This window comes from Hathewaya limosa, assembly GCF_030815255.1.
GTDB lineage: Bacteria > Bacillota > Clostridia > Clostridiales > Clostridiaceae > Hathewaya > Hathewaya limosa.
In genome coordinates this window covers 1-57,671 of record NZ_JAUSWN010000014.1, presented here as the reverse complement: position 1 = coordinate 57,671, position 57,671 = coordinate 1, and the positions used below count along the sequence as shown (strand labels likewise).

General features: G+C 27.6%; 53 protein-coding genes (1 of these 53 running past the window's edge). 41 read left to right on the top strand and 12 right to left on the bottom strand.

Annotation, left to right across the window (positions count from 1 at the left end; all coding sequences use genetic code 11):
* Both QOZ93_RS09010 and ispF read right to left on the bottom strand, forming a co-directional pair.
* A protein-coding gene (locus QOZ93_RS09010; protein WP_307355975.1) for a hypothetical protein crosses the window boundary here: on the bottom strand, nt 1-984 show its 5' portion. Its footprint begins 18 nt before the window's first position; the window shows 984 of its 1,002 coding nt (coding positions 1-984); the start codon lies at nt 982-984; its stop codon lies beyond the left edge, outside the window.
* Nucleotides 985-1,208: 224 nt separating this feature from the next.
* Nucleotides 1,209-1,676, bottom strand: a complete 468-nt coding sequence (ispF, locus tag QOZ93_RS09005; protein ID WP_307355974.1) for a 2-C-methyl-D-erythritol 2,4-cyclodiphosphate synthase — start codon at nt 1,674-1,676, stop codon at nt 1,209-1,211.
* Nucleotides 1,677-1,999: 323 nt separating this feature from the next.
* Between ispF and QOZ93_RS09000 the strand changes: the two genes are divergently transcribed.
* The 7 genes from QOZ93_RS09000 (at nt 2,000) to QOZ93_RS08970 (ending at nt 7,567) form a co-directional block, all read left to right on the top strand.
* Nucleotides 2,000-2,371: a GntR family transcriptional regulator gene (locus tag QOZ93_RS09000; protein WP_111940299.1), complete on the top strand. Its 372-nt coding sequence runs from the start codon at nt 2,000-2,002 to the stop codon at nt 2,369-2,371.
* Between the two features lie 39 nt (nt 2,372-2,410).
* Nucleotides 2,411-3,271, top strand: coding sequence for an ABC transporter ATP-binding protein (locus QOZ93_RS08995; protein ID WP_111940301.1), 861 nt, complete (start codon nt 2,411-2,413; stop codon nt 3,269-3,271).
* Nucleotides 3,272-3,275: 4 nt separating this feature from the next.
* Complete coding sequence (locus QOZ93_RS08990; RefSeq protein WP_307355973.1) at nt 3,276-3,878, top strand: ABC-2 transporter permease; 603 nt, start codon at nt 3,276-3,278, stop codon at nt 3,876-3,878.
* Nucleotides 3,879-3,927: 49 nt separating this feature from the next.
* Nucleotides 3,928-4,605 (top strand): ABC-2 transporter permease, encoded by a 678-nt coding sequence (locus QOZ93_RS08985; protein ID WP_307355972.1) that lies wholly within the window; start codon nt 3,928-3,930, stop codon nt 4,603-4,605.
* Between the two features lie 25 nt (nt 4,606-4,630).
* Nucleotides 4,631-5,353 carry an ABC transporter ATP-binding protein gene (locus tag QOZ93_RS08980; protein ID WP_307355971.1) on the top strand — a complete coding sequence of 241 codons (723 nt, stop codon included), beginning with the start codon at nt 4,631-4,633 and terminating at the stop codon, nt 5,351-5,353.
* A complete protein-coding gene (locus QOZ93_RS08975) occupies nt 5,353-6,531 on the top strand; it encodes an ABC transporter permease (protein WP_422723880.1) in 1,179 nt (392 codons plus the stop codon). The genes QOZ93_RS08980 and QOZ93_RS08975 overlap by 1 nt, the downstream gene beginning before the upstream one ends.
* A 226-nt stretch (nt 6,532-6,757) precedes the next feature.
* Nucleotides 6,758-7,567 carry a CPBP family intramembrane glutamic endopeptidase gene (locus tag QOZ93_RS08970; RefSeq protein WP_307355970.1) on the top strand — a complete coding sequence of 270 codons (810 nt, stop codon included), beginning with the start codon at nt 6,758-6,760 and terminating at the stop codon, nt 7,565-7,567.
* A 203-nt stretch (nt 7,568-7,770) separates the two neighbouring features.
* Here QOZ93_RS08970 and QOZ93_RS08965 read toward each other — a convergent pair whose 3' ends face one another.
* Nucleotides 7,771-7,929: a hypothetical protein gene (locus tag QOZ93_RS08965; protein ID WP_162630310.1), complete on the bottom strand. Its 159-nt coding sequence runs from the start codon at nt 7,927-7,929 to the stop codon at nt 7,771-7,773.
* Between the two features lie 433 nt (nt 7,930-8,362).
* The gene (locus QOZ93_RS08960) at nt 8,363-8,929 is read right to left on the bottom strand and encodes an anti-sigma-I factor RsgI family protein (protein ID WP_111940313.1); all 567 of its coding nucleotides are present in this window, start codon (nt 8,927-8,929) and stop codon (nt 8,363-8,365) included.
* 654 nt (nt 8,930-9,583) lie between these two features.
* Between QOZ93_RS08960 and QOZ93_RS08955 the strand changes: the two genes are divergently transcribed.
* From QOZ93_RS08955 to QOZ93_RS08885, 15 genes are all read left to right on the top strand, one after another.
* Nucleotides 9,584-10,705: a BMP family ABC transporter substrate-binding protein gene (locus tag QOZ93_RS08955; protein ID WP_307355969.1), complete on the top strand. Its 1,122-nt coding sequence runs from the start codon at nt 9,584-9,586 to the stop codon at nt 10,703-10,705.
* A gap of 95 nt (nt 10,706-10,800) precedes the next feature.
* On the top strand, nt 10,801-12,357 hold the full coding sequence (locus QOZ93_RS08950) for an ABC transporter ATP-binding protein (protein ID WP_307355968.1): 1,557 nt from the start codon (nt 10,801-10,803) through the stop codon (nt 12,355-12,357).
* A complete protein-coding gene (locus QOZ93_RS08945; protein WP_111940319.1) occupies nt 12,347-13,441 on the top strand; it encodes an ABC transporter permease in 1,095 nt (364 codons plus the stop codon). Before QOZ93_RS08950 ends, QOZ93_RS08945 begins: the two co-directional genes overlap by 11 nt.
* Nucleotide 13,442: 1 nt before the next feature.
* A complete protein-coding gene (locus QOZ93_RS08940; RefSeq protein WP_307355967.1) occupies nt 13,443-14,372 on the top strand; it encodes an ABC transporter permease in 930 nt (309 codons plus the stop codon).
* A 12-nt stretch (nt 14,373-14,384) separates the two neighbouring features.
* Nucleotides 14,385-15,323 (top strand): pyrimidine-specific ribonucleoside hydrolase RihA, encoded by a 939-nt coding sequence (gene rihA, locus QOZ93_RS08935; protein ID WP_307355966.1) that lies wholly within the window; start codon nt 14,385-14,387, stop codon nt 15,321-15,323.
* A 122-nt stretch (nt 15,324-15,445) separates the two neighbouring features.
* Nucleotides 15,446-16,375, top strand: a complete 930-nt coding sequence (locus QOZ93_RS08930) for a nucleoside hydrolase (protein WP_307355965.1) — start codon at nt 15,446-15,448, stop codon at nt 16,373-16,375.
* 62 nt (nt 16,376-16,437) lie between these two features.
* A complete protein-coding gene (locus QOZ93_RS08925) occupies nt 16,438-16,653 on the top strand; it encodes a heavy-metal-associated domain-containing protein (protein WP_111940327.1) in 216 nt (71 codons plus the stop codon).
* 282 nt (nt 16,654-16,935) lie between these two features.
* Complete coding sequence (locus tag QOZ93_RS08920) at nt 16,936-18,999, top strand: hypothetical protein (protein WP_307355964.1); 2,064 nt, start codon at nt 16,936-16,938, stop codon at nt 18,997-18,999.
* A gap of 25 nt (nt 19,000-19,024) precedes the next feature.
* Nucleotides 19,025-19,897, top strand: coding sequence for an ABC transporter ATP-binding protein (locus tag QOZ93_RS08915; protein WP_307355963.1), 873 nt, complete (start codon nt 19,025-19,027; stop codon nt 19,895-19,897).
* 19 nt (nt 19,898-19,916) lie between these two features.
* On the top strand, nt 19,917-20,555 hold the full coding sequence (locus QOZ93_RS08910; protein ID WP_307355962.1) for a hypothetical protein: 639 nt from the start codon (nt 19,917-19,919) through the stop codon (nt 20,553-20,555).
* A gap of 171 nt (nt 20,556-20,726) precedes the next feature.
* Nucleotides 20,727-21,482 (top strand): ABC transporter permease, encoded by a 756-nt coding sequence (locus QOZ93_RS08905; RefSeq protein WP_307355961.1) that lies wholly within the window; start codon nt 20,727-20,729, stop codon nt 21,480-21,482.
* Between the two features lie 190 nt (nt 21,483-21,672).
* The gene (locus QOZ93_RS08900; RefSeq protein WP_307355960.1) at nt 21,673-22,107 is read left to right on the top strand and encodes an RrF2 family transcriptional regulator; all 435 of its coding nucleotides are present in this window, start codon (nt 21,673-21,675) and stop codon (nt 22,105-22,107) included.
* A gap of 17 nt (nt 22,108-22,124) precedes the next feature.
* Nucleotides 22,125-23,054: a cysteine synthase A gene (gene cysK, locus QOZ93_RS08895; protein WP_307355959.1), complete on the top strand. Its 930-nt coding sequence runs from the start codon at nt 22,125-22,127 to the stop codon at nt 23,052-23,054.
* 191 nt (nt 23,055-23,245) lie between these two features.
* Complete coding sequence (locus tag QOZ93_RS08890; protein WP_307355958.1) at nt 23,246-24,439, top strand: recombinase family protein; 1,194 nt, start codon at nt 23,246-23,248, stop codon at nt 24,437-24,439.
* 225 nt (nt 24,440-24,664) lie between these two features.
* A complete protein-coding gene (locus QOZ93_RS08885; protein ID WP_307355957.1) occupies nt 24,665-25,324 on the top strand; it encodes a DUF4230 domain-containing protein in 660 nt (219 codons plus the stop codon).
* 111 nt (nt 25,325-25,435) lie between these two features.
* Here the strand turns inward: QOZ93_RS08885 and QOZ93_RS08880 are convergent, their stop codons facing one another.
* The gene (locus QOZ93_RS08880; protein WP_307355956.1) at nt 25,436-25,651 is read right to left on the bottom strand and encodes a hypothetical protein; all 216 of its coding nucleotides are present in this window, start codon (nt 25,649-25,651) and stop codon (nt 25,436-25,438) included.
* 220 nt (nt 25,652-25,871) lie between these two features.
* On the opposite strand from QOZ93_RS08880, the gene citC reads away from it, so the two are divergent.
* Genes citC through trxA form a run of 4 tightly spaced genes read left to right on the top strand, consistent with a single transcriptional unit; the run spans nt 25,872 to nt 30,069 of the window.
* Nucleotides 25,872-26,915: a [citrate (pro-3S)-lyase] ligase gene (gene citC / locus QOZ93_RS08875; protein ID WP_307355955.1), complete on the top strand. Its 1,044-nt coding sequence runs from the start codon at nt 25,872-25,874 to the stop codon at nt 26,913-26,915.
* A 39-nt stretch (nt 26,916-26,954) separates the two neighbouring features.
* Complete coding sequence (citG, locus tag QOZ93_RS08870) at nt 26,955-28,421, top strand: triphosphoribosyl-dephospho-CoA synthase CitG (protein WP_307355996.1); 1,467 nt, start codon at nt 26,955-26,957, stop codon at nt 28,419-28,421.
* A complete protein-coding gene (locus QOZ93_RS08865; RefSeq protein ID WP_307355954.1) occupies nt 28,414-29,721 on the top strand; it encodes a tetratricopeptide repeat protein in 1,308 nt (435 codons plus the stop codon). The genes citG and QOZ93_RS08865 overlap by 8 nt, the downstream gene beginning before the upstream one ends.
* Nucleotides 29,722-29,754: 33 nt before the next feature.
* Nucleotides 29,755-30,069: a thioredoxin gene (gene trxA, locus QOZ93_RS08860; protein ID WP_111940349.1), complete on the top strand. Its 315-nt coding sequence runs from the start codon at nt 29,755-29,757 to the stop codon at nt 30,067-30,069.
* A gap of 114 nt (nt 30,070-30,183) precedes the next feature.
* Here the strand turns inward: trxA and QOZ93_RS08855 are convergent, their stop codons facing one another.
* Together QOZ93_RS08855 and QOZ93_RS08850 are read right to left on the bottom strand one after the other, a co-directional pair.
* Nucleotides 30,184-30,717, bottom strand: a complete 534-nt coding sequence (locus tag QOZ93_RS08855) for a cell wall hydrolase (RefSeq protein ID WP_307355953.1) — start codon at nt 30,715-30,717, stop codon at nt 30,184-30,186.
* 88 nt (nt 30,718-30,805) lie between these two features.
* A complete protein-coding gene (locus QOZ93_RS08850; RefSeq protein WP_307355952.1) occupies nt 30,806-31,798 on the bottom strand; it encodes a hypothetical protein in 993 nt (330 codons plus the stop codon).
* Nucleotides 31,799-32,033: 235 nt separating this feature from the next.
* Here QOZ93_RS08850 and cdaA point away from each other — a divergent pair, with 235 nt between their 5' ends.
* The 5 genes from cdaA to buk (QOZ93_RS08825) are packed head-to-tail and all read left to right on the top strand — an operon-like array spanning nt 32,034 to nt 37,853.
* Complete coding sequence (gene cdaA / locus QOZ93_RS08845; RefSeq protein ID WP_111944322.1) at nt 32,034-32,858, top strand: diadenylate cyclase CdaA; 825 nt, start codon at nt 32,034-32,036, stop codon at nt 32,856-32,858.
* Nucleotides 32,831-34,072 (top strand): CdaR family protein, encoded by a 1,242-nt coding sequence (locus tag QOZ93_RS08840; RefSeq protein ID WP_307355951.1) that lies wholly within the window; start codon nt 32,831-32,833, stop codon nt 34,070-34,072. Before cdaA ends, QOZ93_RS08840 begins: the two co-directional genes overlap by 28 nt.
* Complete coding sequence (locus QOZ93_RS08835) at nt 34,053-35,651, top strand: NAD(P)/FAD-dependent oxidoreductase (RefSeq protein WP_307355950.1); 1,599 nt, start codon at nt 34,053-34,055, stop codon at nt 35,649-35,651. The genes QOZ93_RS08840 and QOZ93_RS08835 overlap by 20 nt, the downstream gene beginning before the upstream one ends.
* Before the next feature lie 13 nt (nt 35,652-35,664).
* Nucleotides 35,665-36,747, top strand: coding sequence for a butyrate kinase (gene buk / locus QOZ93_RS08830; RefSeq protein WP_307355949.1), 1,083 nt, complete (start codon nt 35,665-35,667; stop codon nt 36,745-36,747).
* A 2-nt stretch (nt 36,748-36,749) separates the two neighbouring features.
* Complete coding sequence (gene buk, locus QOZ93_RS08825; protein WP_307355948.1) at nt 36,750-37,853, top strand: butyrate kinase; 1,104 nt, start codon at nt 36,750-36,752, stop codon at nt 37,851-37,853.
* Nucleotides 37,854-37,926: 73 nt separating this feature from the next.
* Here buk (QOZ93_RS08825) and QOZ93_RS08820 read toward each other — a convergent pair whose 3' ends face one another.
* Nucleotides 37,927-38,958, bottom strand: coding sequence for a YeiH family protein (locus QOZ93_RS08820; protein WP_307355947.1), 1,032 nt, complete (start codon nt 38,956-38,958; stop codon nt 37,927-37,929).
* A 146-nt stretch (nt 38,959-39,104) separates the two neighbouring features.
* On the opposite strand from QOZ93_RS08820, the gene QOZ93_RS08815 reads away from it, so the two are divergent.
* The 4 genes from QOZ93_RS08815 to QOZ93_RS08800 all read left to right on the top strand — a co-directional run bounded on the left by QOZ93_RS08815 (nt 39,105) and on the right by QOZ93_RS08800 (nt 42,364).
* Nucleotides 39,105-39,983, top strand: a complete 879-nt coding sequence (locus tag QOZ93_RS08815) for a LysR substrate-binding domain-containing protein (protein ID WP_307355946.1) — start codon at nt 39,105-39,107, stop codon at nt 39,981-39,983.
* A gap of 16 nt (nt 39,984-39,999) precedes the next feature.
* The gene (locus tag QOZ93_RS08810; RefSeq protein WP_307355945.1) at nt 40,000-40,764 is read left to right on the top strand and encodes a YdcF family protein; all 765 of its coding nucleotides are present in this window, start codon (nt 40,000-40,002) and stop codon (nt 40,762-40,764) included.
* 24 nt (nt 40,765-40,788) lie between these two features.
* Complete coding sequence (locus tag QOZ93_RS08805) at nt 40,789-41,652, top strand: hypothetical protein (protein WP_307355944.1); 864 nt, start codon at nt 40,789-40,791, stop codon at nt 41,650-41,652.
* Nucleotides 41,653-41,863: 211 nt separating this feature from the next.
* Nucleotides 41,864-42,364 (top strand): hypothetical protein, encoded by a 501-nt coding sequence (locus tag QOZ93_RS08800; RefSeq protein WP_307355943.1) that lies wholly within the window; start codon nt 41,864-41,866, stop codon nt 42,362-42,364.
* Nucleotides 42,365-42,572: 208 nt separating this feature from the next.
* Here the strand turns inward: QOZ93_RS08800 and ebgA are convergent, their stop codons facing one another.
* The 3 genes from ebgA to QOZ93_RS08785 form a co-directional block, all read right to left on the bottom strand.
* A complete protein-coding gene (gene ebgA, locus QOZ93_RS08795; RefSeq protein ID WP_307355942.1) occupies nt 42,573-45,686 on the bottom strand; it encodes a beta-galactosidase subunit alpha in 3,114 nt (1,037 codons plus the stop codon).
* 221 nt (nt 45,687-45,907) lie between these two features.
* Nucleotides 45,908-46,582 (bottom strand): uracil-DNA glycosylase, encoded by a 675-nt coding sequence (locus QOZ93_RS08790; protein WP_307355941.1) that lies wholly within the window; start codon nt 46,580-46,582, stop codon nt 45,908-45,910.
* A gap of 207 nt (nt 46,583-46,789) precedes the next feature.
* A complete protein-coding gene (locus QOZ93_RS08785) occupies nt 46,790-46,948 on the bottom strand; it encodes a DUF1540 domain-containing protein (protein ID WP_307355940.1) in 159 nt (52 codons plus the stop codon).
* A gap of 318 nt (nt 46,949-47,266) precedes the next feature.
* Here QOZ93_RS08785 and glmM point away from each other — a divergent pair, with 318 nt between their 5' ends.
* On the top strand, nt 47,267-48,616 hold the full coding sequence (glmM, locus tag QOZ93_RS08780; RefSeq protein ID WP_307355939.1) for a phosphoglucosamine mutase: 1,350 nt from the start codon (nt 47,267-47,269) through the stop codon (nt 48,614-48,616).
* Between the two features lie 117 nt (nt 48,617-48,733).
* Here the strand turns inward: glmM and QOZ93_RS08775 are convergent, their stop codons facing one another.
* Complete coding sequence (locus QOZ93_RS08775) at nt 48,734-50,065, bottom strand: HAD family hydrolase (RefSeq protein WP_307355938.1); 1,332 nt, start codon at nt 50,063-50,065, stop codon at nt 48,734-48,736.
* A 954-nt stretch (nt 50,066-51,019) separates the two neighbouring features.
* On the opposite strand from QOZ93_RS08775, the gene glmS reads away from it, so the two are divergent.
* From glmS to QOZ93_RS08750, 5 genes are all read left to right on the top strand, one after another.
* Nucleotides 51,020-52,849, top strand: a complete 1,830-nt coding sequence (gene glmS, locus QOZ93_RS08770) for a glutamine--fructose-6-phosphate transaminase (isomerizing) (RefSeq protein WP_307355937.1) — start codon at nt 51,020-51,022, stop codon at nt 52,847-52,849.
* A 227-nt stretch (nt 52,850-53,076) separates the two neighbouring features.
* Nucleotides 53,077-53,211, top strand: a complete 135-nt coding sequence (locus QOZ93_RS08765) for a hypothetical protein (RefSeq protein ID WP_307355936.1) — start codon at nt 53,077-53,079, stop codon at nt 53,209-53,211.
* A 142-nt stretch (nt 53,212-53,353) separates the two neighbouring features.
* Nucleotides 53,354-54,526 (top strand): O-antigen ligase family protein, encoded by a 1,173-nt coding sequence (locus tag QOZ93_RS08760; RefSeq protein ID WP_307355935.1) that lies wholly within the window; start codon nt 53,354-53,356, stop codon nt 54,524-54,526.
* Between the two features lie 52 nt (nt 54,527-54,578).
* On the top strand, nt 54,579-55,565 hold the full coding sequence (locus QOZ93_RS08755) for a nucleoside hydrolase (RefSeq protein ID WP_307355934.1): 987 nt from the start codon (nt 54,579-54,581) through the stop codon (nt 55,563-55,565).
* Nucleotides 55,566-56,050: 485 nt separating this feature from the next.
* A complete protein-coding gene (locus QOZ93_RS08750; protein WP_307355933.1) occupies nt 56,051-57,535 on the top strand; it encodes an aldehyde dehydrogenase family protein in 1,485 nt (494 codons plus the stop codon).
* The last annotated feature ends 136 nt before the right edge of the window (nt 57,536-57,671 follow it).

The window sequence follows — 57,671 nt, the reverse complement described above, 5'->3', positions numbered from 1 at the left end:
TAAATTATCTAATATATAATCTTCTACTTTGTTATTTAATGAATAATTACTTGTTTGTAAAATGTCCATAAGTCCTTTTATTAAATCTTTTAATTTCCCGTCTTTATTTGAGTAAATTAAGGATTCATATCTTTCTCTAAGTTCAGGCAAAAGAATGTTATTTTTATCATAGGTTCTGAATTTATCTGATCCTAAAGTATATAATTTTATATAATTACAATAAGTATCCTTAGTTTCTTCAAGATTAAAAGAATTTGGGTTCTGCTTTATATAATTTTCAAATTGTAAAATAATATCTTCAATTTTAAAAAAGTCTATGATTTGTGTATAATTAAGGGAAAGCTTAAGAAGTTGTTCCTTAGTCATTAATTCAAAGTAAGATTTAGTTCCCAAGGAAAGTGATTTAGAAAATCTATCTATATAATATGAAAAATTTATTAAAGGTATAAAATTATATCCATCATAAATAATTTTGTATCCACTTTGATATAATTCTTTAATATAATCTTTAAGCGAAGATTTTTCTATAGATTTTATCTTTTCTAAATTTACTTCTTTAATTGATTGTACACTTGTGCCGATTGATCCATCATCTTTAATATAAGAAAGTAATATACTTTTATTATCTGAGGAATTTAAAAATTTTTGTATATATGTTATTTTTGGTTTTTGATACTGTATGTAAGAATATATTAATTTACAAGAGTTTGATTTAGAAAAAGAGTTTATATTATTCTCTATAAAATTTATAAGTTGTATATTTTTTATTTGTTCATTTTGCATATGTTCAAATTTATATAAAATCTTTTTCTCTTCATCACTTATAGAAACCATAGAGGTTTCTTCATCTGTATTAGTGTAGGTATTAAAAGAAAGCGAAAAAATTTTTCCTAAAATCCATTGAACGCAGTATAAAATACATATAGAAACTAAAATGATTAGTATCATTTTAATAGTATTTTTTTTCTTTTTAGATATTTTCATAAAAACCTCCGTATTTTCCCTAAAATAAAAAAATATAATAAAACACAATCTTAGACTAATAAAATATAGTTTTTAAGATCATGTTTTATTATAATAAAAATTAGTAGGGATAGGGTTAATATTCTATATCTATAATTGAATTATACACTATATTAATTTACAAGTAGTTACAATACAATTACAGTTAAGGGTATAAATTAACCCTTTTTATAGAATATTAAATGCTATTCTAAAAGGCTTATGCATTGAGCAGATATTCCTTTGCCTTCCCCAGTAAAACCTAGCCCTTCTTCAGTTGTTGCTTTAACATTGATCTTATCTATATCTATATTTAATGCAGTAGATATGTTTTGTCTCATTATAGTAATATGAGATGCCATTTTAGGTTTTTGAGCTATTATAGTGGCATCTATGTTACCAATTTTATAGCCTTTATTGGTTATTAATGTTCCAACATGTTCTAGTAAAATTAAGCTACTAATTCCTTTGTATTTCTTATCAGTATCAGGAAAATGGGTTCCTATATCACCTAAGGCAGCGGCCCCTAAAAGGCTATCGCAGATAGCATGTAAGAGAACGTCAGCATCAGAATGGCCAAGTAGACCCTTTTCATAAGGGATATTAACACCACCCAAAATAAGATCTCTATTTTCTACAAGTTTATGAACATCGTATCCCATGCCAATTCGCATAAAATAGTACCTCCTATGTTAACAAAGTATTATTAAATTATTATGACAAATAAAAGTATACCATATACAGATATAGAATAAAATTTTAATTATTAAAAATTAAATTGTATAAAAGATAGTTTTTGAAGAATACACTTTATGATTGTTTATGATTTATCTAAATGAGAATAAATTATCTTTAATCTAAGTAAATAGAATTTTAGAAAAAATTATAAACTTTTTATTGACTATTTCATGAAATGTGCATATACTGTGTATATACTATATATACAATATATACAAAATATACACAGTAAATAAATATATTAAAGAGGAGGAAAAAAATGAATGTAATTATTTCCAATTCCTCGGATAGTCCTATTTATGAACAAATAGTTAGTCAGATAAAAGGGCAAATAATTCAAGGACAATTAAAAGCAGGAGAGGCTTTACCTTCTATAAGAAATCTTGCTAAAGAGTTAAATATAAGTGTTATTACAACAAAGAGAGCATATGAGGAGTTAGAAAAAGAAGGATTTATAGAAACTATAAGGGGAAAAGGGAGTTATGTATCCTCTCAAAATAAAGAATTTATAAGGGAGCAAAAGATGAAGGAGATAGAGTTAAAGTTAGTCGAAATAATTAAAGAAAGTAAAATGTTAGGGTTAAATAAAGAAGAGCTTTTTGAAATTCTTAAACTATTATACGAAGAGTAGTTAATGTTTATATAAATCTGAAAAAGGGGGTTGTATAGAGTGGATAATATTATAGAAGTAAAGAATCTCTGTAAGAATTACAAGGATTTTAAATTAGATAATGTTAGTTTTTCTTTGGAAAGAGGATATGTTATGGGGTTTATAGGGACTAATGGAGCAGGAAAGAGTACTACTATAAAAGCTATGATGAATCTTATAAAAAGAAATAGTGGAGATATTAAACTTTTTGGACTAGACAACATAAAAGATGAAGTACAAATTAAAGATAAGATAGGTTTTGTTTATGATGAAAATTTTTATTGTGAAGAATTAAATATAGAAAATATGAAAGCATTAGTTAAGCCCTTTTATTCTAAATGGAATGAGGATACTTTTAAAAAATATTTAAAGTTATTTGATTTAGATCCAAAGAAAAAAATAAGAAAGCTTTCTAAGGGAATGAAAACAAAGTTTTCTTTGGCTATTGCCTTATCCCATGAAGCTGAATTAATAATAATGGATGAACCAACAGCAGGACTAGATCCAGTTTTTAGAAGAGAAATATTAGAAATTCTTCATGATTTAATAGAAGATGAAAATAAAGGAATATTTTTTTCAACTCATATAACTAGTGATTTAGAAAAAATAGCAGATTATATAACATTTATTGAGAATGGTAAAATAGTTTTTTCTAAGTCTAAAGAAGAGATTGATGATAATTATTGTATGGTTAGGGGAAATAAAGGAGATATTCATAGGTTGGACAAAAGTCTGTTAATAGGATATAAAGAAAATGCTTTTGGTTTTGAAGCTTTAACAAAGAAAAAGAGAGTTGTAAATGAGCTTTTGGGAAATTCAGTTATTATAGAAAAAGCAAGTTTAGAAGACATTATGGTGAATTATACTAGGGAAGTGAGGTAAGATCATGATTCTTAAGTATATACAATTTCATTATAACTTTTTTCTAAAAAGTATTAAAATATGGAGTATAATGTTAGTAGTTTTATTCTTTTTGTTTTTAAAACTTCCTATGGATGCAATAATAAGCTTGCTTGAAATGATTTTATTTTTCGTATTAAGCATACCAGTGTATCAAGATAATAGTAAATTTAAGGGCCAAACAATGTTTGGTATATTACCCATAAAGAGAAAAGATATTATACTTGGACAATATATAATTCCATTAATAAATATGGCTATATTTATAGGTGTATATGCTTTAGTATATATAGCTTTAGGAAAACAAAAAAATGTTTTAAATAATGGACATCTTGAAATTGTGTTAATAGTAAGTATGATAAATATAAGCTTGTTACTTCCATTATATGCAAGTAGTATAAGTTTTACTGTAAAAGTAGGTTTTCAATCCATACTTATAGGAATTTTATCAGGGGGTTTTTATAAAATTAAAAGCCTTGAGGGAGTTCTTTTAAATCATTTTAATATGCTTGTTTTAACAATTTGTGTAATATATAGTATATCTTATATATGTTCTCGCTATATCTTTAATAATAGGGAATTTCATTAACTTATAAAGGTGCATATTAAAATACATAAATAATATGGAGGGGAACTTGATGGAAAGTGAAGTAAAAAAATTAATTAAAATGGAATTGTTGATGATGTATAAATATAAAAGATATATTTTTTTATTATTACTTTTTTTAGTAGGACCATCAATAATGTGTTTTATGGGAAAAGGAGATGCATCAATCTTTATAGGATATTGGATTGCTCAATTTACTATGTTGTGGATAGTTGCGTTGTCTACTATTTATATTAAAAATAATTTTATTAACATAATAGAAAGTTTGCCTATAACAAGACTGAATAGAATAAAGGCTAAATATATACTGGCTACAATTATTAGTTTAAGTTTTATAGTAATAAGTATAATATTTTTAATAATAAGTGAAATTTATAGTGTTGGTAGTGTAAATATAAAGTTCATTATGAACATAGTTTTTTGTGGAATCAGTGCCTCGTTTATAATTTTAACTATCTTGATACCTATACAGTTTATATTAAAAAAGAATAAACTAAGTATTGCTAATTCTTTTATAATTTTTATTGTGATTTTTTTTGCAGGAATAGGTAGTAGTTTTTTTGAAAATATAATAAATAAATTGACAAGTTCATTACAAGGGAATGGTAATCCTTTATTAGTTTTAGGAATGATAGCATTAATAAGTATTTTAGTTTATTATTTGTCTTATGTTATATGTAAAGTATTCGTTAATAAAATAGACTTATAATTTCTATATAAAAGGAGTGAGGGGTATGATAAAAGTAAATGATTTAAAAAAATCCTTTAAAAAAGTTGACGCTGTAAAGGGAATTTCATTTGAAGTCAATAACGGAGAGATTGTTGGATTATTAGGAGAAAATGGTGCAGGTAAAACAACGACTTTAAGAATGCTTGCTACTATGATTAAACCTACAGGGGGAGATGCTACTATTAATGGAAATAGTATAATCAAAGATTCCTCAAAAGTCAGAGGTGACATAGGAATACTCTTTGGTGGAGATGTTGGTTTATATGATAGGTTGACAGCAAAAGAAAATATAGAGTATTTTGCAGAGCTTAATGGTATGGATAAAAAAAGTCGTGAAGAAAGTATCAAAAATCTAACTGAAATCTTTGACATGGGTGAATATATCAATAGAAGAGTAGGTAAATTTTCAAGGGGGATGAAACAAAAGGTGTCAATATCTCGTTCTATAGTTCATAATCCTTCTGTTATGTTATTTGATGAGCCAACAACAGGACTTGATGTTACTTCTTCAAAAATAGTTCAAGACTTCATTCTAAGATGTAAAAAGCAGAATAAAGCAATTTTATTTTCAAGTCATAGTATGCAAGAAGTTGAAAGACTATGTGATAGAGTAATTATAATCCATAAAGGTGAAATAGTTGAAGAGGGTACCATTGAAGGATTAAAAGAAAAATATAAAGAAAATGATATGGAAGAGATATTTATGAGATTGGTAGGTGGAAAATAATGAATATAACATCTATAGTATTTAAAAAAGAGTTAAAGGATTTATTTAGAGATAAGAAAACGTTAATAGTATCTATACTTATACCACTTTTATTATATCCTGTTATCTTTGGAATAATGGGAAAAGGTATGGATAGTCAAGTTAAAGATGTACAAAAGAATATGAAAATCGCTTTAATAGATAAAGAAAATAGTAAATTAGGTCAGTTCATAAAATCTCAAAAAAATATAGAGGTAGTAAAGCAAGAAAATGGAGAAGCCGAACTTAAAGATGGTAAATTACTTTTGTCATTAGAAATTCCAGCCAATGTGGATAAAGATATTGAAAGTGAAAAACCAACGAATATAAATATACTTTATGATAATACAAGTGGTAAATCTAATACTGCTATGCAAGCAATAAATTCATGTATAGAACAGTATTCAAAAACTGTAGTTGGAGAAAGATTAAGCAAAAGAAAAATAAATAATTCTATTTTAACACCAGTAAATGTTGTAACTAAGACTATAGATAAAGATGGTGATGGCATGGGTAAATTTATGTTATCTATGATGTTACCAATGATGCTTATAATTTTTGCGGCATCAGGACCTATTGCGGCAGCTACGGATTTAGGGGCAGGAGAAAAAGAAAGAGGTACATTAGAACCGTTATTAACTACACAAGCTAGTAGAATGTCTTTACTTTGGGGTAAATTTTTAGCAATTACAGTAATGGGTATATTAACTACCTTAGCTTTCTTAGGTGGATTGATCATTTCTATGAAGATGTCCCCAAATATGTTTGCGGGAATGAAAGGTGGTTTTGGATTATCACCTTTAGCATTTGCATTAATGGGAGTTCTAACAGTAGCACTTACAATGGTATTTGGTTCATTGGCATTAGCAATTAGTATATATGCAAGATCATTTAAGGAAGCGCAAACTTATTTAACACCATTAACAATGGTAGGATTTATAGGATTTGCATCTTATATGATAGATCCTAAGAATGTATCAATGCTAACATTAAATATACCAATATATAATGTTACTGTTATTTTAAAGGAACTTACAGTAGGAGTTTATAATTATACACATATTGCAATAGTATTAGCATGGATAGTAGTGTATATATTAGCGTCTATATTCTTTGCAAGATATATGTTTAGTAAAGAATCAGCAATATTTAGAAGTTAAGGTTTAAGTACTATATTTATAACTTATGAAAAAAATATAATATTTTAGCATACGAAAACAACGTAAATGATTAAAGAATCTAATAAATAATTTTTAGTTATTGTTTTAGTCTTTAATAAACTTACGTTGTTTTTGTTTACTTATAATGTTATCAATTAAGGTTTTAATTTTTAAATAAGTTGATGATTAATTTGTATAATGTTTATTAATTAAGGGGGAAATAAATATGGAGGAAAATAATGCTTTATTAAAAGAAGAGGGATTTACAATAAAAGAGAGTGCCTTTTGTATGTTAAAATTTTTTTTACTTTCAACTCTAATATCTTTTGTAGGTATAATATTTATTAAAGGAGTAAATGGAGATAATAATCAAGTAGCTTTAAAACATGTGATAATAATTTTATGCAATGTTACAACGTATGTTATTTTTTTAAAGAAATATTATAAAAATGATTGTGAAACTAAAAGAAGATTTACAAATTCTCTAAATGGTATAGGGTATATACTAATAATTTTTTTATGGCTTGGATATGTGGTTACATATTCAAATAGTTTAGGAATTTTGATTTATAAACTATTTAAAGATGCTACTCTACCTGAATTATTACAGGAAATTAGTGAATATCCTATAATATGTTTTTTGAGTGCAAGTATAGTTGCTCCTGTATTCGAAGAAATGTTATTTAGAGGAGTAATTTTAGACAAGCTTTTAATAAAAAATAAACCTGTAATAGCTGTAGGTGTATCTTCCTTAATTTTTGGAATAATGCATTTTAATGTAGTACAAAGTACTAATGGAGTTTTTCTAGGTATAATTTTAGGAATGATATATTGTAAAAGTAAATCTTTATTACCATGTATACTTGTGCATTTTGTTAATAATACATTTTGTATGTTAGAAAACTATATACCTGAAGGTGCATTTAATGTAGTAGATGGTGGTTTTAATGTAATTGCATTAATAATTGGTTTATTAATTTTAATAGGATGCTTTTATATTTTTAAACATAAGGAATATTTAATTAGTAAAAATTGAAGTGGTAACTTGGAAAGATAAATTGTATGGTGATATGCATATTAAAAGTTAAAGAAAGTTGTATAGGCAATAATATTACTTATAAAAAGGAGCTATGTTACAAATTGGTGATTAAGTATAGGGTATATAACTATCTATAATCACCAAACTTGTTTAACATAGCTTTTTAGTCTAAGATATAACTAATTTTAGAGGATACCTTTTTAATATATTTGTTTTTGTTTATGTTTTGTGTTTTTATGAAAGTTTTGTTTTACATGAAAAAATGAAAATATATGTTCTTTTAAAATATAAGTAGATTTTTTTATCTTACGTTTAAATTTTGATTGTTTAAAATTTACATGAATAATTTTCCCTTTCATTATATTATCCCCCTTTAAATAACCACATTCTAAATAGAATAAATAAAATTTATTTTAAATATAATAAAAATAGTCAAAGTAAATTATAAGACATATATGCATATATATTATAACACTATGCATTCAAAATATTTAGAAAAGTTATGAAAAACTTCAAAAAGAATTAAAAAACTTTAAAAAGAGAATAAATCAAAATAAAGGTTGTCCACATGTTATCCACAAAACTGTGGATAATGTGGATAATTAAAAGCATTTATTAAAATTTAAAAGGAAATAAAAGTAATAAAAGGATAATTAAAGTTAAAAATTAGTTCTAAATTTAAAAAAATATATATAAAGCTAAAAAAACTGTGGATTATTGATTATTATCCACAGTTTTTTTGAAACATTAACAATTTAATCACAGAAAATGTATTTATATAACAAAAATAAGTTATCTTATAGTTCCATTTCCATAATTGTTTGTGTTTAATGTCAAATCTAAATTTTTATATAAGGTTTCGAATTCCTTTAGTTGCAAAATATCTTTTTCAGATCCTTTTAATATAAAAACGGTAACAGTATTATCTTCATGTGTATTAGTTAAGTATTTTTTTTCTATAGTAGATTTTAATAAACAACAAAGACCTTTATCTAATGAAGTATATTTTATCTTTAAATTTTTTAGAACTTCTCTACCCTTAGAGTTATTTCCTTCTATGTTTGTTATTATACCTAAATCATTAACAGTTAGTTTAAAGGAAGAATTCATATCTATAATAAAACTAGAGCTAACTTTAAAAAATCTAAAGCCTTGAATACTTAAAAATAAAATAATAACAAAAACTAATGAAATTATAACTTTTTTAAAAAAAGGTGTTTTTGAATATAATTCACCAGCATATACATGTCCTTTTACTGGTTTAACGGAATTCCTTCTTAATATACAGAATTCATTATCTTTAGTAACTATAAATACCTTATTTTTTTCTATGTTTAAAACCTTACCGACTTTTTTCATATAAATCATCACCCGATTCTAAGACTTTAAGTATATGATAAAAAAGTATGTAATATTTTTCAAGATATTTCTTAAGGTTTTATAAGAAAAAAGGCTTTTTTCTATAAAAATAATTATCTATTATGGAATTGGCATTAAAAAAATATAATAATAGTTTAAAAATGTTAGTCTAAACAAGAAATGTGATATACAAATTGTTTTTAGTATAGCACACTGCTGAAGATGTGTGTTTTTAACGTTCCCGCTATGGTCTAAAATGTACCCGCTATAAAATAGAAAAACAAGAAAAAATATTTAGAAATTTAAATAAAATACTTGCAAAGACTTTAAAATAGCGGATATTTTACAATTTAAAATAAATAATTTTCAAAATTCAAAAAATGAGGTTTTTAGAAAGTATGTGATAAAATATAAATAAAGTAATGATGTTTTGTGTATTAATTATTTAACAGTATAGTACAAATAAAAAAATAAAAGGCGATTATATTAAATTATCTAGTAATTACTCAATAATACAACAGAATTCTGCAAAAAAATTAAAACTACTTTAAAAATTCTGATGCTTTGTATATAATAATGTTAAGTTAACCGTTTCATTATTAAGACAAGTCTTAATAATGAAAAAATACATTTAACTTTAGGAGGAATAAAATAATGAAAAAGTTTTTAACTTATTTATTAGCTCTAGTAATGACATTTTCATTAGTGTTAACTGGATGCGGTAGTAGTAAGGAAGAAGCAGCAAGTTCTAAAGATCCAGCAGGAGATAAAAAATTAAAAATCGCGTGTCTACTTAATGGTAATTTAGGAGATAAGTCATTCTTTGACTCTGCTAACAAAGGTATGGAACAAATCAAAGAAAAATTTGGATATGAAACAAAAACAATTGAAATGGGATTTGACCAAAGTAAATGGCTTCCATCATTAGAAGATGTTTCAGAACAAGATTATGATGTTATTGTTGTTGGTACTTGGCAAATGAAAGAGTACTTAGAAGAAGTAGCTCCTAAGTACCCAGAGAAAAAGTACATAATATTTGATGCTAGCGTTGATTATTCAAAAGGTGACTTAAAAAATGTTTACTCTATAGAATATAAACAAAATGAAGCATCATTTATAGCAGGTGCATTAGCTACTAGAATTACAACTTCAAAAATGCCTTTAGCTAACCCAGAAAAGAAAATCGGATTCTTAGGTGGTATGGATACTCCAGTTATTAACGACTTTTTAGTAGGATATATTAAAGGTGCACAATATATAGATAAAGATGCAAAAGTTGCGGTTTCTTATATAGGAACTTTTGATGACTCAGCAAAAGCTAAAGAATTAGCATTAGCTCAATATAACCAAGGTGTTGATATCGGATTCAACGTTGCTGGACAAGCAGGACTAGGACAATTAGATGCTGCTAAAGAAGCTAAAAAATATGCAATTGGTGTTGATTCAGACCAAGCAATGTTATTTAAAGATAAGGATCAAGCTAAATCAAATTTAATACCAACTTCAGTTTTAAAAAGAGTTGATAATACTTTAGTTAGAGCTATGGAGTTAAATAAAGAAGGAAAATTAAAACTTGGTGAAAAAGAAGTTTTAGGACTTAAAGATAAAGCTATGGAAATAGTTAAAAATGAATACTATAATAAGTTAGTTTCAGATGATGTTAAGAAAGAAATGGATACAATAGAACAAAAAATTGCAAGTGGTGAAATGAAAGTTGATTCAGCATTTGGTATGTCTACAGATGAATTAAACAAATTAAGAAATTCTGTTAAATAGTATTTAAAAACTAAAAAGGGTACATTTAATTAATGAAAATTAAAAATGTACCCTTTATCTAATAATTTATTGAGATAGGGTGGAGTGAGAGTTACATGGGAAAAGAATTGTTGGAAATGAAAAATATAACCAAGGTTTATCCCAATGGTATCGTTGCTAATAGCGGAATTAATTTTTCTGTTACAGAAGGAGAAATTCATGCCTTAATGGGAGAAAATGGGGCAGGAAAGTCAACTTTGATGAAAATATTATTCGGTATTGAGCAAGCAGAAGAGGGAGATATATTTTTAAGAGGCGAAAAAATTAATATTACTTCTCCAAATGCAGCTATTAAATATGGTATTGGTATGGTACACCAACATTTTATGTTAGTTCCATCCTTAACTGTAGCTGAAAATATGGTTCTTGGAGCTGAGCCTAAAAAGGGTATTTCGATAGATTTGGAAACGGCTATTAAAAGAACTGAGGAGTTATCTGAAAAATACAATCTTCATGTTGATCCAAGGGCTAAGGTTGAAGATCTTCCAGTTGGAATGAAACAAAAAGTTGAAATTTTAAAGGCACTTTTAAGAGGCGCAAAAATTTTAATTCTTGATGAGCCAACAGCAGTTTTAACACCACAAGAAACACAAGAATTATTTGAAGAATTAATTAACCTAAAAAAACAAGGTCATACTATGATCTTTATATCTCACAAATTAAAAGAAATAAAGCAAATTTGTGATAGAATCTCAATCATGAGAAATGGTAAATTCATGGGAGTGCATGATGTTTCTAAAATATCAGAACAAGATATATCTAGATTGATGGTAGGAAGAGATGTAGTACTAAAAGTTGATAAGAAAAAGGCAGAGCCTAAAGAGTCAGTTTTACAAGTTAGAGATTTAGGATATTATGATGAAACAGGTAAAAAGATAGTAAAAAATATTTCGTTAAGTGTTCGTAAGGGAGAAATTGTTGGAGTTGCTGGAGTTGAGGGCAATGGACAAATGGAATTAGTTGAAATTATTACAGGTATGAAGAAGCTTCATGAAGGATCTGTAAATATGGATGGTAATGATATTAGCAAATTAAATATAAAACAAATTCGTAATCTTGGAACATCCCATATTCCTGAAGACAGAATGACATACGGTGTAGCAGGAAATGTTAGCATAGAACAAAATCTTATTTCAGATAAATATGATTCTAAAGAATTAAATGGTAAGTTTTTACTTAAGATGAGTAAAATAAAAGAATTAGCAGAAAAGCTTGTTAAGGATTATAAGATAAAATGTAATTCACCATATCAAGGTGTTGGAAGATTATCAGGTGGTAACATTCAAAAAGTTGTTGTCGCAAGAGAGTTTTCTTCTAATCCTAAACTAATTGTTGCAGACCAACCAACTAGAGGTGTAGACGTCGGAGCAATAGAATTTATAAGAAAAAAATTGGTTGAACTAAGAGATGAAGAAAAAGGAATTTTATTAGTTTCAGCAGATTTAAATGAAGTATTAGAACTAAGTGACAGTTTAATTGTAATGTATGGTGGAGAAATTACTGCATATTTTGAAGATGCTTCTAAAGTAACAGAAGAGGAGCTTGGATTTTATATGCTAGGTGTTAAAAAGCAATCTCCAGAGGAAATTAGGAGGGCTATATATGAAAAATAAAAATATGATGTATGAGGTAATAAGAACCCTAGTCGCTATAGGATTATCTCTACTATTGGCTTTTATAATTATATTTAGCGTAAGTAAAGAACCAATGACTGCAATTAATGCATTCTTGGTAGGACCGCTTAAAACAATAAGACATTTTGGTAACGTAATAGAGATGGCTATTCCATTAATATTTACAGGATTAGCAGTAAGTATTATGTATCAAGCTAAACAATTTAATCTTGGAGCAGAAGGTGCATTTTTTATTGGTGGTATAGCAGCGTCATATATAGCAATCAAGGTTGCATTGCCAGCTGGTATTCATCCAATAGTAGCTATTTTAATTGGTGGTGTAACAGGTGCAATTGCAGGTGCCATACCGGCTATATTAAAAGCAAAATATCAGGCGACTGAATTAGTATCATCATTAATGCTTAACTATATCTTCCTTTATTTAGGAATGTTTATAATAAATAATGTTCTAAGAGATCCAGATGCAGGAGCAATGGTTTCATTAAAATTCCACAGAACTGCAGAATTAGCTTCAGGACTTATACCAAAAACGAGAGTACATACAGGATTAATAATAGTAGTTGCTATGATTATCTTAACTTATTTCTTTATTTATAGAACTAAGTGGGGATATGAAATTAGAATGACAGGTGAAAATGAGAGATTCGCTCATTATTCAGGAATAAATACATTTAAAGTAATAATATTATCACAAATAATTGGTGGAGCTATTGCAGGTATTGGTGGAGCTACAGAGGTATTAGGAATGTATTCAAGATTCCAATGGCAATCATTACCGGGATATGGTTGGGATGGTATTATAGTTGCAATTTTAGCTAGGAACAATCCACTGTTAGTACCAATTGGAGCAATATTCTTAGCTTATTTAAGAGTAGGTGCTGATTTAATGTCTAGAATGACAGATGTTCAATCAGAAGTTATATCAATTATTCAAGGTGTAATGATTATGCTTATAGCTGCAGAAAGTTTCTTATCTTATTGGAAACAAAAAAGAACATTTAAAGATGCTACAAGTGTAGCAAATAATACAGAAACTACAACTGGAACAAAGGGGGAAAACTAAGATGCAAGAATTTTTTAATATAGTATTTTCAGTTGGTTTTGGATATTCCATCTTAAGAGTTACTACCCCAATATTATTTGCAGCATTAGGTGCATTAATATCAGATAAGGCAGGAGTTATTAATATAGCTCTTGAAGGTATAATGCTTATTTCAGCTTTAATAGGCGTTATTGTGAGCGCAGGGACAGGCAGTGTATGGATTGGTTTATTAGCAGCTGTTATAATAGGGGGAATAATAGGTATTGTTATGGCTTATTTCTCTCTAAATTTAAAATCAGATATTATATTAACAGGTATAGCTATAAACTTAATGGCTGCAGGAGGAACAATCTTCTTATTATATATAGTTGCGCAAGATAAAGGAATATCAACATCGCTAAAGAGTGGTGTATTACCTAAGATAGTAATACCTATAATTAATAAAATACCAGTAATAGGACCAATTTTATCAGGACATAATGTTCTTACATATATAGGATTAATAGCTGTTGGCTTAGTTTCATATTTTCTATATAAGACACCTTTAGGATTAAGAATAAGATCAGTTGGTGAAAATGAAAATGCAGCAGCTTCAGTCGGCGTAAATGTAATTAAAATAAAATATATAGCTCTTGCTATAAGTGGAATGCTTGCAGGATTTGGTGGAGCTTATATGTCAATGGGATATGTATCATGGTTTTCTAAGAATATGACTGCAGGTAGAGGATTTATCGCCTTAGCAGCAGAGGCCATGGGTGGAGCAACACCGATCGGAACTTTTTTAACATCTTTATTATTTGGTTGTGCAGATGCACTTTCAAATTCTTTACAATCTATGAAGATACCAACAGAACTTGTACAAATGATACCTTATATAGCTACAATAATCGGACTTGTAGTATATGCTAGAAAAAAATCTAAAAAAGTAAAGAAGTTAAAGAAAGAAAATTAGGGGGAAGAACTTATGAAGAAAATTCCTGTTATCATGGATTGCGATCCAGGACATGATGATGCCATTGCATTAATGTTGGCTTTAGGAAATGAAAAAATCGATGTAAAAGCAGTAACAACATCAGCTGGAAATCAAACACCAGAAAAAACTTTAAACAATGCATTAAGGGTTTTAAGTTTTTTAGGTAGAGATGACATAGAGGTTGCACAAGGGGCACTAAAACCTTTAATGAGGGATTTAATTATAGCACCAGAGGTTCATGGAGATAGTGGACTAGATGGACCATATATACCAGAGCCAAGTTTTAAGGCTAGTGAGCGTAGAGCTGTAGATGTAATTGCAGATGTTTTAAGAAATAGTGAAGAAAAGGTGACTTTGATTCCTACAGGACCTTTAACTAATATAGCTACATTTTTATTAACATATCCAGAGTTAAGAGATAAAATAGAAAGAATATCTCTTATGGGTGGTGCAGCAGATGGGGGTAACTGGACTCCAGCAGCTGAATTTAATATACTTGTTGATCCGGAAGCAGCAGATGTAGTATTTAAATCAGGGGTACCAATTGTAATGTGTGGATTAGATGTTACACATAAGGCTCAGGTTTATGATGAAGATATAGAGAAGTTTAGAGGTTTAAGTAATGCTACAGGTAAGTTAGTTGCTGAATTACTAGATTTCTTTGCAATTTTTCATAAAGACGAAAGATTCGGTTTTAAAGGGGCGCCATTACATGATCCATGTGCAGTAGCTTATGTTATAGATCCAAGCATTATAGAGACTAAAAAGTGTCATGTAGAAATAGAGACAAAAGGTGAATTTACCTTAGGGGCTACAGTTGTTGATTATAATGACATTTCAAAGAAAGAGAAAAATGCGGACGTTGCATTTAATATCGATAGAGAAAAATTTATTCAAATGATATATGATGCGGTTAAAAACTTAAGATAATACTGAACATATTGGGATATAAAAGTTTTATATAAATAAAAGGCGGCTTAATTAAAAAGTCGCCTTTTTTGAAAATAAATAAGACTAGGTTCATTAAAAAAACATAAAGAGGTGTAATTAAAATGAATAAAAGAAAGCCAATAATAATAGATTGTGATCCAGGTACAGATGATACTATCGCTATAATGATGGGATTAGTTTGTGATAAATTAGATGTACGAGCTATAACAACAGTTTCAGGAAATCAAACAATTGAAAAGGTTTCTAATAATGCTTTAAGATTAGTAAGTTTTTTAGGAAAAGATGTTAAGGTTGCTAGAGGATCTATAAGACCAATGCAAAGAGAGATATTCTTAGCAGACTTTGTTCATGGTGAGTCAGGAATAGGAAATACAGTATTACCTGAAACAGATAAGAAGTTCTATGAAAAGAACGCTGTAGATACTATATATGAAGAAGCAATGGCTTGCAATGGTGAATTAGAGATTGTAGCTATAGGTCCTTTAACTAACATAGCTACATTATTATTAAGATATCCAGATGTAAAAGAAAAGATAAAAAGATTAGTAATAATGGGCGGTGCAATAAATGGTGGAAATGATACACCATCAGCAGAGTTCAATATTTATGCCGATCCAGAAGCTGCTAGAATAGTATTTGAGGCAGGTTTAAACTTAGTCATGGTAGGGTTAGATGCTACTCATCAAGCTAAATTATATGAAGATGAAATAAGAGAAATTGAACAATATGGTGAAAAGGGGAAAATTGCCGCGGAAATATTCGACTTTGTAAAACCATTCTATGCTAATTGTGGTTTTGACGGCATAATAATGCATGATCCATGTGCTTTATCATATGTTATTGATGAATCTATAGTAAAAACAAAGAAATATCATGTAGATATAGAAACTCAAGGGGAAATAACAAGAGGAAAGACAGTTGTTGACATATATAGTGTTTCTGGAAAACAATGTAATGCAGAGGTAGCAGTAGAAGTTGATAGGGATAAATTCTCTAAGTTGGTAAAAGAGTCTATAAAGAAGTATAATTAAACTATAATAGATTTTCATTCTTTATTTATAATAATGTAAAAAAGTTATAAAGGAGTGTTAATATGAAAAAAATAGTTCTAATTGATGGTATGAGTTGTGACCATTGTGTTAAACGTGTTACAAATGCACTTTCACAAATTAGTGGTACATCAGATGTACAAGTTAAGTTAAGTCAAAATCTAGCTGAATTTAGTACTGATGGAAGTGTGACAGATGAAATAATAAAAAATGAGATAGAAGATTTAGGATTTGATGTTAGGGAAATAAAAACCTTATAATTTTACAAGATAATTTTATCTGTTAAAAGGAGTTATGGTTTATTGAAAAATATAAACTGTAACTCCTTTTATTTCTACGTACTATAAATAAAAAATATACAACAAAAATAGTTTTAAATGTTAAAATATATATTATAAGTATATAATAAGTATAATTAACTAAAATAAGAAATCAGTATTATGAAGTTGTAGAAGTGAATTTCAAAAACATAAGAGGATAGGACTTATTGAGCAGTATTAAATTTATAATATGTTTAATTAATTATTTAGGGGGAAAGGAACATGAATTCCATTAGAAGTATATTTAATTGTATAAAAATAGAATTTAAAAATATTTTTAGAATTAAAGCAATTAAATTTATTATTCCTATAATTTGCATATATTGTTGGTATGTGTATGTTACCAGTATATTTTTTGAATATGAAATTTGGGATGTTTTACGAGCAAGTAGTTTTGTGCCAATGGTTCTTATGCTTTTATTTATGGTTTTAGGATTTTATTTAGCTAAAGAAGAACAACAATATAATTTAGATGAGGTATTTTTTTCTATTTATAGAGGTAAGATTATTAAATTAATAGGAAAATTATTAACTCTACTTAGCTTAATACTGTCAGTTATATTTTTCTGTATGATTAGTATATTTATATGTTCTGCAATTAAGGGCGCTCCTAGTATATTTTATAAACAAAGCATAATGTATTTTATTATATATTATTTATTATCATTGTTTATAGAAGCTATAATAGGTATGATAATAGGTTACATTGTTAAAAGTAAAATATCTTATCTTCTTATGCTGATTATATGGTTCACATCTATTCCGTTAAATGGATATATATTTAAGAGTATTGTAGATATTGTTAGTTTAGATTTAAGGGCAGTTCAATATTTTTTAAATTTAGGACAGTATGACATTAATTCTGGTATTAATATCATGACAGGTATGCCAATACAAGGGTTCAATTTAGTACAAAGAGTTTTAATTTTTATGGTAGGATTATCTATATTATTGATTATTAATTTAATTAATAGTAAAAAATCTAGTATAGCAATAGTATTGATTACCATAGGCATAGTTGTACCAACATTTAATATATATAAAAGAAATTTACCAACTGTAAAATCTTTAATATATTTTGGTGACGGAGAAAAAAAAGACGTTATTTATTATAGTTTGAACAAACAATTTTCAGAAAATACTGTCAAATTTGATATAAAAAAATGTAACATTATTTTGCGTGAAGATAAGACTGAAGAATTTGAAACTAAAATGTATATTATGCCTAGAGAAAATCTAAAGAGCTTACAATTTTCATTGTATAACGGATTTAATATAAAAAAAGTTTTAGATGATACTAATAAAGCTTTAACATTTAAGAGAGATGGAGATTTTATTACGGTTTTATTAGATAAGTCCTTAAAAAAGGGAGAAAGTAAAGAGATTACGTTTATATATGATAATGAATCATCACCATTATTTAGTGTAAATAAGGATATGATTATTCTACCAAATTATTTTAATTATTATCCTAGTAATATTATAGCCCCATCTATGACAGACTTTAATAATAGTGGATTATTTACAAATGATTTAAGTTATAAAGCTGATTTTACAGTTAATATAGAAGGAAATAAAAAGGTATATAGTAATTTAGAATCTGTAGGATCAAATCAATTTAAAGGAACAAATTGTAAGGGAGTTACACTATATAGAGGAATGATTACAGAGGATAAGTATAAAAATATAACTTACTGTTATCCAAGTATACAAGAAAATTCAAGAGAAAATGCTAAAAAATTTATAGATAAGTATGATAATAGTGTAGATAAGTTAAATAAAAAGTTTGATTTAGATATAGAGGGACTTAGCAACATAAAGAAAATTTTATTTATGCCTATTTATGATGAAGGTTCTTCACTAGGAGATGACATTTTTAGAGATAATGATATATTAATCGTTAAAGTTGATAATGATACAACAACGATACCATTTAATGAGGAAGATATAGAAAACAATATTTTAGGTAATTATTTAAGACAAGCTATAAAAAATGAGGATCAACAATATATAAAAGATCTAATAATTATGTCACTAAGAGATCAAGAGAATATAAAGATTAATAATGATGTAGGATTCTTACAAGGTAAAATTGAGGGAGAGTCACAATCAAGTAATAGAGATGGCGTTAAATATAATCTTGAAAAAGCCCTAGTAACTACCATAAGAAAGAAAGATGATGACAAATTTAATGAAGTTTTAAAAGTGCTAATTAAAGCTAGTAAGGAAAAAAATATAGATATAAAAAAGGTGAGTATGGAAGTAAATACTTTGTTAAAAAAATAGAATATATATTTGGGGGAATTTTCTTATGGAATTACAAATTAAAGGAGTTAGTAAAAATTATGGTAAGTGTAATGCCTTAAAAAATGTGAATTTAAGTATAGGAAATGGAATGTTTGGACTCTTAGGTCCTAATGGAGCAGGAAAGACTACTTTAATGAGAACAATAACTACTTTATTGCCTATACAAGAAGGAACTATAGCTTATGGAGATATTGACTGGAAAAATGGAGAGAAAGTAAGAAAAATTATAGGATATCTTCCACAACATTTTTCAATGTATAAAAGATTAAAGGTTGAAGAAGCTTTAGAGCATATGGCAATAATGAAAGGTGTGGAAAATGTTAAAGAACAAGTTGATTATGTTATTAAAAAACTTAATTTAGAACCGGATAGAGAAAAGAAAGTTCAGGAACTTTCAGGGGGAATGATAAGGAGAGTTGGAATAGCACAAGCTATTTTAGGAAATCCACGTATTCTTGTAGTAGATGAACCTACGGCTGGATTAGATCCAGAAAACAGAATACAATTTAGAAATATGCTTAAAGATATAAGTAAGGATAAAATAGTTATAATATCAACGCATATAATTGAAGATATTGAAGCTACTTGTGATAAACTAGCAATACTTGAAAAAGGTAAAATCCTATTTACTGGAAGTATGATAGATATATTAAAAAAGGCTCAGGATAAAGTTTTTGAAATACAAATGCCTAAGGAAGAAGTTGATGAAATTTCTGGTGAGGTAAAAATAATTTCATTAAAAACACTATCAGAAGGTTATAAAGTAAGATTTTTAATTAAAGAACAAAGTCCATTTATACCTAAAGGTGCTATTAAGATTTCCCCTACTTTAGAAGAGGCCTATCTTTATATTACAGGGAGAAGTATAGATGAATAGTTGTTATAAATCCAAGAGTATGTTGATAAATAATTTAGAGTTTGATGTGAAAAATTTAGGTGTGAATATTGTTTTTCCTTTTCTTATGTGTATAGTATCTTGTATATTTCTAAGGGCATATTTAAATGATCCCCAAAAATGGATGCATATATTAGAAATCTCAGAAACCTTTGTACCAATGAGTGCAGGTTGGATTAGTATATTCTTATTTGTTGATATAATACAAGAGGGTGGATATGAAGTTATTTTTACTTATCCAGTTAAACGAAAAGAGCTTGGAATAAAACGAGTTTTAATTTTTTATATAGTATACGCTATTTCAGTTTTGTTATATGTACTATCGATTCAACTTATAACAAAAGAAAATGTATGGTTGAACTTATATGTTCAATTTTTAATAGAAGGATTGTTTTTTTCAGCTTTAGGTTTTTTATCCATAGTATTAACATCTAATTGTGCATTCTCTATAGTTATATTAGTGGGATATAGTATTATAGGAACGCTTACTAAAGGAAAACATCTAGGAATTTTAAACATATTTTTCTCCAATTTTGATGTATTGGGAATAAAGGAAGTTTTAATATATGGCATAAAACCTTTAGTATATTCATTTGTGTTGTTTTGGGTCGCACAATTTAAGTTTAACAAAATAAATTAGGTTAAAATATAATATTTTATTCAAAAAACTATCTAAGGTTTATTTTTAGATAGTTTTTTATTTATTATGGTCTTTACATATAGGTATAACCAAATTAATAGCATAAGAATAACATATAAGTATAAAGAGAATACAATGAAACACAAATTTTAAAAGAATGGGGAGATTGAAATGAAATCTTTTAATACTTTATTAAAAGAGGAGTTTACAAAAATAAGGGATCAAAAATTTATATCTGTTTTTGTTATGGCAGTGGTTTTTCTTCTTTATACTTTAGAAATAATATTTATTAAAGATCCTATGATGTTAAATGGAGTAAAAATTGAAAATCATAATTTTTGCTTGTTTATGATGATATTTATGAATATGTTAATAATTACAGTTGATAGAGTTAATAAGGCCTTTATATGGAGAAAGGAAAACATAGATACAGATACAATTCTTCATAGAAAAAAAGGAAAATTTAAGTTTATTTTAGCTAACATGGTTTCTGTATTTATAGTTACCTTAATATCATCTTTAGTGTTACTAGGATTATCTAAACTTGTCTTTAATGTGAGTTTTACTGGAACTAATTTTATAAATGTTATTAGTGCATATACTTTGTCTTTTTTAATGTGTTACTGTTTAACTTTAGTTTTTAATAATATTCATATGTTTGGATATATGATAATATATGTTATTTTAATTACCCTTGGAGGATTTACTTTTCCAATAGAAATTATGAATGAAGGTGCAAGAAAGGTAGCATATGTACTTCCAACAACTCATGCAGTTAAGTTAATGCAGTATAGTTGGAATGGCTTAAGTTTATCAACAGGTAATAGTTTGAAAATTTTGGGGGTATATACACTGATTTTTGCTATAGTGGGATTGATATTGTTCTTTGGTAAAATAAATAATAAATATGATGCAAATAAGAAATAGAATTTGTTATAAAGGTTACTTGTAAGTTAATCCATATTTACAAGTAATCTTTTTTAAAAATTTTGAGAATAAATAAAATTTTTTGTTGACTTTAGGCAATGTGTGCTATAAAATAATTTTAATTAAAACATAAAACCTAGTAAATCTATAGGAAAATGATATAAAAATAACGGGAGAAAATGAATTAATTATGAAAATTTCAACTAAAGGTATATATGGAATAAAGGCCATGGTAGACCTGGCTATTTATTCAGAAAAAGATAAGGTAACCTTAAAAAGTATTTGCGAAAGACAAAGTATATCTGAAAGATATCTGGAACAAATATTTTCTTTATTGAGAAAGGGTGGGTTAATAAAGGGAGTAAAAGGTGCTCAAGGTGGATATACATTAGTTAAAGGGGCTAAAGAGATAACCATAGGTGAAATATTAAGAGTAGTAGAAGGAGAAATAAGAGCTGTTAATGTAGAAGAACATAATATGGATAATTTAGATAAATGTATTGCAGAAAATTTATGGAAAAAGTTAAATAAGACTATTAATGATTTTACTGATGAAATTACCTTAGAATTTTTAGCACAAAAATATAAAGAAAACCAAGAAGACATTATTATGTATTACATATAAATTAGGAGGGGATAAATATGTCAAAAATTTATAATAATCTTATAGAATTAATAGGAAATACTCCATTAGTTAGGCTTTCTAAAATTGAAAAACAAAATGAGTTGGAGGCAAACATTATTGCTAAAGTAGAATATTTTAACCCAGCAGGTAGTATTAAAGATAGGGCAGCTTTAGCTATGATAGAAAAAGCAGAAAGAGAAGGGAAAATAAATAAGGATACAGTAATAGTTGAGCCAACTAGTGGAAATACTGGTGTTGGACTTGCATTCATAGCAGCTATTAAAGGATACAAACTTATACTAACTATGCCTGATACAATGAGTGTGGAAAGAAGAAATATATTAAAAGCTTATGGAGCACAACTTGTATTAACTCCAGGAGCAGAAGGAATGAGTGGGTCAATAAAGAAGGCAGAAGAAATTTTAAAGGAAAATCCTAATTCATTTATGCCGCAACAGTTTGAAAATGATGCAAATCCAGAAATTCATAGTATGACTACTGCAGAAGAAATTTGGAGAGATACAGATGGAAAAGTAGATATTTTTATAGCAGGAGTTGGAACAGGAGGAACTATTACTGGAAATGGACGTAAGCTAAAAGAAAAAAATCCCCAAATAAAAATAATAGCTGTTGAACCAACTACTTCAGCTGTTTTATCTGGAGAAAAACCAGGTGCACATAAGATTCAAGGAATAGGAGCAGGATTTATTCCGAAAAATGTGAATATGGATCTTATAGATGAAGTAATTAAAATAGATAACGAAAAAGCTATAGAATTTACTAATAATATAGTTAAAACAGAAGGAATCTTTGTAGGCATCTCTTCAGGTGCAGCTATTTATGCAGCCGTAGAAGTAGCTAAACGTAAAGAAAATAAAGGGAAAAATATAGTGGTAATACTTCCAGATACAGGTCAAAGGTATTTATCAATGCCTATATTTGATTAAATTTAAAAATCATTTTAACATCCTTCAACTTATATAATGGGGGATGTTTTTATATAACAAGAACAAAATGTGTTTATTTTACATATTTTAATAATGATATGAAAATTGACAATACTATGCTCATTTAGTATGATTTAATTGATGAAAATGAAAATCTATATCAACAGTTCACTATAAAAGGGGGTATAGATATGGAAAATAGTGACTATGTAATTAATGTAGAAAATGATAAAAGAGAAAATCTAAGCAATAAGATATCTGCAAGTGTGAAAAAAGCTTTAAGAATTAAGATGGAAAAAGGATCATCTATAGCTAGTAGACCACCGTATGGGTATTTTTTTAATGAAGTATATAAAAATGGGGAAAAGTTTATACAATTAGTTCCCAGAGGTGATGAAACTAGTGAGGTAGTTAAAAAAATATATACTTTATATTTGAATGGCTGGGGTTGTGGAAAAATAGCCAGTTATTTAAATGATAAAAGTATTGAAACACCATCTTTTTATTTAAAAAACTTTAATAGATCTAAATTTGGTTTGTGGAGTAAAAATACTATAAAGTCTATTCTAATTAATGAAAAATATGCTGGTATAATGGTGCAAAATAAGTGGAAGGGAATAGAAGGAAATAAGGTCGTTTTAAATAATGAAAAAGAGAGAATATATGGAGGAGAATTTCAAGGTATAATTAGTAAAGAAGAGTTCTTTAAAGTTCAAGAGATTATGAAAGAAAAATCTAAAATGTTTACTACAATAAAAAGAGAATATCATTTATTTTCATCGCTTTTGAATTGCAACGAATGTGGAGGAGCTATGAGCTATAGAAAGAATTATAAAGGATATAAGTGTAGCAATAGTCAATCAGGGAAGAATAGATGTACCGCCCATTCTGTAAAAGAAGAACATTTAAAAGAGTTGGTATTCCAAAAATTTAGAGAATTCTATAATAAGGAAAAAGAGAAAATAGAATTTGATGATATGCTATATAAAGTTGCATCAGAAGAAGAGGATTTAGAAAAAAATTTGAGACATATTGAGAAAAAAATAACAAAAATAAATTCAAAAATTGAAGATGTTATATTAGATATAGAAGAAGGGGTACTAGATCAAGAAGAAAAAATAAAGTCAAGAAAAGAACTAAGTAAGTTAATGATTAAAAGAAATAAATTACTTAGAAAAAAGGAAATTTTAGAAAAAGTTGTAGGCGATATGCAAAGAATAGATAAATCTAAAATATATATAAAAAAGGTAAAAGAAGTACTTGAAACTAATACTCTTTCAAAAGAAATTCTAGGTGAACTTATAGATAAGATACTTGTTAAGGAAGGAAAAGACAAGAAGAATAAGAAAGATAAAAAAATTGATATCATTTTAAAAAAAATATAGGTACAAGCAGATTAAGAGTAGGAAATTAATAATTTTCTGCTCTTATTTTTTTATTAAAAATTTTAAAAATACCTTAAATATAAATACATTTTTTTAGTTTTAATCATATAAGTTATATTATGGAGTAAACTTTTAAATTCCTGATTAAATATGGTAAAATGATTTTAATAAAAAGGGTTAAAAATATTAATGTTTAATAATATTCAAGGGGGAAGAGATTTCGTTATGGACATAAGACCGCAGATTAACAATAATATAAACAAAAATAATACAGAATTAAATAAGAAAAATAAGTTATTTAAATGTCCTAAAATTAGAATCGGTTTTTTTATTGCTCTAATGTGTGTTGGGTTTGCCCTATCTTTTTTTAGTGGTATGAAGATTAATAAAGCAAGGACCATTGACACTAGTACTATTGCAGACAAAATTGATAAGGTTTCGGAACTATCTTCATTAAAATATAATTATTCTTCAGTAGTAACATTGAAGGATAGTATGAAGATAAAAAATTTTTCTATACCTTTTACAGGAAAGTCATTTATTATTAAATATAACGGATATATTAAATTTGGTACTAATTTAAAAAAGAAAACTATAACTATTAGTCCAGATAGAAAAAAAGTTAATATTAGCTTGGAGAATTGCAAGGTTTTAGATAATGTTGCGGATACTAAAAATTTATTAGTATACGATGAGTCATATTCTGTATTTAACAGATATGGTGCTCAAGACATGATTGATGAAATAGGAAAAGAACAAAAAAAGGTGGAGAAGGAACTGATAGAAGAGGGTTATATAGAAAAGGCTAATAATGAAGTCAAAACTTTATTAAAAGGTGTACTTCAAGATATGGGGTTTGAAAGTATTTCTATAAATTTTAAGTAATCGTATAATAGTTAAAATAATAAGTAAAAAAGCAGACTAGTTAGGGATAGTCTGCTTTTAAAATATAAGGGGGAAATAAAAAATTTATATAGAAATTAGATATGTTTATATCTAACGTCTACCACTACATAAAATTACTACTAATAATATTAATAATATAGGGCTTTGACATATGCAATTTAGCATACTTTGGTTACCGTAATAAGATGGATTGCAATTGCAGTTACAAGAACAGCATCCATTATTATTTAATGTATTAAAATTATTTCTACAACAGTGACATCTACAACTACAATCGCAGCTGCTTTTTCTTTTTTTGTTACTCATATATACTCCTCCTTTAAAGTGTGAAGTTAAGTATATAGAAGAGAGACTTATTACGGATTGAATTAACCCTAATTTTAATATATGAAAATTAGTTTAAAGTGTGATAAATAAAAATAAAATGAATTTTATAATATTTAATCATAGATTTTAAAGGTTAAATAACGTAAACTATATATATATAACAAATAAATTAATTTTTATATTGGTAGGTGAGAAAAGCGTGTACGAGTTCTGTATAGAGAAAGTTAATTTAAATAATCAAGAAGATGTTTTAGAGGTAAAAAAATTTCTGAGTTTTTTTTCCTTAGATTTAGATAAAAACATAGATTATACCTTAGTAATAAGACAAGGAGAAGAAATTAAAGGAACTTGTTCTAAAAGTGGAAATGTACTTAAATGTTTTGCAATAAGTAATGAATTGAGGGGCGAAGGCTTAAGCGAAAAATTAATTACAGCTTTAAATGATAAATTATTCGATGAAGGAATTTATCATAGCTTTATTTTTACCAAACCTGAAAATATACCAATATTCACTGGATTAAATTACAAGTTAGTAGAACAAGTAAATAAAGTGGCTTTACTTGAAAGTGGAATTTATAATATAGATAAGTATCTAGAAAAAATATCACAAAAATATCTACTTACCGAAAAAAAAGAAAGAGCTTCTATCGTTATGAATTGTAATCCGTTTACATTGGGACATAGATATTTAATTGAACAAGCAGCTAAGGAATCAGAAGAAGTTTTGATATTTATAGTTCAGGAAGAAAAATCTTTATTTCCTTTTAAAGTAAGATATAATTTAGTAAGGGAAGGTGTTAAAGATTTAAAAAACGTTAAAGTAATAGAAGGCGGAGAATACATAATTTCTTCAGCTACTTTTCCAACATATTTTTTAAGAGAAAAAAACGATATATTAAATGCATATACGGATTTGGATAGTAAAATCTTTTTAAGATATTATTGTAGTAAATTTAATATAGTAAAAAGGTTTGTTGGTGAAGAACCTTTTTGCAAGGTAACTGAGTTTTATAATAAAACTTTGAAAGAGAACTTTAAAAAATTTAATAAAAAACTTATAATTATAGAAAGAAAAGCTGAAGATGGGGAAAAAATTAGTGCATCAAGAGTTAGAGAATTACTTAAACAAGGACGATTGAAAGATACTAAAAATCTTTTACCAATGGTTACATTTAAATTTTTATGTAGTGAAGAAGGAAAAAAAATAATAGAAAAAATAAAAGATAGTAATAGTCTTCATTGATTTTAATAATTTATAATGCTGTGTGGGGTGAGATGTTTGATGAATGCAGTTGAGTATAAGGCAGAAGATATTTTAATAGCCAGAGAGCAAAGAGTTGAACTTCAAGAAAAGTTAATGCAACAATATAACGGAAATATTGTTGTTATGAGAGTGAATTACCCAGGGTTAAAAAAGTATAATAAAATTAGTATAAGTATTATAAAAGTTATGTACAGGGAGATTGTAAGGTTATTAAGACAAAATAATGTAGAATTAATACATGAAGAACTGATAGGAAATGTAAAAGAATATAATGATATAAATAAAATAATTAGGAATGAAGCCGTCTGTATAGAAGATAAAAACTTAGCGGAAGGGCCTATAGTAATATTTGTTTGTAATGAAAATCCTTTAAAACTTAAAAAAATAACTACTAAGTTAGAAGAAGAACATATTCTAGGAAGATGTTTAGATATAGATGTATATAATGAAAGTGGAAATTCTATTAGCAGAAGAGAATTAGGATATGGATTCAGAAAATGTTTTCTGTGTAATGACATAGCCCATGTTTGTGTTAGGACAAAAAGACATACTGAAAATGAAGTTATTAATTTTATAAAAAATTCTTATAAAAAATATATGCTTTATGAAAAAGGGGAGTTGGGTAAAATGGAAATTACAAACAAATTAGGGGAGTTTGCTTTACAATCAATGTTATATGAAATATCTGCATATCCCTCACCAGGATTAGTATCACCAATATCTTCAGGAGCACATAAGGATATGGACTTCTATACTTTTTTAAGTAGTATAGCAGCTATTAATCCATATATGTGTAAGTTTGTAGAAGCTGGATATTCAAATAAGTCATATAAAGAGATTTTTGATGATATAAGAAGAATTGGCATTGATGCAGAGAAAAAAATGCTAAAAAAAACATGCGATATTAACACACATAAAGGAATGATATTTTTAATGGGGGTTAGTTTGGCAGCTACAAGTAAAGCAATACATGACAATAAACCTTTTAGTGAAATAAGACAAGTTATTAAAGATATGACTAGTGGAATAGTAGAAAATGAATTATTAAATATAAAAGATCAAGAAAAAATTACTTACGGTGAAAGGTTATTTGCACAATACGGAATAGAGGGAATTAGGGGAGAAGTTGAAAGAGGATTACCAATTGTTTTTGATAAAGCACTTAAATTTTATAATCAACATGAATATTTACAAGATAGAGAAAGACTTATACAGACTTTAATATATATAATGTGTTTTTGCGAGGATACAACAATATTACATAGACATCCATTACCAAGGTTACGTGAGGTGCAAGTAGCTGCCGAGGCTGTTTTAGAGTTAGGTGGAGTAGAAACTATAGAAGGTAGAGATGCTTTAGAAAAGTTAGATCTAAGATTTTCAAGAGAAGGATTAAGTCCAGGAGGAGTAGCAGATTTACTTGCTATTACAGTATATTTTAGTTTAGTAGAAGAATTTATGAAAAATGAGGAGTTTTATGAGTAAAAGTATAGAGATTTATGAAAAAACACTAGATTATTATAATAGTGGAAATATAGAAAAGGCTTTAGAAGTTTGTTCAAGAGGGGGAGAGGAAGTCCTAGATGACTCTTCCCTCCTTAATTTAAAAGGATTATTATATTATATTAAGGGAGATATGAATGGAGCAAGGAGAATATGGAATTTAAATTATACAAGAAATCATGATGAGGTATCTAAAAAGTACTTGTTAAGTAGTAAAGATGATGAAGAAATGTGGAAATTATACATAAAGGCATTAAAGTATGCTAATGAGTTAAATATAAGTGAGGCCATAGAAAGTCTAGAAGAATGTATTAGAACAAGCGATTTTAATAAAATTAATGTAAATAATGAATTATGTAAATGTTATATGAAAAAGGGTGAATATGTTAAAGCTATATCTGCTATGGAGAAAGTATTAGATATAGATAGATACAATAAAGTAGCAAAACAAAAGAAAAAAGAATTACAAGACTTAGGTGTTCTTAAAAAGGAAAAAGGTAAGACTATTTTTGTTAGTACCAGTATTATTTTAGTTTTACTTATTTGTATTTTTTCAGGAACTAAATTTTATAATTATAAAAAACCGAATGATGTATTAAATGGGGTAGCTAAAATAAGAAATAAAGATAATAAAGCGAAGAAAGATGAGAATCATATTATTGAAAATAAAAAGCAAGAAGTGGAAGAAAAAAGAAAAGTTGAGGAACAAAAGAAATTAGAAAGTAAAAAGAAAGAAGAACAATTAAAAAATATAGAGGAAGAAAAGAAAAAGAAGAAAGAAATAGAACAAGAAATTAAAAATTTTCCTAGGAATGAGGTAAAATCATATTTATCTAAGAAGGATTTTATTAAGTTAGATAAGATTATGACTAAGTGGGGTAATAAAGAATTAGATTTAAATGATAAGGTTATATTAAATGAAACAAAGAATTTTATGGATAGAGGAGCAGGACAATATTTTTATAATTTGGGAAGAAATAATTCTAAATTAGGAAAGTTTAAGGAAGCAATTGAATACTATGATATAGGCATTAAATATGGTAAAGGAGTTTTTCCTTATGAAGATGGACTTTATATGTTAGGTGTATGTTATAACAAAATTGGTAATATTGAAAAGGCTATTGGAATATATGAAAGATATTATAAGGAATATACAGATAAAAGTTTTATAAAACAAGGAAACTATATAAAGGATGTTCTAATTTATTTAACAAATACCTATAGGAAATTAAATGATAACAAATATAAAGTTTATGAAATAGCCCTAAAAAAACTAAACTAATTCAAAATAACAATTGTTTCTGGAGGAGTTAAGATGGTAGAAGTAAATGGTATGAATTTTAATAAAGAGGTATTGGCGGATAAGGACATAGTAGTTGCAGATTTTTGGGCACCATGGTGTAATCCATGTAGAATGTTAATGCCAATATTATCACAAGTTTCAGATGAAATGAGTGGAAAAGTTAAATTCGTTAGAATAAATGTGGATCAAAACCCCCAACTTGCTCAAATGTTAAATGTTACAAACTTACCTACACTTATGGTTTTTAATAAAGGAAAATTAAGAGATAGAATGATAGGTTTTAGGCCTAAAAATGAAGTGGTTAAATTGGTGAAAAAACATTTATAAAAAGTATATGTAGATAAATTTATAAAGAAATAAATTCATAAAGATAATTTAGAATATATATAATAAAAAGTCCTCAAAACAATAAATATTATTTTGAGGACTTTTTTAGCTTTTTTAGTTAATTATAAAAAATACATGTTGTCCTATGGCTTTTTCGTTAGATTTTTTTGTGTTTTTCATCCAACTACAAGTAGCTATCTTAGGATTATAAAAATACAAAGCATGATTTGTTGGATCATCGCCTTTTAGAGCTTCAAATACTGCATTATAACATTCTTCATTAGGAATTACAGAAATAGTTCCATTTTTTACACAAGAAAAAGCTCCTTTTTGTTTTATAACTCCATCAATACTATTAGGGAAATTTTTGCTTTTAGCTCTATTTAAAATAACAGATGCTACAGCGACTTTCCCTTGAAATGGTTCACCACGACTTTCACCGTATACTACTTGAGCCATAAGATAAATATCTTTGTCTGTAATAGTTACATCTCTATGTGTATTATTAAAAACAGCTTTAGCTTCATCTTTTTCACTATACAAAATTTCAGTTTTTTCATATGAACAATAACCTAAGGCTTCAGTTGTAGGAAAACAAAATACTAAAAAGCTACTTATTACCATAGTAATTAAAATGCCTTTTTTCACTTTTTTTAATCTCCTTTCATTGAGGTTAATTTACTTAGGCTATTGATATTTTAACCAAAAATATTTTTTTAATACAAATTTTAAAAATTTATTTTGAATAATTTTGTAGTTCCTCTTCAAATTTAGCAAATGAAGATTTTATTTCATCTAGATTTTTGGTCAATTCTTTGAATAGTTTTTGTACATCTTTGTCTCTTTTAAACTTGGGTTTCATAGTAAGTTTATCAGTATCAATTGCATAGTTTAAATTTTGTAGATATTGGTCATAATTTTTTAATAAGGAATAAAGATTAGAGTGTATAATAGAAGCATTTTCAGGAATTGACACTTTTGATAAGCTTACTTTAAAATCTGATATCATTATTTTATCTTTGTCTATGGAAGATAAAAGTTCAGTAAAATCTCCATTTTCTAAAATAATTCTATTAGCGTTTTCAAGATAATTATTACTATATAGTCTATCCTTAAAAGAATTTTTTATATCGTTTATTTGCATAACAAATTCAGATTTTTGTTTACTTTTAATCTCATATAGTTTTTGTTTTTGAATTGAATCATTACCAAATTTATTTACAGCATTAATAAAATTATCTAAATTAGAAGGAAAATTTATTGTGAAAGTATCATCTTTTATGATTTGATAATTATCTTTAGTATTATTTCTATATTTTAGTAAAGATTTTAAAGATTGATCTATATTTTTATTATGGGGACTTGTAGCAATTATGTATGCTTGTTTATATAAAAGAATATTTGACTCTATTCCATTATATAAATATTGTTGTTTGTGTTTAAATTTTTCTGGAATAGTTATCTTTTGGATTGAAAGTTTAGTTTTTATTAGTGTTTTTATTATTTCGGTATTAAAGCTCTTTTGTATCTTTTTCACATCTATACCATCATTAGAGGTATAAGTATTCATGCTATTATTAATAGAATTTATTATATTAAAATAAGGATCTATAGATTTTTTAAAAGAGTTAAAGTTTTTTTGTATAAAAAATTGATAAATGAGAAAAAACACTAAAATCAAGATTAAAATGATACCAGAAAGTATTAAAGTTTGTTTTTTATTTTTCAAAATAAATCGCTCCTTATAAAGAAAATTAAAATGGTTTATTATATATAATTATACAATAATAACCAATTAAATCAAAGAGATATGGATGAAGGATATTAATCTAAAATTCATAAAATCTTATACTATAAAATTATTTAATAGTGTATAATTATAGTGTATTCTTTATATTATAATTTGAGCTGAAAGTATTGAGGTGAGTAAGGTGGAGTACATTTCTTCTGTTTTTAGTGCTTTTATGAGTACAGTAGAAAACATGAATATATTTAGTATTTTAGACATATTGGTAGTCTCTTTTATTTTTTATAAAAGTTATAACTTAATTAAAGAGACTAGGGCAGAACAATTATTAAAAGGTATTTTATTTGTTTTTCTAATAATTCCTATAAGTGAAATTCTTCACCTAAGGACATTAAATTGGATTATTAATCAAACTATAACTATTGGAGTTTTAACAATTGTAATTATATTTCAACCTGAAATCAGAAAAGCATTAGAACATTTAGGAAGAAGTACTTTTTCTGATAAACATATTTTAGAAGATGAAGAGATTAGAAATTTAGTTATAGGGGAAATTGTAACTGCAGTAGAAAATTTATCATATACCAGGACTGGTGCATTAATTGTAATTGAACAACGAACAGGACTTGCAGAAATAATAAATACAGGCACTAAATTAGATGCCATAGTGTCATCAGCATTATTAGAGAATATATTTGTTGTAAACACACCACTTCATGATGGTGCCACTATAATTAGAAACAATAGGATAGTATCATCAGGATGTTTTTTACCTTTAACTGATAATAATAAGTTAAATAAAAAACTAGGAACTAGACATAGAGCAGGCATAGGTCTTTCAGAAGCTTCAGATGCACTTGTTATTATAGTTTCAGAGGAAACAGGAACTATATCTCTAGCTCTAAATGGAAAACTTCTTAGAAATTATGATGGTGAAAAGTTGAAAGTTGTATTAGCAAAACTCATTGCCAATAGACAACCTAAGAAATTAACCTTAAGAGAGAAGGTGAAGTCATGGATAAAGACAGAAAAGAAGGAATAGTAGTTAAAATCTGTTGTGTGTTATTAGCTTTTGCTCTTTGGCTATATATAACTAGTACTCAAAATCCTATGGTGACCTACACTATTAAAAGAATTCCAGTACAAATAAAAAGTTCAGAAGTTTTATTAAAAAATAAACTTATTTTGCAAAAACAATCAGGATATTATATAGATATTAAGGTACAAAGCAAATCTTCAGAACAAAAGGCTAAGGCTAGTGATTTTAAAGCTATAATTGATTTAAGTGGATACGTTGTTAAAAAAGGTGAAAATAAGTTGCCAATTCAAATCGAACGTAGTCCTTCCAATGTTAGCATATTAAATAATGGAGACCTTTGGCTTAATTTATCTATTGATGAAGTTATAGAAAAAATTGTTCCAGTTAAAATTAATCTTGTAGGAAAATCACAAAGTGGTAGTTTTGTGAAGGATGTAATATCAAATCCCAATAAGATTAAGATATTAGGACCATCAGAAAAAGTAAATTTAGTAGACAGGGTTGTAGGAACTTTTAGCGTAAATAAAAACACAGAAATGAAAGAATCAGTTATTAATGTTATTCCCGTAGATGCTTCAGGAAATGAAGTAAAGGGGGTAAATATGGATGCGGATTCCGTACATGTATCTTTAGGAGTTAATATGACCAAAGAAGTACCAATAAAAGTTGTAACTAAAGGTAGTGTTTCTGATAATTTGAAATTGAGTAAATTAGAACCATCCATATCAATTATAAAAATAATTGGAGATGAAAAAGTAATTAAAAATATTAATTATATAGAAACTTCAGCTTTAGACCTAAGTTCTATAAGCGCAAGTACATCAAAAGAAGTTAACTTAGTATTGCCTACAGGGGTAGAAATACTAAATAATATTAAAGTTATAAATGTTAATATTATTATGGATGAAAAATCTACGGAAAGAACTTTATCAAGTAAAATAAACATAGAAAATTTGGCCCCAAATTTTAATGCACAATTGGGTAAAGAACTAATTTCTTATAAAGTTACTGGTAGTGAAAATATTATAAATGGTTTAAATGAAAATGATTTTAAAGTTTATGTTGATTTATCAGGAGCTAAAGAGGGTAATAATATGGTTAACATTAATATAGTTACACCTCAAGGTGTTAGTCTAGTATCAAAAGATTTTACACAAATGAATGTTAAGTTAATGAAAAAAGAATCGGAGGTTGTCAATGACAATACAAGTAAGTAACCTAATATTAAATATAGATGAACCAATGGATGTTTTAAAGAATAAAGCTGCTAAAAAGTTAAGAATAAAAGAAAATGATATAGAAAATTTAAAGGTTATAAAAGAATCTATAGATGCAAGAAAAAAAGATAATATAAAATTTAATTATCAAGTTGAGGTAAATATTACAGCGGATGAACAAAAGATAATTAATAAAATATATTCTAATGAAGTTAGGCTTAGAAAGAAAGCTTATACTCCAGATTTTAAGTTAGGAGATAAAAAACTAAGCACAAGGCCAATAATTGTAGGAATGGGTCCAGCAGGGTTATTTGCTGGACTTCTTATGGCTCAAAAAGGATATAGGCCTATTATAATTGAAAGAGGAGAGAGTGTAGAAAATAGAACTAAAACTGTTGAACATTTCTGGAAGACAGGAGAATTAAATACTGAGTCCAATGTACAATTTGGAGAAGGGGGAGCAGGTACTTTTTCAGATGGTAAGTTAACTACAAGAAGTAAAGATTTTAGATGCGACTACGTAGTAGAAGAGTTTATTAATGCTGGAGCTAAGGAAGAAATTAGATACATGGGTAAACCACATGTAGGTACTGATATTTTAAAGGAAGTTGTAAAAAACATCAGAAATCAAATAATTAGTTTAGGTGGAGAAGTTAAGTTTAATAGTAGGTTGGAAGATTTAGTTATTAAAGATCATAAACTTAAAGGTATTATTGTAAATCAAGAAGAAATTCCTTGTGAAGTTTTAGTTCTAGCTATAGGACATAGTTCAAGAGATACCTATGAAATGTTGTACAATAAAGAAATATTTATGACACCAAAACCTTTTGCCATAGGGGTTAGGGTTGAGCACTTACAAGGTTTAATTAATACAAATCAATATGGAAAATTTGCAAATCATCCAAGATTAAGAGCAGCAGATTATAGACTAGCACATACAGATGAAGTAACTGGTAGAGGAGTTTATAGTTTTTGTATGTGTCCTGGTGGAGTTGTTGTTGCATCTTCCTCAGAGGAAAATGCCCTTGTAACAAATGGAATGAGTTATTCTCAAAGAGACAAGGAAAATGCAAATGCAGCAATCGTCGTTTCTGTTGGGGAGCAAGATTTTGAAGGGTCAGGGCCTTTAAGTGGTATAGAATTCCAAAGACATTATGAAAAGTTAGCTTATAACTTAGGGGGCGGATCACATGTTGCACCTATTCAATTAGTAGGAGATTTTTTAGGAGATAAAAATAGTAAAAAATTAGGTACTGTAAAGCCAAGTTTTACAAGGGGATATGAATTTAAAGAACTTAAAAATTGTTTGCCTTCTTATGTAATAGATTCTCTAAAAGGAGGACTTCTTAATTTCGACAGAAAGATTAAGGGATTTGGTGATAAGGATGCTGTTATGACAGGAATCGAGACTAGAACTTCCGCACCAGTTAGAATAGAAAGAAATGAAAATCTAGAAAGTATTTCTCTTAAAGGATTATATCCAACAGGGGAAGGTGCAGGATTTGCAGGAGGAATAATTTCGGCTGCTGTAGATGGAGTTAAAGTTGCAGAAAGAATTATGGCTGAATGGATTTATTAATAGGAGGAATAAAATGAGAAAAAAGCGGTTTATTTTAGTTATAAACCCTTGTTATGAATATACTAAAGTAGGCATTTTTAATGAAAATGAAAAACAGATAGTATGTGAAAGCCTAGAGTTTAAACACAATGACATAAAGAAATTCTATGATCAAAAAGATTGTAGAATTAAAGATATAATGCTATTTTTAAAGCAAGTAGGGGTTTCATTAGGTGAAGTTAAGGCGATAGCAGGTAGAGGGGGATTATTAAGACCTATGCCTGGTGGGGTTTATAAAATTACACCTAAGATGGTTGAAGACCTAAGAATTGGATATGCAGGTGAGCATGTAAATAATTTAGGTGGAATACTGGCATATGAATTAGGAAAAAAGGCTAATATTCCATCATATATAGTAGATTCCATGACCATAGATGAAATGTTGGATATAGCTAAATTTTCAGGATTACCAGGAATTAAAAGAAGAGCATTAAGTCATGCATTAAATATAAAATATGTGGCTAATAAAATTGCATTAAAGGATTCTTTAAATATAGTAAATACATCATATATAGTAGCTTATATGGGAAGAGACATATCTGTAGTAGCACTAAAAAATGGTAAAATAATAGATACAAACAATTTCTATGATGAAAGCTCTTTTTCTATGCAAAGGTGTGGGAGTATAGCTCCTTTAAAGTTAATTGATTTAGCTTTTAATTATAAAGGGGATTATAAGAGTTTTAACTTGGAATTGTTTACTAAGTCAGGTCTTATGTCATATATGAACACTAATAGTATAGAAGAAGTACAGAAAATAGTTATAGAAGAGGAAGAAAAGTATTCATATATTTTAGAAGCTATGGCATATAATATTGCTAAAAATATAGGTGCAATTAGTGCGGCACTAAATTTTAAGGCAGATAAAATAATTCTAACAGGTTCTTTAAGTGCTAATAATAAAATTACTTCATTTATTGAAAAAAAGATAAATTTTATAGCTCCGGTAGAAGTTTATAAAGGTTCTTATGAAATGGAATCTTTAGCGCATGGTGTGGTAAAGATTCTTAAGGGAGAAGAACAATATAAAATTTATGAAAATGAGGTGGAGTTATAATTATGTGTGCTTTAAGGCGTGATATCAAAGAAAAAAGTGGTTGGAAAGTACTGGCGATTAATATAAAGTATAATTCTACTATATTGGCAGTGTTTGAGGGAGACAAAGTTATTTTTGTTGAAAACTTGTGGCATCCTATTTCTGATATAAAAAAATTTGATTCTATTGAGGATGAGGCAATATACAGATATAATTTTATAGTTCAAGTTTTAAATTCTAAGAAAATTGATATAAAAAATTTATCTTGTGTAACTGTCAAGGGTGGAATATTAAAAAATATTGAAAGTGGTACTTATATTATAGATAAACTTATAGTTAATGAACTTAAACATAATATATATGGAGAGCATTCTTTAAATGTAGGACCTATTATAGCATATAAATTATATAATGAGTTTAAAATAAAACCATACATGATAAATGCTGTTACAGTAAACGAAATGGAACCTATAGCAAAGTATACAGGGATAAAAGGAATAGAGAGAAAAAGTTTTTTTCATGCATTGAGTCAAAAATCAGTAGCTAAAAGATACGCTAAAGATCATAATAAAAAATATGAAGATTTAAATATTATAGTAGCTTATTTAGGAAGTGGAATTACTATAGGGGCTCATAAAAAAGGAAGAGTTGTAGATGTAAATAGTTCATTGGAAGGGGAGGGACCCTTTTCGCCTGAGCGTTCAGGAAGTATTCCAATGACATCGCTTTTGGAAATGTGTTTTAATAAAAACTTCACTTATGAGGAACTTAAAGAACTTATTGAAGGAAAAGGTGGATGTGTAGCTTATTTTAATAATAGTGATTTAAGATCTATTGTTGAAAATATACAAAATGGAGATGAAGGGTCAAGAAAAATTATTGAAGCTATGGCATATCAAATCTCCAAAGAAATAGGAAAATGTGCAGTAGTTTTAGATGGAAATGTAGATGCTATAATATTAACGGGAGGTATTGCATATTGCAGGCCTATAGTAGATTTAATAAAAAACAGAGTAAATAGAATAGCCTCCGTTCACTTATATGCAGGAAAAGATGAACTTACAGATATGGTAGAAGAAGCAATTAGAATACTTAATGGTGATGAAGAGTTAAAACATTACTATTAATAAAAAATAGCCTTTTGAGTTATAGATATAATCTATAATCAAAAGGCTTTAAAAGTGTGTGGTTAAGTATATTTTAATTTAGAATTAGGAATATAAGTGTTAGTGCAGAAACTATTTGTACTACACCTACTCCCAATCCATAAATGGAAGCTTTAACACCTTGTCTCATAAGTTCTTTAATATTAACTCTCATTCCTATACCTGCCAAAGCGATTAATTCAAAGTTATTACTTATAAATTTGAATGTTTTAGAAAGATTTTTAGGGAATAATCCAAGAGTGAATAGTGCACACATAATAAAGAAACCTATGACATACCAAGGAACTTTAACTTTAGTTTTTTTATGTTCTATATTGTTTTCCTTAGTTTTAGATTTATTTTTCATAGTTCCAAAACCTAAAACTACAAAAACTAAGAATATAATACGTACTATTTTAAAAATAGTAGATAAATCTTTTACCTGCTCATTTACTAAACTACCAGCAGCTACAACTTGGCCTACAGATTGAAGTATACTACCAATTAGTGCAGAGGTTTTTAATGTTTCACTATTATACAATATACTTGCTATAAAAGGTAATAATAACATTAATATAGTTCCTACAACATTTACTATAGTTATAGTTATGCCTTTATCATCATCATTGGCTTCAATAACTGGTGCTACGGCACCTATAGCAGAAGAGCCACAAACGGCATTACCACTAGCCATTAAAAAACGAAAGTTGTCTGAAAAACCTAATTTTTTACCTATAAATAAAGCAGCCGTAATAGTAATAATCATTTGAATAACTATGAAACCTACTCCAGAAATGCCAAGGTCTATAAGTGTTTGAGCACTTAGTGTTCCACCTAATAGTACTATAGAGTAAGATAATAAGTCACTTTCAGCAAATTTTGAGCCTTTAGCAAAAATCTTTTTATTTCCAAAAGTATTTCCAACAAACATTCCTAAAAAGATTGCCAATGGTGCCCCACCTATTTTAGGAACAAAGCTTCCTAAGAATTTTCCTATGTAAGCTATTATTATACATATAATAAGTCCTGGTAATATATCTTTAACTTTATTCATAAATTTAAATGAATTTGTATTTGACTTAGTCATTTAAATCACTCTCCTCCTCTATCATTTGTAATGTAATTTGTTTTTATCCCCAATAAAGAGTATAGTGATTTTATAACCATAAGTAAAATGAATATAATTAATGATAATCATAAAAAAAATCAATGATTATTTATAGGAGGTTATATATGTTTGATGAATTAAAGACTTTTATAGCAGTGGTTGAGTATAAAAATTTTACTAAGGCAGGAGAACATATAAATTTATCTCAACCCACTGTTAGTTTACATATAAAAAGACTAGAAGAGTATTTTGAAACAACGCTTATTCAGCGTTCTGTAAAACAAAAAAATATAGTTATTACTAAAACTGGTGAAATACTTTACTCAAGGGCAAAGCAATTGAGCCTTTTATTAGATGAAACAACCGAAGAACTTAAGGGATATACAGATTCTGTAAAGGGTGAATTACATATAGGGGCTAGCTTAACTATTGGAGAATATTTTTTGCCTAAATTTTTAAGTGAGTTTTGCTCAAAATATCCAGAGTTACATATTGAGGTTACAATACAAAATACTGAGGCAATTTGTAAAAAAGTTAAAAATTTAGATATAGATGTAGGTCTTGTAGAGGGAATTATATGCTCATCTACTTTTATTAGTGATAATTTTTATAAGGATAAAATGGTTTTAGCAGTTCCTTACAATAATTATTTAAGTAAAGAGGTATTTAAAGCTCAAAACTTCAATAATGAAGTGTGGATAAGTAGAGAAGAGGGTTCAGGAACCGGAGAATATTTAAAAATGTTCTTAGGAAACCATAATATAAATCCTAAAAATGTTATGGTGTTTGGAAGTAATCTAGCAGTTAAGGAAGGGGTGAAAAATAATTTAGGGATAACTTTTGTATCCTCTTTTGTTGTAAATCAAGCAGTTAAAAATAAAGAAATTTCTATTATAGATACAGGAAGTGAATTTATTAGAAACTTCACATATATACTTCCGAAAAATACAATTATATCTAAAGGGACAAAAACGTTTATAGATATGCTTATGAAAAATAAATAATGTAAAGGAGTTAATTATGGGATATAAAAAAAGCAATATCATTATTATGAGTTTAGGTATATTAAGTATTATATATTTTATAGGATTGCAATTTTTTGGACCAATGGCATTTTCGAAATTTTGGATAATGCTTGGAGCCATATTAATTATTGTAGCAATAGCTAGAGAAAAGAATAACAGAAGAGTTTGTGAAAGGTTTAAGGGATTTAAGAAGCTTTTTTACGCAGTTATAAGTATATTTATGACTTTTTTTACTTTACTTGAGGGAATTATTATATATAATGGTATTGTTAATGATGCCAAGAAAAAAAATGATTATTTGTTAGTATTAGGGGCGGGAATTGTAGGAAGGAAAATTTCAACATCACTAGAATATAGACTTGACACTGCACTTAACTATTTAAAAAGTAATTCAGATGTGAAGGTAATCGTGTCAGGGGGACAGGGACCTTATGAAGAAATTACAGAGGCACAGGCTATGAAAGAATTTTTAGTTACTCGTGGAATTTCTGAGGAAAGAATTATAAAAGAAGATAAATCAAGAAATACCTATGAAAATTTTAAATTTACTAGGGAAAAGTTAAGTTCTATAGGGGATAGGGAAAAAAATAAAATTTTAATAGTAACTAATAATTTTCATATGTTTAGGGCAAAAATGTTAGGCAAAAGAAATAAATTTGAGGTTTATGGACTTCCAGCACCTAGTTACCCATATTTAATACCTAATTTTTATGTAAGAGAATTTTTTGGCGTAATAAAATCTTATTTATTTGATAAATAATAACTTACATGGGGGATAAAACTTGTGATAAATAAAATAATTAATATTGCTAATAGGCAGTTAGAAAATGAAGATATAATAGAAATGTTTTTACAAGAAGAATTTTTTAGGGAATATATGTCTGTTTTCAATGCTAATAAGTATTTTAAGGAAGAGACATCGGAGAATGTAAAAATTTTAAAGTATGATTGTGCCTTAAAACAAAACATCATGGAAATAAGTAATCTTATAATTAAAGAGTTTAAAGTAAAACTTAACGAATTAAAACAATTAGGAATTCAGCATGATATAGGGCTTATTCTTTATATAGGAGATAATAATGTTGAGGGACATGGTATTTTAATTGAAAATCAAGGATTTGTATATGTAAATTTAGCGGTTATGCTTAAGAATATAAAAGATATTGATTTAGGTAGCTTTATGGCCCATGAAATTATGCATGCAGTTCACTATACTTTAAATAATGAATTTTATCCAGGAAATTATAAAACACCAAAGGATACTTATATGAAGCTATTATTTGAAGAAGGGATGGCTACATATACCAGTATGAGGTTATTTAATTTATTAGCATATAAGTCATATTGGTTAGGAAGTTTATCTAGTGATGAAGTAGAACAATGGATATACAATTGTGAAAATTGTAAATTAAGCTATGGAGAAGAAATAGAGAAAGAATTTAAAAGCCCACATTTAAATAAAGAGCTTTATAGTACACTATTTACAGTTAAAAATGATAAAGATATAAAGGCCTCAAGAATAGCATATTATTATGGGGCTAAAATAGTAAGTATGTTAAATGATAAAATGGGAATAGATAGTATTCTTTTACTTGATTATAAAAGTGTTGAAGAATACATATATAAGTATTTTGAAATTTATAATTAAGTTAAATTCAGATATAGTTTGTTATTTTTATTATTCTAAAATATATAATGTTTAAAATTCAACTTTATAATGATATAAACATAGAATATATGGTATATAAAATCTAAAATTTACTTTTAGTTTAAATAGTATATATAAAAGAGTAATTCCAATAAGTGTTATTTCTCTAAATAAGTTTATGCTTATGGAGGTAGGTGGGAATAATAAAATAATGAAACAAAAAAATAGTAAAAAAAATAAAGTTGATGAGATAGATGAAGCAAAAATTAATGAAATATTTGAATTAATTAAAAATACCAAAATGATGGGGTTTAATGATGGAATAACTACTATAGGATATGGTTTACTAAGCACAGGAAATGTGTTTTTAGCAAATAAAATAGAAGAGACGGTAAAAAGTTTTAAAAGAGGTAATGAAGTTATACCATCATTTGAATTTTTTAATAAAGCTATTGATGTATTATTAATAGGTAGTGGGCTAACATTAATAGGACATGCCAATGCATTACCTTATATGTATGAAGAAACTAGAGCAACACGAGAAAATCCTCCATTTTATATTAATGAGTGTTTGAAAGAGGCTTTAGATTTAGAACTATTAAGTCAAATATTATTCGTATATGGAGATATTTTTAGATTACAAGCATTTAATCTTTTGCAAAAAGGAGCTTTTCAGGCAGTAGAAAAGTCAAAACAGGAACAAAACCAATAACTGAAAAGTTATATAGGTATAGTATTATATAAAAACTTATCCACAAGTTTAGTCTATAACCTATAAAAAAGACTAAAATATGTTTATAAATAGAGGATTATTTATATATATTGTTGATAAAACATAAAGGGGACGGTTCATTAAAATCTACTATTTAAATAGTAGATTTTAATGAACCGTCCCTAAGTTATAAATACTAAAATACTATTTATTTTAGTATTTGCTTACTTAAATTAATAGGAGAAATTTCATTTATGGAGTAAGGTTTTATTCTTATAGTAAAGTTAAAATCACATGGTATAAGTTTAGCATTACCCATTGGTTTTGGACCACAACTATTGCTTCCAAGACCATTTTGTTTATGATCTATATGAATATAAATTCTATCTCGTTCTATTAGTTCATTTAGATGTTTTGCTTTTTCAAAGTCTTCAGTAGAATTGTAATGAGCACTAAAATTAATATTTTGATCTTCACCACAAAATAATATACCTTTACCTCTTTCATCAGTTAGAGAAACCCACTTAACATCAGTTCTATTGCCGTTTTCTTGAGGATAAACGTATGAGAAATATAAATCCTTTACGGTTTTTTCATAAATTCCAAATGGATTGGCATATTTACTATCTGCATAAGATTCACCATCACCTCTACCATACCAAGTTACTCTATTTAAATCTTTTGGTAGTTCAAGGTTTAGTCCAATTCTTTGAAGAACCTCTGGAAACTTGTCTTTTGGGCCGATCATTTGACCAGTAATATTTAAAATGATATCTCCACTACCATAGATTTTATAAGTATATTGACTTTGTATGGACCAATCTACCAAAGTTGGTGGGGCGATATGAGATAAAATTTTAACTTCTATTAAATTCTTGGAGATTATATGATAATCAAAACTATCTATTCTATGCTGCATTATGTGCATACATTGTTTACGTAGATTTTCTAAAATATACATATCATTATCAATGGGTGCTCTCCAAAAGTTAAGTTTAGGGCCAGCTAAAAATAACTCATCTCCAGAATAAATACAATGTTTAATATATCCACGAATTTTGTCAAATACAATTTTAAAATCACAACCTGTAATTTCTAATAGTATATCTGATGAGGTAATCTTTAAATTTGGCATTTCATTTATATTAATAGTTATGAAATTTTCTGATTTCACAGGAATTAAATATTGAGTCCAAGCTATCTCATGACCACATTTTGCCCAATTGGTATCTTTATTTAGTTTAAAACTTATGTTTAACCAATAATCAGTTGCACCTTGAAGTAAGTGTGGTAATTTATATGGAATAGTAATTATGCAACTTTCTTTTGGGGCAATTTTGGGAGTAGGAATTGTTCCATTTGAAATAACTTGTCCATCTGAAGTTACATTCCAACATATATTTAAATGATCAAGATTTATAAAATCATAAAGATTAGTAAGTTTAATTTTACCTTCGTTAAGATTAACTTTCTCAAATCTTAGTGGCTCAATAATTTTTTTTAATTCAGCTAATGCAGGGGAAGGTGTATGATCAGGTTTAATTAGCCCATCACAACAGAAGTTTGAATTATTAGGTTCATCACCAAAGTCACCACCATATGAATAATATTCTTTCCCATTTTCGTCATAAGTTCTAATTCCATGATCAATCCATTCCCAAACAAAACCGCCTTGAAGACGATTGTATTTATAAAATGTATCCCAATATTCCTTTAATCCCCCAGGACCATTTCCCATAGAGTGGCAATATTCACATACTATATGAGGTTTTTTCATATCTTTCATTTCACCTAATTCTATTAGTTTTTCAACTGTAGAATACATAGTACTTACAACATCAGCAGCTTCAGCATTTCTATCTTCTTCATAATGGACAAGTCTTGTATTATCTCTATTATGACACCATTCATACATGGCTTTTTGATTACAACCAAATTTTGATTCGTTACCAAGGGACCAAAGAATTATAGAAGGATGGTTTTTTTCTCTTTCAACCATTCTTTCAATTCTATCTACATAAGCATTCATCCAAGCAGGATTTTTGCTAACATGTTTTGAATCCTCTAATTCCTCAAAGCCATGAGCTTCTAAGTCAGTTTCTGCAATTAAGTAAAATCCATATTCATCACATAAATCATAAAATATAGGGTTGTTTGGGTAATGAGAGGTTCTAATAGCATTTATATTATTTTGTTTCATTTTTACAAGATCATCTATCATCCAATGGAGTGGGGCAACACGTCCTAAGTCTGTATGAGCATCATGCCTGTTAACACCTTTAAATTTTATAGCTACTCCATTTACTAATAGATTACCATTTTTTAATTCTATCTTTCTAAAACCAATTTTTTGAGGTACTATTTCAATAACCCCTTTATTAGAGTTTTTTAAAGTAATTATTAGGTGATATAAATATGGAGATTCAGCAGACCATTTTTGGGGATTTTCTATAGGAATAGTTAGTTTAAAGTTAGATTTATCTTTGTTTTTTAAGTTAATATTTTTTATATATTGTTTTTCTATAATATCTTCTTTATTTCCATCTAAAAGGTTAAATTCCATTTCATAATTTGAGACATCCATGTCTAATAAATTTTCTAATGTTATATCTATAGACAATGTGGAATTTATATAACTATCATCTAAATCTGTTTTTATAAAAATATCATTTATATGAAGTTTAGGTCTCGAAATTAAATAAACATCTCTAAAAATTCCACTTAACCACCACATATCTTGATCTTCTATGTAAGATCCATCAGACCATTTATATACCTGAACTGAAAGAGAATTTTCGCCATGATTAATTTTGTCTGTAATATCAAATTCAGAACTTAATCTACTACCTTGACTATAGCCAATTTCTATACCATTTACCCACACTCTGAATGCACTATCTACTCCATCAAATCTTAAAATTATTTGTGAACCGTCCCAAGATTCAGGAATAAAAAAGTCTCTTTTATATAAACCAGTAGGATTTTCAGAAGGTACATAAGGTGGTTCAACAGGAAATGGATAAATTATATCTGTATAGTGAGGATTATCATAGCCTTGTAATTGCCAATTACCAGGGACTTTTATAGTATCCCACTGAGATGTATCAAAGTCAGATTTAAAGAAATTTTTGGGAGTTTCATATGGAGATTCTGTATATTTAAATTTCCATGTACCGTTTAGTAATTTAAAGCCTTTAGAAAGACCTCTATCATATGTAAGAGCATTACAAAGTTTATCATATCCAAAAAAATAAGACCTACTTTTTAGTCTATTACGATGAAGTAATTCAATGTTTTCCCAGTCGTTTAAATGTTTTTTCAATTAAAAATCCCCCTTATTACATAAAGTATTAAATAACTAAAACATATATATATTATAACTAAAAGGATAAAAATAATGAAGAAAAATTTTATATATTAAGAATATTATGAAATGAATAAAACTAAATATGTTTTTAGTACTAAGATTTTTAGAGACAGTCCATAAAAGTTAAATATGTAGTAAAAATTTATGAACCGTCCCTAAATTAACATCTAGATTTCTTATAAATTAAGGATTTGCCAGTTAATTGGAGCTTTACCTATGGAGTGGAGAAATTCATTTGTTTTAGAAAAATGATGATTTCCAAAGAAGCCTCTATTAGCTGATAAAGGACTAGGATGGACAGAAGTTAATATATAGTGTTGGGGATTAGTAATTAAAGCAGTTTTAGATTGAGCATTTTTTCCCCATAAGATAAAAACAATAGGATCTTCCCTCTGATTTAATAAGCTAATAATCTTATCGGTGAATATTTCCCATCCTTTCCCTTTATGGGAGTTAGCTTCTCCAGCCCTTACAGTAAGTACTGTATTAAGCATTAATACACCTTGATCGGCCCAAGATTTTAAGTAACCATTATTGGGGATATAACAATCTAAATCATTATGTAGTTCCTTATAAATATTAACTAAAGAAGGGGGAGTTTTTACACCGGGTTGAACAGAAAAACTTAATCCATGAGCTTGATTTGGACCATGATAAGGATCTTGACCTAATAATACAACTTTTACGTTATTATAATCAGTGTAATTTAGGGCATTAAAGATATTATCTATAGTAGGATAGATAGTATTTTCTTCATATTCCTTAATCAAAAAGTTTTTTAATTTAATATAATAATCTTTTTTGAATTCATCCTTTAATAAATCATACCAATAATTTTTTAATAGTTCCATGTTAAAAGCCTCCTACATTGAGAATTATAAGTTTAAGAAATAAATTTACTATTAAATTATACAGTATTTTCTATAGCCCTAAAACCAGATAAAAAAGTATATTTAATAGCAAAAAGAACATTAGAAAAATTTTTAAAAATAATTCTAATGTTCTTTCAAATAAATCAAAACAACATGTGATTAAATCCCTAAATTAGTATTAACATTTTATTTTTGTATAAAACTTGCACAATCTGTACATTGACAATCTTTAGCATAAGCATCATGTTTAACTACTTCTATACAATCTAAAGTACAGTAGTTATCTTTATTACAATGATGTTTGCATTCCGTAACAGTACATTTTATAGATTCATTATGTTCCATTTCTTTCACCTCTTTAATTAATTAGTATGTTGTTAGTATGAAGTAAAAGTTAATTTTTTATGTAGGTAAATTAATCTTGTGATGTATTAAAAATACAAAAAAACATTTATATACAACAATAATAAATTAAGCAAATTTATTATTTAAGAATTTTATACAAAACTTCCTATAGCATAATTTAAAAATTATACTATAGAGAGTTTTTGTTTTGATTTAATCTATAAAATTTTGTATACTTGTTATAAGTGTGTTTTAAATTAAGAAAAGAATATTATAAAAGAGAATATATAATCTTTATAAAGAAGAGAGGTATTTACCATGGGTAGAATGTTTGGTACAGATGGAGTAAGAGGTATTGCGAATACTGAACTTACACCAGAACTTGCTTTTAAATTAGGAAAAGCGGGGGCATATGTTTTAACAGAAGGAACACATAAACCTAAAATAGTAGTAGGTATGGATACAAGAATTTCAGGGGATATGTTAGAAGCAGCATTGGTTGCTGGTGTATTATCTGTTGGAGCAGAAGCTATATGCGTAGGAGTTATACCAACACCAGCTGTAGCATATTTAACTAGAAAATATAATGCGGATGCAGGAGTAGTTATCTCTGCTTCACATAATCCGGTAGAATATAATGGGATAAAATTCTTTAATGGAGATGGATACAAACTTAAGGATGAGTTAGAAGATAAAATCCAACAAGTTATAGAAAATAACTTTGAAGGAGTTCCTTGTCCAGTAGGGGAGAATCTAGGAAAGAAGATATTAGTAGATAATGCAATAAATGATTATGTGGAGTTTGCTAAAAGCACTATTGATTGTGACCTAAAAGGATTAAGGGTAGCATTAGATTGCGCAAATGGTGCATCATATAAAACATCTGTTAAGGCATTTAAAGAATTAGGGGCAGAAGTATTAGTAATTAACAATGAACCAGATGGAAAAAATATAAATAAGGATTGTGGATCAACACATCCAGAACATTTAATGGAATTCGTAAAGAAAAATAAATGTGACTTAGGTTTAGCTTTTGATGGTGACGCTGATAGATGTCTAGCTGTAGATGAAAAAGGAAATCTAATAAATGGTGATTTCCTTATGGGTATTTGCGGTAAGCATTTTAAAGAACAAGGAAAATTAAAAAAAGATACTATTGTTGTTACAGTTATGAGTAATATGGGACTTGATATAGCACTTAATAAAGACGATATCAAAACTGTAAAAACAAAAGTTGGAGATAGATATGTACTTGAAAGAATGGCTGAAGAAGGTTATAGTTTAGGTGGAGAACAATCAGGACACTTAATATTTTTAGACTTCAATACAACTGGAGATGGACTGGTATCTGGTATACAAGTAGCAACAGTTGTTAAAAAGGCAGGAAAAACTCTATCAGAACTTGCAGCATTTATGACTGAACTTCCACAAGTTTTAGTAAATGCAAAAGTGCCAAATGATAAAAAAGATATTCATGTTAAGGATGAAGAAATAGCAGAAGAAATAAAAAAAATTGAAGCTAAGTTTCATGGTAATGGAAGAGTTCTTATAAGACCTTCAGGAACAGAACCACTAGTTAGGGTTATGTTAGAAGGAAAAGATAAAAAAGAATTAACTGAAATTGCAGAAGGATTAGCTGAAATGATAGAAGAAAAGGCTAATAAATAGTAAAAAATATAAGGCATCATATTTTAAAGTATGATGCCTTGTTTTTTTATCCTATTTTTATTAAAGCTAACTTTTATAAATTATTATGATTTTTAATGAGTAGATAGTAAATGAGTACTATTTTAGTAGTTTTTCTTCTGAAGCTCCTAAAAGGATAGATTTTTCACTTGGTCTAAATTCACCTTTGTTATCATCTCTTCCTTGAAGGTGATATCTTGCATTTGCATCTTTCATAGTATCAGCAGCCTTCTTAGAAAGTTCACCGATTCCACCGTCTTTGCATCTGTTTACTATTAAGCTAAATTTAGTATCTTTAAAGTCAGAAAGCATAGCTACGTCACCATTACTATCTCCACCAACTATAATAGGACCTTGTCCTCCGTGCTTTTCTTGTAAAAACTTCTTAATTGTTTTTGTTTTACCAGGACCTTGAGTTTGGAAGTAATTATCGCTATCGTATTCAGCTTTAATTACACCCTTATCATCTCTTTTTAATTGCATTGCAGTAATGTTTTCTTTTGGTAATTCATAGCCATATTTAGGATTTGTAGCAAATTCACGAACAACATCTATAAATGAAGCTGAACAAATGTAAACATCTATTCCATTAGCCATTAAAGTTTTATATAAATTTTGTTGTTCTTTTACAGTTCTTAGTCCACTATTAAATTCTACTGAAACAACTCCAGCTTTTCCCTTTAATTCTGTTGGACTTGTCCAAGTTATTTTTTCTAATTTTTGTTTTAACCAATAATCATTTGATTTCTCAGTTAAAGTAGCAACCTCAGGCTGTTTCATTCCTCTAAATAAGTAAGTTACCCATGGATAGCTTATATCAGAACTGAAAGTTTCTCCTATTGCAGCATAAAGATATCTAGTTTTAGCTATAAAATCTTTATATTCAGGAGTCTTTTTAATTTCATCTAAAGATTTAGTTCCTTTGAAACCTTTATAGTTTTCATATAAGAATTTGTAGTCTGAATCAATATCAGCACCAACAGAATCTATATTTACAGGTTTACCTTCTTTATTATTACAATCAGGTTTAAAATTATCTTTTGGAATATTAGTTCTTATAGTTTCGCTAAATTCTTTTGGAGTCATTTTAAACTCAAGATTTTCTAATTGATAAGCAAGTAAAGCTTCTTCAACGTCATTTACAATTGTTGTATTATCCCAATCGAAAACAGCATATGGTTTTTTATTGGCATCGTAATTTTTGCTATCTTTACCGTGGTTATCTATAACTGCTTGTAAATCTTTATAGTTTTTTTCTGCCCAATTACCTTGTTCTAATTTAACTTGGCTAGTTTTTGTAGCCTTTTCCTCTACAGCAGGTTTATTTTCATTGCTGTTGTCAGCCTTTGAAGCAGTACCACAAGCAGCTAAAGAAAGTGCTATAGTACATGTCAATGCTAAACTAAGAGACTTTTTTTTAAAGTTGTTCATTAAAATTCACTCCCTGTTTTTCATTAGTTAATATTTGTTTTAAATCAATTTTTTTGTAACAAAAATAAAAGTTATAAAAATAATAAAAATAGGTTAAATACTTATTGATAAATTTGAACAAAAATTAACTCTATTAACTGAAAATTAATCATATAATACATTTATATACCAAAAGTCTAAAGATGTCAATGTAGAAAGATATAATTTTCGCAGTATTTTTAAGATTATATCAATAAAACTAAATGTTCTCAAAAAAAAGAGCTAAACTTGTAAAAAAACCAATTAATATAGTGATATTTGTATTAAGTTATACAATAATAATAGTAATATTATTCTTATATATAATAGTAGAAAAATATTATATATAAAAACATGTGAATATATTTTGTTCATAAGCTATAGTAAGTATACGTTTTTTATGTATTATATATAATAGTTCATTTATTAGACAATATATTACAATTAACACATAAATTATAGAGAATTAATTGTAATCGATATTAATAAAATCAGTAGTGGAAATAAAATGCTTAATAACCTTTTAATAAAGTACTAAAACTATTGACCTAATAGGACAAAAATGCATATAATAATATGATAGATTTTATATAGAATCTATCCATTTTATTTTTAAGGTTCTAGTATATATGTAAAGGAATTTATTAATAATTAATCAAGAATTTTATGATTTATTTCAATAAGTGAATGTTATTATGTAAGAGTATAGAGTTTAAATATATAATTTTTAAAGCGCCAGGAGTTATAGTGAGAAGCATGTTAAGACTATAACTTGACGAGGATGGGGTTTAATCGAATCTTCGGCGGGTGCCCCACGGTAAAACGCACTACCGTTAACGATTGATAAAAGCGAGAAGTGATTTTCGTTACAAGATTGATCAGGTGCAAAACATGTATGCTAGGACAATATTATCAATTTAAGAGAGGTAAAAGAAAATGTGCGGAATAGTTGGGTATTTTGGTAAGAGAGATGCTTCATCTTTATTAATTGATGGGTTAAGCAAGCTAGAGTACAGAGGGTATGATTCAGCTGGTGTTGCTATAATCCAAGAAGATGGAACATTAAAAGTGACAAAATGTAAGGGTAGACTTAAAAATCTTGAAAATAAATTAGAGGAAGAACCAATACGTGGCAATATAGGTATTGGTCATACTAGATGGGCAACACATGGTGAACCATCTGATGTAAATTCTCATCCACACTCAAATAAGGATTTTACAATTTCAGTAGTTCATAATGGAATAATTGAAAACTATATCAGATTAAGAGAAAAGCTAATTGCTAAAGGTTATGAGTTTACTTCAGAAACAGATACAGAAGTTATTCCTCATTTAATTGATTATTATTATGAAGGAAATCTTTTAGAAGCAGTTATGAAGGCTACAACTAAAATTGAAGGTAGTTATGCTTTAGGGGTAGTATCTTCTCATGAGCCAGATAAAATAGTTGCAGTTAGAAAAGATAGTCCTTTAATTGTTGGACTTGGAAAAGATGAATCTTTTATAGCTTCAGATATTCCAGCAGTTTTAACAGAAACTAGAGATGTTTATTTATTAAAAAATAAAGAATTTGTTGTTATGGATAAAAATGGTGTTCAGCTTTTCGACGAAGAAGGAGAAAAGATTGAAAAAGAAGTTTATCATGTAACATGGGATGCAGATGCAGCTGAAAAAGGTGGATTTGAACATTTCATGATTAAAGAAATACATGAACAACCCAAAGCTATAAGAGATACTATGGCATCAAGAATAGTTTTAGGACAGCCAATTTCTTTAGATAATATTACTATAACAAAAGAACAAATTGAAAAATTAAGTAGAGTTTATATAGTTGCATGCGGTACAGCTTACCATGCTGGTGTAGTTGGAAAGTATGTAATAGAAAAGTTAGCTAGAATTCCAGTTGAAGTTGATATAGCTTCAGAATTTAAACATAGAGATCCTATTATAGATGAAAATACTTTAATGATAGTTGTAAGCCAATCAGGTGAAACAGCTGATACATTATCTGCATTAAGGCTTGCTCAATCTAAGGGTGCAAGAGTAATAGCAGTTACAAATGTTGTAGGAAGTACAGTATCAAGAGAAGCTGAAGATGTGTTATATACTTGGGCTGGTCCAGAAATAGCTGTTGCATCTACAAAGGCATATGTAACTCAACTTATAGCAATGTATATAATAGCGCTATACTTTGCACAAAATAAAGGAACATTATCTAATGAAAAATTAGAAGAGATTAAACAGGCTATGATGGAGTTACCAGAAAGAGCAGAAGAAGTTTTACAGCATAAAGAAGCTATTCAAAAGTTTGCTTCAAGAACTTACATGCATAAAGATATGTTCTTCTTAGGAAGAGGTCTTGATTATGCTGTAGCGATGGAAGGATCTTTAAAACTTAAGGAAATCTCTTATATTCATTCAGAAGCTTATGCTGGTGGGGAATTAAAACATGGTCCAATTGCACTTATAGAAGATGGAACTATTGTTATGGCTATAGCAACTCAAGAAGAATTAGTTGATAAAATGGTTAGTAATATGAAAGAGGTTACTGCAAGAGGTGCTGAGGTATTTGCATTCACAACTGAAGGGCATACTCAAATGGAAGAGGTCTCTGTTGGAATAACTTATCTTCCAAAAGTAATGGAAATTTTATCACCAGTAATTTCTGTAATACCATTACAATTATTCTCTTATTATGTATCCATCCAAAAAGGATGCGACGTAGATAAGCCAAGAAACTTAGCAAAATCAGTAACAGTAGAATAATAGAAAATACAGACTAGACATTTGATTTAAAATGTCTAGTTTTTTTAGCGCATAAAAAACTTAGAATAAATTATTTCGAGATCTTAAAGGATAAAAATTCATTATCATAAAAGATGATTTATAGTTTATAAAATGTGGTATAATATGATTGGATTAATAAGAATATTTTACAATAATAGTTATGTTTTGGAATGAAAGTGAAATTTATAGAGGATTAAATAAAAAATATGAGAGGATTAAATATCATTATGATGAATCAAGAAAAAAGAGAAAAAATAAATTCTTTTTTAGAAAAATCAATGAATAATGCTATAGAGTTTCTTGCTGTTGCATTAAATTTAACAGGACATAATATACCATAATTATTTAACCTTATAGTAACTTGAAACTATTTTTCCAGTAATAATATTTGTAAATATGTATAAAATTTAATATAATTATTTTGAATTGTTTTATTAAAATATTACTCAAGGGGGGGTCAATATTTTTATTTTAGTATTGTTAATGATTATTTCCCCTTATACAGCAATTGTGCCTGCTATATATATGACATACAAGGTTTTAAAAGGAGAAGTGTATATTAATAAGAATCAATGGAATATAGCACTTTTTTTCTTGTTTATATGGGCATTAATTGTAGGAGCTATAAACGGGAGTGTAACATCTATAATTGCATCCTTTGCTATATTTATATATTTTTGTGTTAATTGTTTTATGCAAGAATATTGTAATAATGAAGTGAAAATAGAAAAATTATTTAAGTATTTATTATATTTTTCAATTTTTTCTGCAGTAATAGGAGTAATGGAAAAAATTCTTTGTACATATTTTAAAGTTAACGTTGTAGCACAGTTTTTAAATTTCACTAGCCAAGTAATTAATAATAAGAGAATATATAGTACGTTTGGAAATCCTAATATAGCTGGTAATTGGTTTGCCATAATGACTCTTGTTAGTATTTACTTTTGGTTTCAAGAACCTAAAAAAGTACTTTATAAAATATCAACAATTTTATTTATTAGTGCGTTATGTTTTACAGGATCTAGAGGGGCTCTTATGGCTTTATTAGTGGGGGTTCTTGTATTTTATGTTTTAAAATTAAATAAAAATAAAAAGTGTAATTGGATTTTTATTGTATTACTTTTAGTCATAACAGTAATTACTTTTCTACCAATTCCTATTTTAAATAAGATTATTGCTCATAATGTAGACCGTTCGTTTAGTAGCAGAGTGGATATATGGAAAGGTTGTCTTAATATGTTTAAGGACAAGCCATTAACTGGATGGGGTGTTATGGCAGTGTGGGATCATGGAGCAGATTATATAAGAGGATATAATAAGTTTTTATTCCATGCCCATAATATTTGGCTTACTTTTATGAGCACACTAGGTATAGTTGGTATTGGTATATATGGTTTTATGAAATTAAGTTTATTTAAAGGGTTAAAAAATTTGTATAATAAAAAATGTAATCTTGTACCATTACTAGCAGGTATACAGGTGTTAATAATAGTGCATGGGTTAGTTGATTTTACAATTATTGCTCCTCAAACAGGATTATTGTTTATAATATGTTCTTCTATGATAATATCATTAGCTAAGGAATATACCACTACAACAGTTAAGGATTTTTTAAAAAAACAACATAAATTAAGAACATTGTTTAAAAATATATAACTTAAAAATTAAGTATAAATTAATTTAATAACTCAATAGGGGAAGTGGCAAAATGGAAAACAAGAGAAAAGTTATTTTAGATGTAGATACTGGATCAGATGATGCCATTGCTATTATGGTTGCAGTACTTTCAAAACAGGTTGATGTACTTGGCATTACTGTTACACAAGGAAACAGGCCTTTAAAAAATTGTGTTGAAAATACTTTAAGGGTATTAGATATGTTAGATTCACATATACCGGTATATGCTGGCTGTCCTGATGCAATGGTACGTAACATGATACCTGGAAGAAATGCTAATAATCCAACAGATGGCATTAGCTTATTTGAAAATGGAGTAGAGTATACTATTCATCCAGAGTATTTAGAACTACCACCGGCTGTATCTAAAGCACAGACTAAACATGCTTGTTCTTTTATTATTGAGGCTGTAAAGAAGTCACGTGAAAAGATTACTATAATAACCGTTGCACCACCTACTAATATAGGTATGGCATTTAGAATGGATCCTACTATTAAAGATAATATAGAAGAAGTTATTTTTATGGGTGGTGGTGTAAACGTTGCAAATGTTACTCCGGTAGCAGAAGCTAACTTTTTTCACGATCCTGAAGCTGTAAAAATTATATTAGATAGTGGAGTTAAGGTTAAAATTATTGGATTAGATGCTACTCATAGTGCGGAAATTACAATGGAAGAGGCTGAAAAATTAATAGGAACTGGTACTAAGGCAGGAAGGTTGGCAGGAGACTTAATAAAAATGAGAGCCATTGCCTCTAAAAAGAAAGGATGGAGTGATGGAACTACAGAAGCAATTCATGATGCTTTAGCTGTAGCAACATTATTAGATCCTGGTGTAATAATGGATATGAGAAGACAAAAGTGTGATATAGATATCAGTGGAGGTGCTGGGGATGGACAGTTGATAGTAGACCGAAAAAATCAAAATAACTCATCTGTAAATACCTATGTGGCATATAAGGCTGATAAATATAAGTTTTATAATATAATTTTAGAATGTGTAAAAAGGTCAAAATAAAATATTTTAATATATAGATAAAAACTACTCAATTATTTTTGAGTAGTTTTTTACTTTATGAAACTTATAAAAAGGTTTTTAAAGGCAATTTTAAGACAAATTATGACAAAATATTAACAAATATAAAGAAGTAAATAATAATTTTTTAAATATGTTAAAAAAATCATGATCTAATGTGAAAAAATAGGTAAAATAAAAAAATAAAAAATTTTTATTTTGTATAACTCCTTAGTATATATAGACTTTAAGCAATATTGATAATGGTGAAAAAAATATCTATTCTTGTTTTACTAACAGGTGCTATTTATAATAAGGCTTGTAAGACAGATTTATAAACAGACAAACCATTTAAGTAAAAATCGTAATAGAAAAAATGATATATGATAAATATAATGTCTTATAAGAAAAGTCTATTTCAAAATTTTATATTTATCATAAGGTAAAATCATTTTATCTAATGTTAAAAGTAATAAGGGGGTATTAAAATGAATAAATTATCAAAATTTATTGAGAAAGGTTATCAACTTTTAATTAATGGAGAGTGGATAAACGGAACTGGCAATCATAAAGTTTCTAGTTATAACCCTAGTAATGGAGAAAAGCTAACCGAATTTGTAGATGCAAGTAATGAAGATGTAGATTTGGCTGTTAATGCAGCGAAAGAAGCATTTAAATCATGGAAAGATGTATCGATACAAGAACGTAGTTCTATTCTATTAAAGATAGCGGATTTGATAGATGAAAATAAAGAACGTTTAGCTATGATAGAAACTTTAGATAATGGAAAACCTCTTAGAGAAACATTAAATATAGATTTACCTTTAGCATCAGATCACTTCCGTTATTTTGCAGGCATTATTCGTGCAGAAGAGGGAACTTCAAAAATGATTGATAAAGACACTTTATCTATTACTCTAAAAGAACCTATTGGAGTGGTGGGACAAGTAATACCTTGGAATTTTCCATTCTTAATGGCAGCATGGAAATTGGCTCCAGCACTTGCTGCGGGAAATACAGTAGTTATTCATCCATCATCTACTACATCAATTAGTTTATTGGAGTTTGGAAAGTTATTAAATAAAGTTTTACCAGCTGGTGTTGTTAATATTATTACAGGAAGAGGATCTAAATCTGGTAACTATATGTTGCAACATAAAGGATTTAATAAGTTAGCATTTACAGGATCTACTGAAATTGGTTATAAGGTATCAGAAGAAGCGGCTAAAAGATTGATTCCAGCGACTTTAGAGCTTGGAGGAAAATCAGCTAATATATTCTTCAATGATGCACCATGGGAAAGAGCTATAGAAGGTGTACAAATGGGAATATTATTGAATCAAGGACAGGTATGTTGTGCTGGGTCAAGAGTATTTGTACAAGAGGATATTTATGATAAGTTTGTAGAGGCTCTTAAGATAGCTTTTGAAAAAGTTAAGGTAGGTCTTCCATGGGAAGATGGTGTACAAATGGGTTCTCAAATTAATGAAAAACACCTTGAGAAAATACTTGAATATGTTAAAATTGGAGAACAAGAAGGTGCAAAAGTACTAACTGGTGGAAAGAGATTAGAAACAGATGAACTAAAGGATGGTACATTTATGACACCAACAATTTTAATAAATGCTACTAATAAAATGCGTATTGCTCAAGAAGAGATTTTTGGGCCAGTGGTAACAGTCATTAAGTTTAAGGATGAAGAAGAAGTAATAAGAATGGCTAATGATTCTGAATATGGATTAGGAGGAGCCGTTTGGTCTAAAAATATTAATACAGCACTTAGAGTAGCATCTAAAATTGAAACAGGTCGTATGTGGATAAACACATATAACCAATTACCTGCCGGGGCACCTTTTGGTGGATATAAAAAATCAGGAATTGGAAGAGAAACATATAAAAGTGTTTTAGAAGCATATTCACAAACAAAGAATATTTATATAAGTATGAAAGAACAAACAGAAGGTTTATATTAATTTATGAGGTTAATAATAAGATAAAAATTATAAGTTAGTATAAAAGGGGCTGTCGCACTAAAAAATAGTGCGACAGCTTTTTGCGTAAAAAATAAATCTCCCACTCGAAAGAGTGAAAGATTTATAGTAAAATTAA

Bases quoted from the DNA above. Each gene is read 5' to 3' on its own strand.
- QOZ93_RS08940 (WP_307355967.1), top strand. From the start codon at position 13,443: ATGCAAGAATTTTTTAATATAGTATTTTCAGTTGGTTTTGGATATTCC.
- QOZ93_RS08760 (WP_307355935.1), top strand. From the start codon at position 53,354: ATGATTATTTCCCCTTATACAGCAATTGTGCCTGCTATATATATGACA.
- QOZ93_RS08865 (WP_307355954.1), top strand. From the start codon at position 28,414: ATGAGTAAAAGTATAGAGATTTATGAAAAAACACTAGATTATTATAAT.
- cysK (WP_307355959.1), top strand. From the start codon at position 22,125: ATGTCAAAAATTTATAATAATCTTATAGAATTAATAGGAAATACTCCA.
- QOZ93_RS08800 (WP_307355943.1), top strand. From the start codon at position 41,864: ATGAAACAAAAAAATAGTAAAAAAAATAAAGTTGATGAGATAGATGAA.
- QOZ93_RS08890 (WP_307355958.1), top strand. From the start codon at position 23,246: ATGGAAAATAGTGACTATGTAATTAATGTAGAAAATGATAAAAGAGAA.
- QOZ93_RS08905 (WP_307355961.1), top strand. From the start codon at position 20,727: ATGAAATCTTTTAATACTTTATTAAAAGAGGAGTTTACAAAAATAAGG.
- QOZ93_RS08835 (WP_307355950.1), top strand. From the start codon at position 34,053: ATGACAATACAAGTAAGTAACCTAATATTAAATATAGATGAACCAATG.
- glmS (WP_307355937.1), top strand. From the start codon at position 51,020: ATGTGCGGAATAGTTGGGTATTTTGGTAAGAGAGATGCTTCATCTTTA.
- QOZ93_RS08945 (WP_111940319.1), top strand. From the start codon at position 12,347: ATGAAAAATAAAAATATGATGTATGAGGTAATAAGAACCCTAGTCGCT.
- QOZ93_RS08880 (WP_307355956.1), bottom strand. From the start codon at position 25,651: ATGAGTAACAAAAAAAGAAAAAGCAGCTGCGATTGTAGTTGTAGATGT.
- QOZ93_RS08960 (WP_111940313.1), bottom strand. From the start codon at position 8,929: ATGAAAAAAGTCGGTAAGGTTTTAAACATAGAAAAAAATAAGGTATTT.
- trxA (WP_111940349.1), top strand. From the start codon at position 29,755: ATGGTAGAAGTAAATGGTATGAATTTTAATAAAGAGGTATTGGCGGAT.
- QOZ93_RS08970 (WP_307355970.1), top strand. From the start codon at position 6,758: ATGGAGGAAAATAATGCTTTATTAAAAGAAGAGGGATTTACAATAAAA.
- QOZ93_RS08775 (WP_307355938.1), bottom strand. From the start codon at position 50,065: ATGAACAACTTTAAAAAAAAGTCTCTTAGTTTAGCATTGACATGTACT.
- cdaA (WP_111944322.1), top strand. From the start codon at position 32,034: ATGAGTACAGTAGAAAACATGAATATATTTAGTATTTTAGACATATTG.
- QOZ93_RS08990 (WP_307355973.1), top strand. From the start codon at position 3,276: ATGATTCTTAAGTATATACAATTTCATTATAACTTTTTTCTAAAAAGT.
- QOZ93_RS08790 (WP_307355941.1), bottom strand. From the start codon at position 46,582: ATGGAACTATTAAAAAATTATTGGTATGATTTATTAAAGGATGAATTC.
- QOZ93_RS08785 (WP_307355940.1), bottom strand. From the start codon at position 46,948: ATGGAACATAATGAATCTATAAAATGTACTGTTACGGAATGCAAACAT.
- QOZ93_RS08810 (WP_307355945.1), top strand. From the start codon at position 40,000: ATGGGATATAAAAAAAGCAATATCATTATTATGAGTTTAGGTATATTA.
- QOZ93_RS08925 (WP_111940327.1), top strand. From the start codon at position 16,438: ATGAAAAAAATAGTTCTAATTGATGGTATGAGTTGTGACCATTGTGTT.
- QOZ93_RS08955 (WP_307355969.1), top strand. From the start codon at position 9,584: ATGAAAAAGTTTTTAACTTATTTATTAGCTCTAGTAATGACATTTTCA.
- QOZ93_RS08915 (WP_307355963.1), top strand. From the start codon at position 19,025: ATGGAATTACAAATTAAAGGAGTTAGTAAAAATTATGGTAAGTGTAAT.
- QOZ93_RS08840 (WP_307355951.1), top strand. From the start codon at position 32,831: ATGGATAAAGACAGAAAAGAAGGAATAGTAGTTAAAATCTGTTGTGTG.
- QOZ93_RS08910 (WP_307355962.1), top strand. From the start codon at position 19,917: ATGTTGATAAATAATTTAGAGTTTGATGTGAAAAATTTAGGTGTGAAT.
- QOZ93_RS08930 (WP_307355965.1), top strand. From the start codon at position 15,446: ATGAATAAAAGAAAGCCAATAATAATAGATTGTGATCCAGGTACAGAT.
- QOZ93_RS08975 (WP_422723880.1), top strand. From the start codon at position 5,353: ATGAATATAACATCTATAGTATTTAAAAAAGAGTTAAAGGATTTATTT.
- QOZ93_RS08750 (WP_307355933.1), top strand. From the start codon at position 56,051: ATGAATAAATTATCAAAATTTATTGAGAAAGGTTATCAACTTTTAATT.
- QOZ93_RS08965 (WP_162630310.1), bottom strand. From the start codon at position 7,929: ATGAAAGGGAAAATTATTCATGTAAATTTTAAACAATCAAAATTTAAA.
- ispF (WP_307355974.1), bottom strand. From the start codon at position 1,676: ATGCGAATTGGCATGGGATACGATGTTCATAAACTTGTAGAAAATAGA.
- QOZ93_RS08950 (WP_307355968.1), top strand. From the start codon at position 10,801: ATGGGAAAAGAATTGTTGGAAATGAAAAATATAACCAAGGTTTATCCC.
- QOZ93_RS08815 (WP_307355946.1), top strand. From the start codon at position 39,105: ATGTTTGATGAATTAAAGACTTTTATAGCAGTGGTTGAGTATAAAAAT.
- QOZ93_RS08920 (WP_307355964.1), top strand. From the start codon at position 16,936: ATGAATTCCATTAGAAGTATATTTAATTGTATAAAAATAGAATTTAAA.
- buk (WP_307355949.1), top strand. From the start codon at position 35,665: ATGAGAAAAAAGCGGTTTATTTTAGTTATAAACCCTTGTTATGAATAT.
- QOZ93_RS09000 (WP_111940299.1), top strand. From the start codon at position 2,000: ATGAATGTAATTATTTCCAATTCCTCGGATAGTCCTATTTATGAACAA.
- QOZ93_RS08755 (WP_307355934.1), top strand. From the start codon at position 54,579: ATGGAAAACAAGAGAAAAGTTATTTTAGATGTAGATACTGGATCAGAT.
- citG (WP_307355996.1), top strand. From the start codon at position 26,955: ATGAATGCAGTTGAGTATAAGGCAGAAGATATTTTAATAGCCAGAGAG.
- QOZ93_RS08765 (WP_307355936.1), top strand. From the start codon at position 53,077: ATGAGAGGATTAAATATCATTATGATGAATCAAGAAAAAAGAGAAAAA.
- rihA (WP_307355966.1), top strand. From the start codon at position 14,385: ATGAAGAAAATTCCTGTTATCATGGATTGCGATCCAGGACATGATGAT.
- QOZ93_RS08985 (WP_307355972.1), top strand. From the start codon at position 3,928: ATGGAAAGTGAAGTAAAAAAATTAATTAAAATGGAATTGTTGATGATG.
- QOZ93_RS08820 (WP_307355947.1), bottom strand. From the start codon at position 38,958: ATGACTAAGTCAAATACAAATTCATTTAAATTTATGAATAAAGTTAAA.
- QOZ93_RS08885 (WP_307355957.1), top strand. From the start codon at position 24,665: ATGGACATAAGACCGCAGATTAACAATAATATAAACAAAAATAATACA.
- glmM (WP_307355939.1), top strand. From the start codon at position 47,267: ATGGGTAGAATGTTTGGTACAGATGGAGTAAGAGGTATTGCGAATACT.
- buk (WP_307355948.1), top strand. From the start codon at position 36,750: ATGTGTGCTTTAAGGCGTGATATCAAAGAAAAAAGTGGTTGGAAAGTA.
- QOZ93_RS08980 (WP_307355971.1), top strand. From the start codon at position 4,631: ATGATAAAAGTAAATGATTTAAAAAAATCCTTTAAAAAAGTTGACGCT.
- QOZ93_RS08900 (WP_307355960.1), top strand. From the start codon at position 21,673: ATGAAAATTTCAACTAAAGGTATATATGGAATAAAGGCCATGGTAGAC.